Source organism: Acidobacteriota bacterium (assembly GCA_021161905.1).
Lineage (GTDB): Bacteria > Acidobacteriota > B3-B38 > Guanabaribacteriales > JAGGZT01 > JAGGZT01.
Genome location: JAGGZT010000013.1, coordinates 1 through 49,090 on the forward strand (window position 1 = coordinate 1; position 49,090 = coordinate 49,090).

At 52.1% G+C, this 49,090-nt stretch carries 58 protein-coding genes; 50 read left to right on the forward strand and 8 right to left on the reverse strand.

The genetic code is table 11. From position 1 onward, the window contains the following. From J7L64_02480 to J7L64_02520, 9 genes are all read left to right on the forward strand, one after another. On the forward strand, window positions 1–1,447 hold a 1,447-nt coding region (locus J7L64_02480; GenBank protein ID MCD6451221.1), incomplete at its 5' end, for an ATP-binding protein. Further along, window positions 1,444–1,938 carry a hypothetical protein gene (locus tag J7L64_02485; protein ID MCD6451222.1) on the forward strand — a complete coding sequence of 165 codons (495 nt, stop codon included), beginning with the start codon at window positions 1,444–1,446 and terminating at the stop codon, window positions 1,936–1,938. The genes J7L64_02480 and J7L64_02485, both read left to right, overlap by 4 nt. Before the next feature lie 17 nt (window positions 1,939–1,955). Beyond that, window positions 1,956–3,044 (forward strand): DUF58 domain-containing protein, encoded by a 1,089-nt coding sequence (locus J7L64_02490; protein MCD6451223.1) that lies wholly within the window; start codon window positions 1,956–1,958, stop codon window positions 3,042–3,044. Further along, window positions 3,041–5,116: a DUF3488 domain-containing protein gene (locus J7L64_02495; GenBank protein MCD6451224.1), complete on the forward strand. Its 2,076-nt coding sequence runs from the start codon at window positions 3,041–3,043 to the stop codon at window positions 5,114–5,116. Before J7L64_02490 ends, J7L64_02495 begins: the two co-directional genes overlap by 4 nt. Beyond that, window positions 5,113–5,670: a hypothetical protein gene (locus J7L64_02500; GenBank protein MCD6451225.1), complete on the forward strand. Its 558-nt coding sequence runs from the start codon at window positions 5,113–5,115 to the stop codon at window positions 5,668–5,670. The genes J7L64_02495 and J7L64_02500 overlap by 4 nt, the downstream gene beginning before the upstream one ends. 1 nt (window position 5,671) lies before the next feature. Continuing rightward, window positions 5,672–6,103: a GIY-YIG nuclease family protein gene (locus J7L64_02505; protein ID MCD6451226.1), complete on the forward strand. Its 432-nt coding sequence runs from the start codon at window positions 5,672–5,674 to the stop codon at window positions 6,101–6,103. Next, window positions 6,100–6,648, forward strand: coding sequence for an HDIG domain-containing protein (locus J7L64_02510; protein MCD6451227.1), 549 nt, complete (start codon window positions 6,100–6,102; stop codon window positions 6,646–6,648). The genes J7L64_02505 and J7L64_02510 overlap by 4 nt, the downstream gene beginning before the upstream one ends. Beyond that, window positions 6,632–7,507 carry a deoxyribonuclease IV gene (locus tag J7L64_02515; protein MCD6451228.1) on the forward strand — a complete coding sequence of 292 codons (876 nt, stop codon included), beginning with the start codon at window positions 6,632–6,634 and terminating at the stop codon, window positions 7,505–7,507. The genes J7L64_02510 and J7L64_02515 overlap by 17 nt, the downstream gene beginning before the upstream one ends. Window positions 7,508–7,689: 182 nt before the next feature. After that, entirely contained in the window at window positions 7,690–7,908 is a 219-nt protein-coding gene (locus J7L64_02520; GenBank protein ID MCD6451229.1) for a hypothetical protein, read from the forward strand. A 10-nt stretch (window positions 7,909–7,918) separates the two neighbouring features. Here the strand turns inward: J7L64_02520 and map are convergent, their stop codons facing one another. After that, window positions 7,919–8,665, reverse strand: coding sequence for a type I methionyl aminopeptidase (gene map / locus J7L64_02525; protein MCD6451230.1), 747 nt, complete (start codon window positions 8,663–8,665; stop codon window positions 7,919–7,921). 245 nt (window positions 8,666–8,910) lie between these two features. Between map and aspS the strand changes: the two genes are divergently transcribed. The 7 genes from aspS to era all read left to right on the forward strand — a co-directional run bounded on the left by aspS (window position 8,911) and on the right by era (window position 17,562). Further along, complete coding sequence (gene aspS, locus J7L64_02530) at window positions 8,911–10,680, forward strand: aspartate--tRNA ligase (protein ID MCD6451231.1); 1,770 nt, start codon at window positions 8,911–8,913, stop codon at window positions 10,678–10,680. A gap of 638 nt (window positions 10,681–11,318) precedes the next feature. After that, entirely contained in the window at window positions 11,319–11,702 is a 384-nt protein-coding gene (locus J7L64_02535; protein ID MCD6451232.1) for a LysM peptidoglycan-binding domain-containing protein, read from the forward strand. A gap of 67 nt (window positions 11,703–11,769) precedes the next feature. Beyond that, window positions 11,770–12,741, forward strand: coding sequence for a PhoH family protein (locus tag J7L64_02540; GenBank protein MCD6451233.1), 972 nt, complete (start codon window positions 11,770–11,772; stop codon window positions 12,739–12,741). Then, window positions 12,738–15,074 carry an HDIG domain-containing protein gene (locus J7L64_02545; protein MCD6451234.1) on the forward strand — a complete coding sequence of 779 codons (2,337 nt, stop codon included), beginning with the start codon at window positions 12,738–12,740 and terminating at the stop codon, window positions 15,072–15,074. Before J7L64_02540 ends, J7L64_02545 begins: the two co-directional genes overlap by 4 nt. Next, entirely contained in the window at window positions 15,001–15,432 is a 432-nt protein-coding gene (ybeY, locus tag J7L64_02550; GenBank protein ID MCD6451235.1) for an rRNA maturation RNase YbeY, read from the forward strand. The genes J7L64_02545 and ybeY overlap by 74 nt, the downstream gene beginning before the upstream one ends. Window position 15,433: 1 nt before the next feature. After that, the gene (locus tag J7L64_02555) at window positions 15,434–16,708 is read left to right on the forward strand and encodes an HlyC/CorC family transporter (GenBank protein ID MCD6451236.1); all 1,275 of its coding nucleotides are present in this window, start codon (window positions 15,434–15,436) and stop codon (window positions 16,706–16,708) included. Further along, window positions 16,663–17,562, forward strand: coding sequence for a GTPase Era (era, locus tag J7L64_02560; GenBank protein MCD6451237.1), 900 nt, complete (start codon window positions 16,663–16,665; stop codon window positions 17,560–17,562). Before J7L64_02555 ends, era begins: the two co-directional genes overlap by 46 nt. A 6-nt stretch (window positions 17,563–17,568) precedes the next feature. On the opposite strand, the gene J7L64_02565 is transcribed toward era, so the two are convergent. After that, on the reverse strand, window positions 17,569–18,666 hold the full coding sequence (locus J7L64_02565) for a helix-turn-helix domain-containing protein (GenBank protein ID MCD6451238.1): 1,098 nt from the start codon (window positions 18,664–18,666) through the stop codon (window positions 17,569–17,571). A 128-nt stretch (window positions 18,667–18,794) separates the two neighbouring features. Between J7L64_02565 and J7L64_02570 the strand changes: the two genes are divergently transcribed. From J7L64_02570 to J7L64_02735, 34 genes are all read left to right on the forward strand, one after another. After that, complete coding sequence (locus tag J7L64_02570; GenBank protein ID MCD6451239.1) at window positions 18,795–19,034, forward strand: helix-turn-helix transcriptional regulator; 240 nt, start codon at window positions 18,795–18,797, stop codon at window positions 19,032–19,034. Next, window positions 19,031–19,912 (forward strand): PD-(D/E)XK nuclease family protein, encoded by an 882-nt coding sequence (locus J7L64_02575; protein MCD6451240.1) that lies wholly within the window; start codon window positions 19,031–19,033, stop codon window positions 19,910–19,912. Before J7L64_02570 ends, J7L64_02575 begins: the two co-directional genes overlap by 4 nt. Beyond that, window positions 19,913–20,254: a helix-turn-helix transcriptional regulator gene (locus tag J7L64_02580; protein ID MCD6451241.1), complete on the forward strand. Its 342-nt coding sequence runs from the start codon at window positions 19,913–19,915 to the stop codon at window positions 20,252–20,254. It abuts the gene before it with no gap. A 15-nt stretch (window positions 20,255–20,269) separates the two neighbouring features. Then, window positions 20,270–20,710, forward strand: a complete 441-nt coding sequence (locus J7L64_02585; protein MCD6451242.1) for a hypothetical protein — start codon at window positions 20,270–20,272, stop codon at window positions 20,708–20,710. Continuing rightward, complete coding sequence (gene terL / locus J7L64_02590) at window positions 20,625–22,058, forward strand: phage terminase large subunit (GenBank protein ID MCD6451243.1); 1,434 nt, start codon at window positions 20,625–20,627, stop codon at window positions 22,056–22,058. The genes J7L64_02585 and terL overlap by 86 nt, the downstream gene beginning before the upstream one ends. Window positions 22,059–22,070: 12 nt before the next feature. After that, window positions 22,071–23,465, forward strand: a complete 1,395-nt coding sequence (locus J7L64_02595) for a phage portal protein (protein ID MCD6451244.1) — start codon at window positions 22,071–22,073, stop codon at window positions 23,463–23,465. 3 nt (window positions 23,466–23,468) lie between these two features. Next, entirely contained in the window at window positions 23,469–24,311 is an 843-nt protein-coding gene (locus J7L64_02600; GenBank protein MCD6451245.1) for a hypothetical protein, read from the forward strand. Between the two features lie 3 nt (window positions 24,312–24,314). Beyond that, window positions 24,315–24,770: a hypothetical protein gene (locus J7L64_02605; protein ID MCD6451246.1), complete on the forward strand. Its 456-nt coding sequence runs from the start codon at window positions 24,315–24,317 to the stop codon at window positions 24,768–24,770. A gap of 26 nt (window positions 24,771–24,796) precedes the next feature. Continuing rightward, window positions 24,797–25,792 carry a Mu-like prophage major head subunit gpT family protein gene (locus tag J7L64_02610; GenBank protein ID MCD6451247.1) on the forward strand — a complete coding sequence of 332 codons (996 nt, stop codon included), beginning with the start codon at window positions 24,797–24,799 and terminating at the stop codon, window positions 25,790–25,792. Beyond that, window positions 25,770–26,078 carry a hypothetical protein gene (locus tag J7L64_02615; GenBank protein MCD6451248.1) on the forward strand — a complete coding sequence of 103 codons (309 nt, stop codon included), beginning with the start codon at window positions 25,770–25,772 and terminating at the stop codon, window positions 26,076–26,078. The genes J7L64_02610 and J7L64_02615 overlap by 23 nt, the downstream gene beginning before the upstream one ends. Beyond that, window positions 26,062–26,316, forward strand: a complete 255-nt coding sequence (locus tag J7L64_02620; GenBank protein ID MCD6451249.1) for a hypothetical protein — start codon at window positions 26,062–26,064, stop codon at window positions 26,314–26,316. The genes J7L64_02615 and J7L64_02620 overlap by 17 nt, the downstream gene beginning before the upstream one ends. Before the next feature lie 3 nt (window positions 26,317–26,319). After that, complete coding sequence (locus J7L64_02625; protein MCD6451250.1) at window positions 26,320–26,682, forward strand: hypothetical protein; 363 nt, start codon at window positions 26,320–26,322, stop codon at window positions 26,680–26,682. Beyond that, window positions 26,679–27,101 (forward strand): HK97 gp10 family phage protein, encoded by a 423-nt coding sequence (locus J7L64_02630; GenBank protein ID MCD6451251.1) that lies wholly within the window; start codon window positions 26,679–26,681, stop codon window positions 27,099–27,101. The genes J7L64_02625 and J7L64_02630 overlap by 4 nt, the downstream gene beginning before the upstream one ends. Continuing rightward, a complete protein-coding gene (locus J7L64_02635) occupies window positions 27,098–27,511 on the forward strand; it encodes a hypothetical protein (GenBank protein MCD6451252.1) in 414 nt (137 codons plus the stop codon). Before J7L64_02630 ends, J7L64_02635 begins: the two co-directional genes overlap by 4 nt. A gap of 3 nt (window positions 27,512–27,514) precedes the next feature. Further along, window positions 27,515–27,931 carry a hypothetical protein gene (locus J7L64_02640; GenBank protein MCD6451253.1) on the forward strand — a complete coding sequence of 139 codons (417 nt, stop codon included), beginning with the start codon at window positions 27,515–27,517 and terminating at the stop codon, window positions 27,929–27,931. Between the two features lie 13 nt (window positions 27,932–27,944). Further along, window positions 27,945–29,285 carry a hypothetical protein gene (locus J7L64_02645; protein ID MCD6451254.1) on the forward strand — a complete coding sequence of 447 codons (1,341 nt, stop codon included), beginning with the start codon at window positions 27,945–27,947 and terminating at the stop codon, window positions 29,283–29,285. An 11-nt stretch (window positions 29,286–29,296) separates the two neighbouring features. Next, the gene (locus J7L64_02650) at window positions 29,297–29,752 is read left to right on the forward strand and encodes a hypothetical protein (GenBank protein MCD6451255.1); all 456 of its coding nucleotides are present in this window, start codon (window positions 29,297–29,299) and stop codon (window positions 29,750–29,752) included. Window positions 29,753–29,784: 32 nt separating this feature from the next. Continuing rightward, complete coding sequence (locus tag J7L64_02655; GenBank protein ID MCD6451256.1) at window positions 29,785–30,075, forward strand: hypothetical protein; 291 nt, start codon at window positions 29,785–29,787, stop codon at window positions 30,073–30,075. Window positions 30,076–30,114: 39 nt separating this feature from the next. After that, on the forward strand, window positions 30,115–31,347 hold the full coding sequence (locus J7L64_02660; GenBank protein MCD6451257.1) for a hypothetical protein: 1,233 nt from the start codon (window positions 30,115–30,117) through the stop codon (window positions 31,345–31,347). 2 nt (window positions 31,348–31,349) lie between these two features. Next, on the forward strand, window positions 31,350–32,117 hold the full coding sequence (locus tag J7L64_02665; GenBank protein ID MCD6451258.1) for a hypothetical protein: 768 nt from the start codon (window positions 31,350–31,352) through the stop codon (window positions 32,115–32,117). After that, window positions 32,117–34,405 carry a hypothetical protein gene (locus J7L64_02670; protein MCD6451259.1) on the forward strand — a complete coding sequence of 763 codons (2,289 nt, stop codon included), beginning with the start codon at window positions 32,117–32,119 and terminating at the stop codon, window positions 34,403–34,405. Before J7L64_02665 ends, J7L64_02670 begins: the two co-directional genes overlap by 1 nt. After that, window positions 34,402–35,565, forward strand: a complete 1,164-nt coding sequence (locus J7L64_02675; GenBank protein ID MCD6451260.1) for a radical SAM protein — start codon at window positions 34,402–34,404, stop codon at window positions 35,563–35,565. The genes J7L64_02670 and J7L64_02675 overlap by 4 nt, the downstream gene beginning before the upstream one ends. A 4-nt stretch (window positions 35,566–35,569) precedes the next feature. After that, the gene (locus J7L64_02680) at window positions 35,570–36,103 is read left to right on the forward strand and encodes a hypothetical protein (protein MCD6451261.1); all 534 of its coding nucleotides are present in this window, start codon (window positions 35,570–35,572) and stop codon (window positions 36,101–36,103) included. 3 nt (window positions 36,104–36,106) lie between these two features. After that, complete coding sequence (locus J7L64_02685) at window positions 36,107–36,517, forward strand: hypothetical protein (protein ID MCD6451262.1); 411 nt, start codon at window positions 36,107–36,109, stop codon at window positions 36,515–36,517. A gap of 10 nt (window positions 36,518–36,527) precedes the next feature. Then, a complete protein-coding gene (locus J7L64_02690; GenBank protein ID MCD6451263.1) occupies window positions 36,528–36,797 on the forward strand; it encodes a hypothetical protein in 270 nt (89 codons plus the stop codon). Between the two features lie 3 nt (window positions 36,798–36,800). Then, window positions 36,801–37,418 (forward strand): N-acetylmuramoyl-L-alanine amidase, encoded by a 618-nt coding sequence (locus J7L64_02695; GenBank protein MCD6451264.1) that lies wholly within the window; start codon window positions 36,801–36,803, stop codon window positions 37,416–37,418. Beyond that, window positions 37,391–38,293, forward strand: coding sequence for a hypothetical protein (locus J7L64_02700; GenBank protein MCD6451265.1), 903 nt, complete (start codon window positions 37,391–37,393; stop codon window positions 38,291–38,293). Before J7L64_02695 ends, J7L64_02700 begins: the two co-directional genes overlap by 28 nt. After that, window positions 38,286–38,438 (forward strand): hypothetical protein, encoded by a 153-nt coding sequence (locus tag J7L64_02705; GenBank protein ID MCD6451266.1) that lies wholly within the window; start codon window positions 38,286–38,288, stop codon window positions 38,436–38,438. Before J7L64_02700 ends, J7L64_02705 begins: the two co-directional genes overlap by 8 nt. After that, complete coding sequence (locus J7L64_02710; GenBank protein ID MCD6451267.1) at window positions 38,425–39,372, forward strand: hypothetical protein; 948 nt, start codon at window positions 38,425–38,427, stop codon at window positions 39,370–39,372. The genes J7L64_02705 and J7L64_02710 overlap by 14 nt, the downstream gene beginning before the upstream one ends. 132 nt (window positions 39,373–39,504) lie before the next feature. After that, complete coding sequence (locus tag J7L64_02715; protein MCD6451268.1) at window positions 39,505–39,714, forward strand: hypothetical protein; 210 nt, start codon at window positions 39,505–39,507, stop codon at window positions 39,712–39,714. Window positions 39,715–39,760: 46 nt separating this feature from the next. Beyond that, window positions 39,761–40,072 (forward strand): hypothetical protein, encoded by a 312-nt coding sequence (locus J7L64_02720; protein MCD6451269.1) that lies wholly within the window; start codon window positions 39,761–39,763, stop codon window positions 40,070–40,072. Window positions 40,073–40,085: 13 nt separating this feature from the next. Then, window positions 40,086–40,343: a type II toxin-antitoxin system HicA family toxin gene (locus J7L64_02725; protein ID MCD6451270.1), complete on the forward strand. Its 258-nt coding sequence runs from the start codon at window positions 40,086–40,088 to the stop codon at window positions 40,341–40,343. 133 nt (window positions 40,344–40,476) lie between these two features. Further along, window positions 40,477–41,973, forward strand: coding sequence for a hypothetical protein (locus J7L64_02730; GenBank protein MCD6451271.1), 1,497 nt, complete (start codon window positions 40,477–40,479; stop codon window positions 41,971–41,973). A 73-nt stretch (window positions 41,974–42,046) separates the two neighbouring features. Next, a complete protein-coding gene (locus tag J7L64_02735) occupies window positions 42,047–43,318 on the forward strand; it encodes a glycosyltransferase family 39 protein (protein ID MCD6451272.1) in 1,272 nt (423 codons plus the stop codon). Here J7L64_02735 and J7L64_02740 read toward each other — a convergent pair. The 6 genes from J7L64_02740 to J7L64_02765 all read right to left on the reverse strand — a co-directional run. After that, window positions 43,299–44,168: a ferrochelatase gene (locus J7L64_02740; GenBank protein ID MCD6451273.1), complete on the reverse strand. Its 870-nt coding sequence runs from the start codon at window positions 44,166–44,168 to the stop codon at window positions 43,299–43,301. The two genes, J7L64_02735 and J7L64_02740, sit on opposite strands and share 20 nt — an antisense overlap. 161 nt (window positions 44,169–44,329) lie before the next feature. Beyond that, on the reverse strand, window positions 44,330–45,526 hold the full coding sequence (locus tag J7L64_02745; GenBank protein ID MCD6451274.1) for an MFS transporter: 1,197 nt from the start codon (window positions 45,524–45,526) through the stop codon (window positions 44,330–44,332). Window positions 45,527–45,595: 69 nt separating this feature from the next. Then, window positions 45,596–46,351 carry a sulfite exporter TauE/SafE family protein gene (locus J7L64_02750; protein MCD6451275.1) on the reverse strand — a complete coding sequence of 252 codons (756 nt, stop codon included), beginning with the start codon at window positions 46,349–46,351 and terminating at the stop codon, window positions 45,596–45,598. A gap of 7 nt (window positions 46,352–46,358) precedes the next feature. Next, a complete protein-coding gene (locus J7L64_02755) occupies window positions 46,359–47,108 on the reverse strand; it encodes a sulfite exporter TauE/SafE family protein (protein MCD6451276.1) in 750 nt (249 codons plus the stop codon). A 64-nt stretch (window positions 47,109–47,172) separates the two neighbouring features. Continuing rightward, the gene (locus tag J7L64_02760) at window positions 47,173–47,775 is read right to left on the reverse strand and encodes a formylmethanofuran dehydrogenase (GenBank protein MCD6451277.1); all 603 of its coding nucleotides are present in this window, start codon (window positions 47,773–47,775) and stop codon (window positions 47,173–47,175) included. Window positions 47,776–47,938: 163 nt separating this feature from the next. Further along, the coding region (locus J7L64_02765; protein MCD6451278.1) for a PDZ domain-containing protein at window positions 47,939–49,090 on the reverse strand (1,152 nt) is incomplete at its 5' end.

The following is a 49,090-nucleotide window of genomic DNA, read 5'->3' on the forward strand; positions in this document are numbered from 1 at the left end:
AAATATTATGGATCAGTATCCCTTTGGACCCCAAAAAGCCGCGCTTATTGAGATAGTGGCAAATTCTCTTGATGCAAAGGCTTCTTGTATTCAAATAACTCTCAACAAAGATAAGGGAACTTTGGAAGTACTAGATGATGGCTGTGGTATGGATAAGACAGAATTTAAAAAATATCATGATTTTGCTGGTACTTCTAAAGATAGAGGTAGCGGTATTGGGTTCGCAGGCCAGGGTGCTAAACTTGCTTTAAATTTTTGCAAAGAGGTTTTGACTGAGACTTGGTCTGTGTCGCCCCGTTATCAAGGGTACTCACGGTGGTGGCTCAAAAAGGGAAAAGCGCCCTACGAGATTCATGATAACGAGCTTTTGACGCTTAAAGATATTGGGACAAAGGTTACCTTATATTTGAAGGATAAAAATGTTTACTCGGAGGAGTTGATAAAGGATCTCTTACTTGAACATTATTTCCCCTTGCTTAATCCTAATTTAAGAGAAGAAAAAATATATAGAGAATTGTATAAAGATGGTGTGAAAGTTTTATTAAATGGGGAAGAGGTAATTACCCCTCCTGAATATACTTTGGAAGATGGGAAAAACATAAAGATCGTTTATAAAAAAAAGGAGGCTTACGGTATATTTTGGAGGGTTAAGAGTGAATGTGCCTATCCGGGAGTAATGATATGTACCTATGGGAAAGTGATCAAGCGGACTTCCTTTAACAAAGAGCCAAGAGGAAAAGAAAAAATTATTGGTTGGATTGAGGCACCTTGGTTGATTGAAGCTGTTACTACCGATAAATGTAGATTTCAAGAAGGGAATAAAGCTTGGAGTAATTTTTCCAGAAAAGCTCAGAAAGAATTTTCTAAGTGGCTTGAAGAAATAGGGCTTTTAGAGAAACCAGAGAAGAAGGGGTATATTAGTTTAGAAAAAGAGATAAATTCAATATTAAAACATATACCTGAACTCTCTTTTTTCGGTAGCACAACTCAGCGAGAAGTGCCTATACCAGATAAAAACGGGATGGAGAGAGAAGTGAAAGAAGGAGTACAAAGGGTTTCAGGCGATAAAGGAGGCGATACAACTGGAGAAGGAGTCCCCATTCATCCTGGTGATGAGCCCGGGGAGGCTCCCAGTGATCAGTTGGGTGATGGACGTCCCGCCACACTTACCAGAAGAACAGTTAGAGGAGGTGTAGGAATAACGGAAGTAGATAGACCAGACTTAAATGATAAAGAAGCTTGGTTTGATGGAGAAACAGTTAGCATAAATAAGTCTCATTCTGCCTACGCAAAGGCAAAGAATAAAGGGTTATTGAATTATCATATTTTAAAAGTTATTGTACTATCTTTAATCGAATATAGTGTAGGGAAGGGACCGGAGTTTCCATATCAAAAGATTTTCGAACTTCAAGAGAAATTTTTTAGGTTGTGGGGAGAAAAAGGATGAATGAAAATGTAAGGATTCCTGTACAGATAAAGAGAGTCAAAGATCCAAGTGGTAGGGAGATAATGAAAGCTACTGTTCCTATGAATCTTATTTTCGAGAAAGATTTTAATCCAGACTGGTTTGAGAGAGAGTTGGCAAAATTTGAGGAAAGGTATTTCAATCTTGTGACTCATTTAAAATCTCTTCTGAAGAAGATTCGCATTAAAAAACCAAAGGATGGGAGAGTATTGCTGTATTGGGAATTTGGCAATGAAATTATAGAATTTAAAGAACAAAGCAAAAATAATGCTTTATTTTTAGAGAATTTGACAAAATCTTTAGCTAGAGATGTTGAAGTTTCAGATAAAATCATTACACGGTGTACACGCTTCAGGTCTCTTTACCCCGACATTACTCAAATTGATCCTAATAGATCTTTTGACAGTTACGTTGCAGAATTTGAAGGTGGATATATTTCCGCAAGAAGGCAAGGTAGAAGAGAGGGAGGGTAGGTTCATCTAAGTTGGGAATGAGCTGCTCAGCGATCAAGCTTACCAAGAGGGGAAGGAATCATCTCCTCTTCATCATCGCCATTCTCATCGCCGCGGTAAATACCGGCAATAACTTGCTCTATCTTATTCTCTCCTTTATGCTTTCCCTCCTTTTCTTCTCCTTCTTCGCCCCTCGATTTCTCTTTAAAGGGGTTGATATCGCGATCGAGCTCCCTCCCTATCTCTATGCCGGGGAGAGGGCAAGACTAAAGGTGCGGATAGAAAACAGGAAGCGGTATCTACCATCTCCTCCCTTCTACCTCAAAGCCCTCGGTTCCCTTCCTTTATCCACTCCTCCGTTTTTGCCCTCGGTTCTTGGAGGAGAGAGCTTCGAGGACCTTTTGTTCGAAGAGGTGAGGAGGCGTGGTCTCTATCGGATGGAAGGGCTTCTTGCTGCTACCCCCTATCCCTTTGGACTTTTCCTATCTGCGAAGACGGTGCCTACCGAAGAGAGGGAATTCCTCGTCTATCCCCGGATATTCCCTATCTCTTCGTTCATCGTCCACGGTATTCCTGGGGAGAAGGCGATGGTAAGTCTGTTCAAGGGGCGTTCGATGAGCCTCCGCAATATACGGGACTATACCTATGGGGATGAGGTTCGCTTCCTTCACTGGAAGGCATCGGCGAAGCTATCCAAGTTGATGGTCAAAGAGTTCTCGAGGAAGGAGGAGTTGAAGGTAACCATCCTACTTCCCACCTTCGTTTCTCCGAATTTTTCCCGCGAGGAGTTCGAGCTCAGGGTCAGCTTTGCCGCCTCCCTTGCTTTCTACCTGATCGGGAGGGATTATTTTGTCCGTCTCATCACCTCTCATTCTCAGGTTCCTTTCGGCGTCGGAGGGGTTCAATTGCATAAGATCCTCCGGGAACTCGCCCTCGTTGAGCCGGTTACCAGGGCTTCCGAGGATTTGGTAGAGAGGGAGCTCAAGGCGGGTGAGGCTTCTCTTTCCTCCTTTCGGGTGTTGATCGCTGATAGGGAGTATCCCCTTCCCAGAGGAGCGCTGGTGGTTCCCCTCACCGCTATTGAGAGGATAGGAGGAAAGGAGAAGGAAAGGGAGGATCCCGAATGAAGGCTTCCTTTTCTCATCATAAGGGAAGGGTCATTCTTCTATCCTATCTCCTTGTTTCTGCAAGCACCCTCTCCTTGATCCTCACTGGTGCCATTTCTCCCATTATCTCCTTTTTGGTGATCTTAGCCATCCCGGTAAGCTTTTTCTTCTCGGAGGAGCTTATGCGGAACAAGCTTTATGCTGGGGCTTGGAATATCGCCGCCCTTCTTTATATCTTTTTCTTCATCGTGGATACTGGAATGATCAGCCGTTCCCTTATCATCTCGGTGACCCATCTCCTTCTCTTTATCTCGGTGTTCAAGCTCTTCAACCGGGTTGAAGAGCAGGACTATCGCCAGCTCTATCTGGTCAGTTTCCTCTCGATGCTTGCTGCAGCGAGCCTCACCGCGGAGATGAGCTTTTTAATCGGCTTTATCCTCTTTATCTTTTCCTGGGTGGCGGTTCATACCTACCTCAATTCCTGTGGTGAACCCTTCTCCTTTTTGGTTCCTGATGCTGCATTCTTGGCAGAAACGGTAAAGGCAAAGCCTCCCTCCCGGTTCAATTTCCTCGTCATCCCCGGTCTTCTCCTCCTTTTTACCGGGGTTTTCTTTATAATAATCCCTCGGATGGAAGCGGGCTATGGTGGAGGGGGGATGAGAGGGAGGATGGTCTCCGGTTTTTCCGAGGAGGTTTTCTTGGGGGAGCAGGGCAAGATTTCCTCGAGCCCCCGGGTGGTGATGCGGGTTAGACTGGGGAAGAAGGGCTACGATGACAGGAGGTTCATCCACCTGAAGGGGATAGTCCTCGATTATTACGATGGGGCAGGCTGGCGCCGGAGCGATATCAGGGAATATCGATTGAGGGAGGATTCATCAGGTTGGTTCACCATTTCCCCAAGGCTTGCCAGGAAGAGAGGGCTTGTTCGAGAGGAGATATACCTCGAACCGGTATCGAGCCGGGTGCTTTTTTGCGGGGGGAGGGTGGCTCGATTACGAGGTCCCTTCCGCTATCTGTTCATCGATTTGGCGGGTTCTCTCTTGCTTCTTTCTCCCCATTATCATCGGAAGAACTACACCGTTTACGCCGACTTGAGCCTGCCATCTCCGGAGAGATTGAGAAGGGCGGGTGAGGCTTATCCTGCTTCGATCTCCTACAAATACCTCGAACTTCCCCTGCTTTCCCCGGAGATAGGGGCGCTTGCCGAGCGGATCACCAAGGATAAGCCCACCCCGTACGACAAGGCGGTAGCTATAGAGGATTATTTAAGAAAGAATTATACATACACCACCGAGCTCCCGCCGGTAGGGGCGAGTTTTGATCCTCTTTACACCTTTCTCTTCGAGACCAAGAAAGGGCACTGTGAGTACTTCGCCACTGCGATGGCGGTGATGCTCCGTTCCCTCGGGGTGCCGGCGCGGGTGGTAAACGGTTATCTGAGAGGGGAGTACAACCCCATAGGTCGGTATTACCTCGTTCGGGCACGGGATGCCCACAGTTGGGTCGAGGTTTACTTCCCCGGCTATGGTTGGGTGGAGTTCGACCCCACCCCGATAGCGGAATACGATCGTCTTATGAGATTACGGAACCTCTCCTTCCTCGGCAGTCTCATCGATTCTGCCAAGCTCGCTTGGGATAAGAGGGTTATCTTCTATAACTTAAACGATCAGGTGCGGTATTTGGCAGTAGCAAAGGAGAAGCTCGCCTCCTTCTCCTTGAAAGTTAAGTCCCTTTTCTCCCCCTCTTTTATCTTTAAATTTCTCTTTGTTTCCCTTCTCCTCTTTATGCTTTTCTTTTTCCTTCCTTTTCGCTTCTTTCCCTTTTTCAGGAAGAAAGGCGAGGAGAAGGGAAGTCCTCCTTGGTTCTATCAGCGTTTTCTCAAGATCGTGAGAGGAAAGGGGTTGGTTCGTGAGCCCCATCTTACCCCGTCTGAATTTGCCCACCTGCTTCGTGCGGAATTGCCAAAAGATCAACCTGCCATCGATCTTGTTACCGAGTGTTATTATCTCGTCCGCTACGGTGGGGTAAAGCTATCGAGGAGAAGGGAGGAGGAGATAAAGGAGGCGCTTTCCGCTTTAAGGAGGAAGGGATGAGTGGGGAGCGAGGGAGGACGACGAAGAAGGAGATCATACTAAGAAAGGCGGAGGAGCTCCGGCTCCTCAAGGTTTACCGGCGGGATCTCGAGCGAATAAATGAAGAGCTCAGGAGAGAGCTGGGAGAGGAGGGTACCACCTCCCTTTCTTACATCGCCAATCTCCTTATCGAGGCGGGCTACGAGGTCCTTTATTCCGATTTCCTGGTGGATAAGAAGCTCCCCCCGGAGGAGGCAGAGTTATTCGATGAGCTCATCAAGTTCAAGGATTTTTCCGCTGCCGAGGAGAGCTTAAGGCGAATGAGCGCCCTTTACCGGGAGTTCAAGGAGAAGAACGATCGGGGTAAGCTAAGAAGGCTCAAAGAGCTTGCCGATACTGCCCGGCGTCGCGCCCTCCTCATCGCGGAGAACGAGAAGGTGGCAGAGAAGAAAAGGAAGGAGAAGAAGGAGATAGCCTTCTGGTTCGAGCTTTTCCGGGAGAACCCGGAGCTCTTTCCCGACTGGCTCGATTTGAGGAAGCGTTCTTCCGGGTTCAAGCGTCGTTTCGGAGGTTGAGATGGGTGGTTCCTATCAGCTTCTCATCCGTCTTTTTAAAGGAGTATCCCTTCGGGTGGGGAGGCTCGGGGAGTTCTTCTTCCCTGCCGGCTATTACATCTATTCTGGACGGGCGAAGCGAGCTCTTTCCTCCCGCATCATTCGCCACTTAAGGAGGAAGAAGCGAAAGAGGTGGCACATAGATTACCTCACCGCCCATCCTGAAGCGGAGGTCATCTCCATAGTCATCTATCCCGATCTCGATGAGTGTCGTCATCATCGGGAGATAGCGTCCCTACCCGGCGTTCGGGTGCCCGTTCCTCGATTCGGTAGCGGGGACTGTCGCAGTGGGTGTTCCGCCCATCTCCTTTATTCCCCTGTTTTCCTCTCTTTTTACGCTTTACAGGATTCTCCCTTACGGGATAGAATCGAGAAGGAAAGGAGGAAGCTATGATCTCGCGGGAAGAGGCGTTAGCCCTTGTTCGGGAAAAGGTGAACAACAAAAACCTGGTGAAACACTCATTGGCGGTTGAGGCGGGGATGAGGGCGCTTGCCCGTTATTTCGGGGAGGACGAGGAACTCTGGGGGCTAACCGGTCTCCTTCACGATATCGACTATGGCGAGACCGCAAAGGATCCTGATCGGCACGGTTTGGTTGCCCCGGAGATACTCGCCCCCTATGATCTCCCCGAGGAGATGATCTACGCCATAAAGGCGCATCCGGGCCATTTCCCGAGGGAGAGTTTGCTTGACAAGGCGCTTTTTGCCGTCGATCCCCTCACCGGTCTTATTGTGGCAGCTACCCTGATGCATCCTACGAGGAGGATAGTGAATGTAGATGTTCCCTTCGTTATGAGGAGGTTCAAGGAGAAGCACTTCGCCCGGGGGGCAAAGAGGGAGGATATAAAGACCTGTGAGGAGTTCGGGGTTCCCCTTGAGAAGTTCATCGAGATCGTCCTTTCCGGGATGAAGGAGATAGCGGATGAGCTCGGGCTCTGAGGGTAAGGGAAGGAAAAAGCTCCTTTTGGGAGCCCATATGTCCATCGGGGGTGGGGTTCATCTCTCCCTTATCCGGGGGGCGGAGCTCGGTTGTACTGCCATCCAGATATTCACCAAGAGCGCTCGGGGCTGGTATGCGAAGCCGATCCCGGAGGAGGATGTCCTCGCCTTCAAGGAGAATGTGAAAAAGACCGGGATTTGGCCCGTGGTAGCCCACACCTCCTACCTCATCGATCTCGGAACTCCGGACCCGGAGCGGCTTCAAAAATCGAGGGATTCGCTCGTAGTCGAGCTCGAGCGGGCAGAGCTTCTCGGTATCCCCTGTCTTGTTCTTCATCCGGGCTCTCATTTGGGGAAGGGGGAGGATGAGGGGATAAAAAGGATAGCGGAATCGCTCAACCTGGTTCACGAACGGACCAAGGGGTTCAGGGTGAAGATAGCCCTGGAGACGACCGCAGGACAGGGGACCAACCTCGGGTATCGGTTCGAGCAGATAGCGCGGATGATAGAGCTCACCGAGGAGGACGATCGCCTCGTCGTCTGTTATGATACCTGTCATACCTTTGCCGCGGGCTACGATATAAGGACGAGGGAGGGATATGAGCGGACATTCGCCGAGTTCGATGAGATAATCGGACTGAACAGGCTCCGGGTATTCCACTTGAACGATTCGAAGGGAGATTTAGGCTCGAGGCTTGATCGACATATCCACATCGGTGAGGGCAAGCTTGGGGTAGAACCGTTTCGGATGCTCCTGAACGATCCGAGGTTTTATGATCTTCCCTTTATCATCGAGACCCCGAAGGAGGACGATTGGGATCGCAGAAACCTCGAGCTTCTGCGGAGCCTTGCTTCTTAGCCATTTTTGTCGGAAAACAAGCCCTGCTGTTTTTTCGTATCTATATAGTGAAAACATTTAGTGAGGAGGTAATGTTATGCCTGAAAGGCAAAAAGGGGATGTGCTTACCGGCTTTCTTTGGATGTTTTTTCTTTCGCTTCTTCTTTTCTGGCTTCCGGTGATAGGTAGTTTCATCGCCGGTTTTGTCGGGGGGGGGAGAGGAAGGTAGGGAACTCGGTTCCGCCATCCTTGCCGCTCTACTTCCCGCCATCATCATCGGAGCCTTTTTCTTCTTCCTTGGAGGGAGTCTCACCGGTCTTCCCCTTATCGGGGTGCTCGTCGCTTCCGGGGCGTTCGTTATAGCCCTTTTTGCCTCTCTTCCCCTTATTTTGGGGGCGATAATAGGCGGGGCGACCGCGTGAGGGGTTTCCCTTACGGTCTGGTCAATATCTCTGGTCCTTCCTCGGTGATCGCCACCGTATGTTCGAACTGAGCGGATAGGCTTCTGTCCTTGGTCACCACCGTCCAGCCATCGGGTAATATCTCCACCTCGTAGCCACCGGCGTTTATCATCGGTTCGATGGCGATGACCAAGCCCGGTTTTATTCGGGGTCCTCTTCCTGGTGGTCCGTAGTGGGGGACTTGTGGGTCCTCGTGGAGTTTAGTGCCGATCCCGTGCCCGGTGAAATCGCGGACTACGGAGAAACCTTCACCTTCGACAAAGCGCTCGATCGCGTTCGAGATATCCCCGATCCTGTTTCCCACCCTCGCTTTCTCTATCCCGATATAGAGGGCGCGCTCGGTTACCTCAATGAGCCTTCTTGCCAGTTGGCTTACCTTCCCCACCGGCACGGTGATGGCAGCATCGCCGTAGTATCCCCCAAGCACCACCCCGACATCGATACTGATGATGTCCCCCTCCTTAAGTCTTCTTTTTCTGGGGATGGCGTGGACCACCTCCTCGTTTATCGAGGCGGTGATGGTATTGGGAAATCCGCGGTATCCTTTGAAGGCAGGGCGTCCTCCGTTCTTCCTTATTATCTCATAAGCTAAGGTATCGAGTTCGAGAGGGGTTACCCCCGGGGCGACCGCTTCCTTGAGCTTTTCGAGGACGAGGGCGGTGAGCCTACCGCTTTCCCGCATCCTTTCGATCTCTTCTTTTGTCTTGTAGATGATCATCCACTCTCACCGTTAGCTCGAATTAATCTTATTACAGATTTACAGTTTATAGCCAAGCCTTCCCCCTGTCAATCGCTCTTTCGTGGGCTGTAGTGATGCAGGCGAGGGAGAGATCGAGGAGCGGGGACCGGTTTTTGGTGGGATGAGGTGATTGTTTTACTTTCGTTCTATCCGCTTGATTCTTTTTCCCCCTCTGTGGTATGGTAAGGCGTTGCTTAGTGAGGAAGGAGGGATATTTCCTTAAAATGGTCCGCACCGATTATTGTGGCGCTTTAAGAAAGAAGGATGTAGGAAGAAGGGTGGTGCTTGCCGGTTGGGTCCATCGACGGCGCGATCTCGGTTCCCTCGTCTTCATCGATATCAGGGATCGGGAGGGGATAGCCCAATTGGTGATGAACGAAGAGCTATTCCCCGAGGCTCATAAGGTAGCGAAGACGCTCCGTCCAGAGGATGTCATCCTGGTTGAAGGAGAGGTGGTCCTTCGGGAGAAGGCTAAGGTGAACCCGAAGCTCCCCACCGGCGAGATAGAGGTGGTGGTATCCGCCATCACCGTGCTCAACCGTTCGGATACCCTTCCCTTTGAGATCGAGGAGGCGGATAAGGTAGCGGAGGAGCTAAGGCTCCGCTATCGCTACCTCGATCTCAGACGAAACCGGCTCAAGGAGAACCTCCTCCTCAGGCATAAGGTGACGCTCACTGTGCGGAACTACCTCTCGTCGCTCGGCTTCGTCGAGATAGAGACCCCCTTCCTCACCAAATCGACCCCTGAGGGGGCGAGGGACTTCCTCGTTCCGAGCAGGCTCTCTTCTGGCAGGTTTTATGCCCTTCCCCAATCACCCCAATTGTTCAAGCAGATACTGATGATAGCCGGTTTCGACCGCTACTTCCAGATCGTTCGCTGCTTCCGCGACGAGGACTTAAGGGCGAATCGCCAGCCGGAATTCACCCAGATAGACATCGAGATGTCCTTCATCACCCCGGAGGATATCTTCGGGGTGGTTGAGGGGATGTTGAAGGAGGTCTTCGCCCTCAAGGGGATAGAGGTGGAGACCCCCTTTCCCCGGCTTTCCTTTGCCGAGGCGATGGCGAAATACGGAACCGACAAGCCGGACATCCGCTTCGGGCTGACCTTTATCGACATAAGCGATGTCCTTCGTGATTCCGGTTTTCCTCCGTTTGAGAAGGTGCTTGAGGAGAAAGGGGCGATAAAGGGGATAAACTTGAAGGGGAAAGCGGCGTTCTATTCCCGTAAGGTGGTCGATGGGCTTACCGAGCTGGTGAAGGAAATGGGGGCATCCGGGCTGATCACGGTGAAGGTTGAGGCTGATGGAGTGAAATCACCCCTTACCAAGCATCTTACCGAGGGGAGGATGGAGAAGCTTATCTCCGCCCTCTCGATGGAGGAAGGAGATATCGCCTTTATCGTGGCGGGGGATGAGGAGGTGGTTGCCCGTTCCCTCGGTGGGCTGAGGCTTGAGCTCGGAAGAAGGGAGAAGCTCATCCCAAACGATCGCTATAGCTTCCTCTGGGTAGTGGATTTTCCCCTATTCGAGCTGACGGAAGAGGGAGAGCTTTCCTCGCGTCATCACCCGTTTACCTCTCCCAAAGAGGAGCATCTATCGTTGCTCGAAAAGGAACCCCTTTCTGTGCTTGCCGATTCCTACGACATCGTGCTTAATGGTGAGGAGATAGGTGGCGGTAGCATTAGGATCAACCGTCCTGATATCCAGCAGCGGGTGTTTGATGTTCTCGGGATATCGAGGAAGGAGGCGGAGGAGAAGTTCGGCTTTCTCCTGCGAGCTCTCTCCTATGGAGCGCCTCCCCATGGGGGGATCGCCTTAGGGCTCGATCGCATCGTGATGCTTCTTTCCTCCGAGGATTCCATAAGGAATGTGATCGCCTTCCCCAAGACCAGCTCCGGGCTCTGCCCCTTAACCGGAGCTCCCTCGGAAGTGAGGAGGGAACAGCTCGATGAGCTTTCGCTCGAGGTGAAGAAAAAGAAAGGGGATAAATAGATTTTTTGCTTGACGAGCCTTACTTTGTGCCGTATCATTGAATCGCTCCTGCCTGTATCTATTTGGGGTGGAAAGCCCGATTATGGGTTTGGGTGCAGGAGGGAGATGGGTTTTAATAATTTTAAAAGGTGAGGAGAGGAGGTGAGAAGGTGAGAAGGAGATATACCCTTATTTTTACTGTGGTATTGGTAGTGGCTATCTTCGGCTTCGTCGGTTGTTGCCGTAAGCCGCCGGTAGAGGTTTCTCAGGCAGAGAAAGCGTTAGAGAAGGCTAAGGGCGAGCAGGCTGAGGTCTATGTGCCCGAGGATTACGAGGCGGCAGAGAAGAAGGTGGTTCGTGCCGAGGCGATGGGCGAGGTGAAGAAGTGCAAGCAGGCGAAGCAGGAGGCTTTGGCAGCTATTAAGCTCGCCGATGATGTTGCCAAGAAGGCAGTGGAGGCGAGGAACAAGGCGAAGGCTGATGCGGAAGCGGCTGTTGCCAAGGCGAAGGAGGCGATCGCCAAGGCGGAGAAGGCTAAGGCTTGTGATCTCCTTCCCGCGGTGATGAAGCAGGCGAAGGCTCATCTGGCGATGGCGGAGAAGTACCTCGGCGATCCCGCAGCCTACAAGAAGGCGAAACATGTGGCTGATGTAGCGGCGATGATCGCGGAAAAGGCGACGATCGATGCTGAGGCGGTGGTGAAGTTGATCGAGGCGGAGAAGGCAAAGGCGGCGGAGAAGGCGAAGGCGGAAGCCAAGAAGGAGTTTGAGGAAGCGCTGAAGGCACATCCCCTCAACTGGGTGGTGAGGAAGGGTGAGTGCCTCTGGAAGATCTCCGAATATGAGCAGATCTATGGGGATCCCTTCCAGTGGCCCGTGATCTACAAGGCGAACAAATTCCAGATTAAGGATCCCGACCTCATTTATCCGGGGCAGAGCTTGGTCATTCCGCGGAATGTGCCTAAGGACCAGATTGAAGAGGCGATCCGCTTCGCCAAGCGGAGAAAGTGGCCCGTACCCGACTATCTGTTCGATGGTAAATAGCGTCATCTAATCTTTCAACTCTTACCTTTCTTTATGAAAGGTAAGAGTTGTTTTTTTATTGGTGAAAATGAAAACTATCGTTCTTCCAGAAGAGGGATTGAAGGAACTCTATGGAGTTAAAGATGAAAATCTGAAACTCCTTGAGGAGAGACTTGGGGTTAGCATCGCCGCTCGAGGAAACAATCTAATGATCGAGGGTGATGAGGAGAAGGTAGCTTTCGCCGAAAGGATAATAAACGAGTTTGTAAGGCTGGTAAAGGGAGGCTACTCGATAAAGAACGGCGATTTCAAAGTAGCGGTGAAGCTTCTTTCAGAGAACCCTTCCCTTTCTCTTGCCGAGTTTTTCCTGAGCACCCGGATCCATCCTTCAACGAAGAAAGAGGTTTCCCCGAAGAGCGTAAACCAGAAACGATATATTGAGGCGATAAAGCGATATGATATCGTCTTCGGGATAGGTCCGGCGGGGACTGGCAAAACCTATTTGGCGATGGCGATGGCTCTTTCCGCCCTTGAGAGCAAGCTGGTCTCCCGGATAATTCTCACCAGGCCCGCCCTTGAGGCAGGGGAGAAGCTCGGCTTCCTTCCCGGCGATCTTCTGGAGAAGGTGAACCCCTATCTCCGTCCTCTCTACGACGCCCTCTACGACCTCACCCACATCGATAAGGCACATCGTCTCCTCGAGCGGGGTTATATTGAGATAGCCCCGATCGCTTTTATGCGGGGGAGGACCCTGAGCGATTCCTTTGTTATTTTAGACGAGGCGCAGAACACCACCGTGGAGCAGATGAAGATGTTCCTCACCCGAATCGGGCTGAACTCCAAGGTGGTGGTTACCGGCGATATCACCCAGATCGATCTCCCTCAGGGAACCCTTTCTGGCTTGAAGGAGGCGATTAAAATCCTTTCTGGGATCAAGGGTATCTCCTTTATCTTTTTCGAAAAGAGCGATGTCGTCCGTCATCCTCTGGTTCAGGAGATAATTGATGCCTTCGAACGCCACGAGAAAGCGATGGATGAGAAGAAGGATAAGAGGCAATGATGAGATGGTGGATAGGGAAGGTCCCTAAAGGGGAGGGGGGCGAAAAGGAGAAGAAGCCCTTCTATTTCTTCATCTTCCGAAGTAAAACCGCCTACATCATCTTCTTCCTCGTTGCCATCACCCTCCTCCTTATGCCGCGGAGAGAGATGAAGGTTCGGGAGTATCGATTGAATGAGATCGCCCCGAGGGATATAAAAGCCCCACGCGATATCGTGGTTCTCGATGAGCAGGCGACCGAGAAACGAAGGAAAGAGGCGGCGGAAGCGGTACTTCCGGTATTCGACTACGATGCTGGCCTTTCGGGAGAGGTAGAAGGAAAGATCAGGCTTCTGTTTAAGCTGGGAAGGGAGAAGCTTGTTGGGAAAAGGCTCACCAGCTCAGGGTTAGCGGAGTTTAAGAAAGAGATCCCCTTTTCCATAGATGATCCTTACCTTCGTTTCTTTCTTAGGAAGCGGTTTAACCCGAAGCTTGAGGAGGAATTGGTAGTATTACTCCGGGGAGTTTTCTCCCGTGATATTGTGGGGAGTCGTTCCCTTTTGGAGCCGTTTCGGGAACGGGGTATCGTCCGTCGCGACCTTATCTCAGGTAAAGAGGTTGAAGTGCGCGATTTCTCCAGGATCTACGATCTTGTTCAGGCTGAGGAGAGCTTGAGGCTTGGTCTTTCCCGGCTCCCTGGTTTAACCAAATCGGAGGAGGATCTCCTTGTCGGATTTCTTAAACAGTTTCTTACCCCAAATCTTTCTTTTAATCGGAAGGAGACCGAGGACAGGAAGGAGATAGCGAGGAGGAAGGTGGAGCCGGTTTACTATCGGGTGAAGAAGGGGGAGATGATCGTTCGCGAAGGGGATAGAATAGATGAAATCGCCCTCATCAAGCTTAGGGGGGTGATGAGGGCAGTGGGGACCGATTTCTACTTCGCTCGTCTCCTTGGTATAGCTATTGTGGTTATCCTTCTCTTTTTCGCCATCATCCGTTATCTGGAGGAGGGAGAGAGGAGGAAGAGAGGGAGGAGCAACCTCATTCTCCTCTTGGGAACGGTGCTTCTCATCACCATCCTCTTGGTGCGCGCTTCTATGTTTATTTCCGAATCGGTCGCTGGTTCCTTTACCCGTTCTCCCTTAAACAGTGTTGAAGCTTACTATTACGCCGTTCCCTACGCCTCGGGTTCGATGCTGGTGGTGCTCCTCCTCGGGGTGGCTCCGGGCATCGTCTTCGCTATGGTCCTTTCCGCCTTCGTTGGTATTATATCCCAGGGTAATTTCTTCCTCGCCCTTTACGCTTTAGTGGGGGGTCTTTCCACCATCTACGGGATAAGCCGTTATCGGGAACGTTCCGGGGTAATAAAAGCGGGGCTGGTGGTGAGTTTGGTGAATGTGATCGCCCTTTCTGCCATAATCCTCATCAACGCTCGGTATCAAACGATTGGGTTTAATCTCTATCAGTTCGGTATGGCTTTTGCCGGTGGGTTGCTTGCGGCGACCGCCGTCTCAGCGATGTTGCCCATCTTCGAGTGGGCGTTCGGCATTACCACCGACATCAAACTCCTCGAGCTCTCCAATTTGGACAACCCGTTGTTGAGGGAGCTTGCCCTTAAGGCTCCGGGCACCTATCATCACAGCATAATCGTAGCCCATCTCTCTGAGGCGGCGGTGAAGGAGGTGGGGGGGAATCCCCTGCTCGCTATGGTAGCCTCCCTCTATCATGATATTGGTAAGTTGAAGATGCCGGAGTACTTTGTAGAGAATCAGGCTGGCTCCTACAATCGCCATGAGAAGCTTCCTCCCACTATGAGCGCCCTCATCCTTAAGAACCATGTCAAGGAAGGGGTGGAGATGGCGAGGGAGGCGGGCCTTCCTTTAGAGATAATAGACCTCATCGAGGAGCACCATGGGACGAAGCTCATCACCTATTTTTATGAGAAAGCGAAGAAACTGGCTGGTCCGGAGCACAGTGAGATCCGGGAGGAGGATTTTCGCTATCCCGGTCCCAAACCGAGAAGCAAGGAGGCGGGGATAATAATGCTCGCCGATGCTGTAGAGGCCGCTTCTCGTACCCTGGAGGAGCCCACCGGAGCGAGGATAAAGGGTTTGATAAAGAAGATCGTCACTGATACCCTGCTTGATGGCCAGCTCAACGAATGTCCCCTTACTTTTGTGGATCTTGAGAGGGCTTCTCAGGTGTTTGGTAGACTCCTCGTTGGGATATATCACGAACGGGTGGATTACCCGGGCTATGAGTTTGAGGAAAAGGTAAAGAGGAATGGAGATAACGGTAAGAAGCGACCATTCGGATTATCTACCCAGCCGGAAGAAGATAGAGCATCTAATCGGTAGGGTGCTCAAGAAGCTTGGGGTAGAGGCGGATGAGGTAAGCATTTTATTCACTACCGATCCCGAGATCGAGGGCTACAATAGGAGGTTTCTGAAAAGGGAAGGACCGACCGATGTCCTCTCCTTTCCCCTCGAGGGAAAGACGATGGAGGGGAAGAGGAATCTGGGTGATATAATAATCTCGGTGGACACCGCTTTCAGACAGGCAAAGGAGCTTAACCATAGTTTTGAAGAGGAGATAAAGCTTCTTATCATCCATGGGCTTCTTCATCTTTTGGGATACGATCACGAGAAGGACGAGGGGGAGATGAGGAAGCTGGAGGAGGAGCTTCTCTCCGAACTTTCAGGAGGTGAGGGTTAGATTGGGCGAAGAACTACCTGCATTACTTTTCCTCTCATTTCTTTTCCTCTTGTTTCTCCTCTTTTCGATGGTTGAACGGGCATATCTTCTCCTCAACCGGTTTACCCTGAGGCGGGTTGCCGGTAAGGCGAGAAGGAGGCTTTCCGCAATAGAGCATCTATTCTCCTTCCCTTTTCAGCTCTCCGCTACTCTCACCCTGGCTCGCCAATTGCTCATCGCCTCTTTAGCCATCTATGCTACCCTGATTTCGGTACGGTTATTCTCTGGTGGCTTCCCTTTGTTTCTTTCGCTCCTTTTTATCCTTCTCTTTGTTTTTCTCACGGGTCAGCTTCTTCCCCGGATGTTGGTCGGTGCTGAGCCGGAGCGGGTCTTCTTTCTTCTTTTTCCCCTTTTTCTTCCCGCCTTTTATCTCCTTTATCCTCTCTCTTTTCCCTTGGCTAAGGTGGCTAAGGCGGTTGACGAGAGGAGGAGAAAGAGGTTCGAAGAGGAAGGGGAGACCATCTCCGAGGAGCAGTTTCGAGCCTTTCTCGCCGTTGGCGAAAGGGAAGGGCTCATCGAGGAGGACGAAGGGGAGATGATCCAGAGCGTGGTCGATTTCGGGGATAAGATCGCTCGGGAGGTGATGACCCCGCGGATAGATATGGTTTGCATCAAGGCGGATGCCACCTTGGCTGAGTTCAAGGAGCTCATCACCGAGACCAAGTTCTCCCGAATTCCGGTCTACCGGGAGCGGATAGACGAGATCGAAGGGGTGGCTTATAGCAAAGACCTCCTCGATTGGCTGGATAAGGACTTGACTAAGACCCTCGTCTCGGAGATAATGCATCCCGCCTATTTCGTTCCCGAGACGAAGAAGCTCGATGATCTCCTCCGCGAGCTTCAGAAGAGGAGGATCCAGCTCGCCATCGTGGTCGATGAGTACGGGGGCACCTCGGGTTTGATAACCATTGAGGATATCCTGGAGGAGCTGGTGGGCGAGATACGGGATGAGCACGAGGAGGAGGAGGAGGGGATCATCGAGGAGAAGGATGGAAGCATCGTCCTTTCGGGAAAGCAGGATGTGGAGGAGCTGGGGGAGTATCTTGGGGTGAAGCTTGATGAGGGGGATTATGAGACGGTGGGAGGACTTGTGTTCGATGTCTTGGGGAAGGTGCCGAAAAGGGGCGAGAGTTTCACCTATAAAGGGCTTCAGTTTGAGATACTTGAGGTCGATGAAAGGAGGGTGCGAAGATTACGGATAAGAAGACTCCCTTCAAATCAGGATATGTCGCCTTAGTGGGCAAGACCAATGTAGGCAAGTCCACCCTGCTCAACCGATTGGTAGGGCACAAGGTGGCGATAACTGCGAAAAAGCCCCAGACCACCCGGAGCCGAATACTCGGGGTGCGCACCTTCGAGGATAGGGGGCAGATCATCTTCCTCGATACCCCTGGGGTGCACCGTCCAGAGTCCACGATGGGACGGATAATGGTAAACATCGCCTACTCCACCTTGATGGAGGTGGACCTCATCCTGATGATGGTAGAGGCGACGAGGGAATTTTCTCCCGAGGACGAGGCGCTCCTCAATCGGGTGAAGGAAGCGGGCACCACCTCGTTTCTCCTCATCAACAAGGTGGACGCGGTAAAGAGGGAGCAGGTCCTTCCGCTGATCGATTTTTACAGCAAGCTCCACTCCTTTGCCGAGATCATCCCCTTATCCGCCCTCACCGGAGATAATGTAGATCTCCTCATCGAGAAGATATTGGAGTACCTCCCCGAGGGACCGAAGTATTTTCCCGACGATGAGATCACCGACCAGCCGGAACGGCAGATAATGGCGGAGATAATAAGGGAGAAGGTGATAATGCTCACCCGACAGGAGCTCCCCTACCAGACCGCTGTTTCGGTCGATATGTTCAAAGAGGAGGAGGGGCTCATCCACATCGAGGCGACGATCTATGTGGAGCGGGAGTCGCAAAAGGGGATAGTGATCGGGAAGAGAGGGGAGATGCTCAAGAAGATCGGGACCCTCGCCCGGGAGGAGATGGAGTTCCTTCTCGGCACCAAGGTTTATCTTGGGCTCTGGGTGAAGGTTAAGCCCCGCTGGCGGGAGGATCTCCGCTTCCTCAAGAATTTGGGGATAAATTAGCCCTTTCTATGTGGCGGGTTTGATCCAGACAACCGGATGGATGAATTTTATCTCCTTCCTTTTCAAACTTATCGGGGGGTATTTCGGGTTGATGGAATAGAGTATCACCCGGTCTCCGGCGAAGGTCACCTTTTTTAGGTAGACCTCATCGCTTACCGTTCGCACCACTGCTATCGAGTTATTCCCCGCCTCCTTTTCCGGTGAGACGATGACGATATCGTTCTCATCGAGCTTGGGGGACATAGAATCGCCCTTCACCTTGAGGGCGTAGGCTGAGGGGTCGGTGACATCATGGGGCCGGGGGAGATATTCATCGGAGGCACCAGGGGGGTAGTCCTGATCGGTGTAGGGACGCCCGAGGCCAGCATCGGCATAGGAGATTATCGGTATCGGGGGAAGTGGTGAGGGGGGGATCCTCCCCAATTCCTCTTCTTCTTTTTCCTTGGTCAGGGTTTCGACGAGGACCACCCTCTTTTCCAGGGAAGGGTCGTATGGAGGGAGGATCTTCAGCATCTTTCTTAACCCCCGATCGAGTGCTTCCGCCTTGCAGATATCAAGCCCCCTCTCCCTGAGGAAGGAGAGCATCGTCTTTATCTCCTCTTCCCTCAGGTGGGGGTCAGCGCGGAGCCTCTTTTCTTCCTGAGCGAGGTCGATCCTCTCCCGTTCCACGATCTCCACCTCGTTTATGAGATGACAGCTCACCGCGATCGTCTCTCCCCGCGACTCATCGGTGAACCGGAAGCGGATGTCCCTTCTTTTTGCTTCGGCGAGTAGTTTTTTGTCCACCTCGAGGAGGAAGGGGAGGTCGCCGATCCATACCAGTCGATCCCCTGGTTTGAAGCGGAAGAAGGGGCGGGGTTCGTAGTAGGGTTTGAGGTCGGCTGGGGCTTTATCCCTTTTGGCGATGAGGGCGAGCTCTCCTGGGTCGAGCCCGAGCCCGCGGGCGAGCTTGAGGATGATGGCGTCGTCCGGGATCCTGAGTCCCCTTATTATCTTTGAGATGTAGTCGGCGGATACGCCGGTGAGTTTTTCTGCCTCGGCATAGGTTTCGATGCCCAGTTCTTTGAGTTTTCGTTTGAGGTAGTTGGCGAACTCGTTTGGCATAGTGTAGCTCCTTTAGGGGAGGATAATACATACTGTCTGTATTGTCAAGTATTATTTTACGGGGGATGGATTTTTCCCTTGACTTTAAGACAGACAGTCTGTATGATAATACCGGGAGGAAGAGAAAAATGAGGTTCGACCACCATAAACTAAAAATGCTAAGGCTCTCCCGAGGCTACTCCTTGGGTCAGTTCGCCCGCCTGCTGGCGGTGAGAACGGGCCTCCGGGTGAGCAGAAGCGCAGTGAGCCTCTGGGAGCGGGGCAAGGCAACCCCGTCTTTGAGCTCACTCATCGCCATCAGTGCCTTTTACGGTCTTGAACCCGGTTATTTTTTTACCAAATCTGAAGACAGACAGTCTGTATTATGAGGAACGGAATAAACTCGCTCTCGCAGGAGGAAATAACCCTCTACCTCACCTGCCCCCGTGCCTTCTACCTCGCTCATATCAGAGGGGTCACCCGGGAGTTCATCCCTGCCCAGGCGATCGCCGGCTCTGCAGTAAAGGAGGTCATAAGGCTCATAAATATGAACGAGGAGACGAAAAAAGCGCTTCCTTATCTTTTTGCCACCATCTACGAGAGGATGAGATGGGGATACGAGCTCCAGGGAATAAGGGTGATTGCGGATGGTGCCTTCTCCCTCTCTCCCTATGTCACTATGATCGAAGGCTACCTGAGAAAGCGGGAAAAGGATGGGGGGCGGACCATCCTTTTCCGGGTTCCCTTCCGCTTCGAGATCGCTCCCTTTTCCTCTCGCTATTCCTTCTTCGGGGTGCTTGATGAGCTAAGGGAGGAGAAGGACGGAAGAATGATCCTTTTCTCCCTCACCACCGCCAGAGGGAAAGGTGGCTATCAGCTTGAGCTCTTCCGTTCCTCCTCCCTCGGGATGTCCGCCTATGCCCTCCGCTACGGGGAGCTCTTCATCTCCGGGAGGTGGTGCTCCCTTTCCTTGGTTCCTGATGCCTTAGGGGTTTATTTCCTCCGGGATCACCTTCCCTACAGCCGGGGAGGAAGGAAGCAGGTAGAGGGGAGGCTCATCCGATACCGGGCAGGGGAGGAGCGAGGTCCGGGGATCCATCTCCTTCCCTGGGACGAGGGGGATTTCGCCGGGCTATCGAGGGAGCTCGCCCGGATCTTCGCTGCGGTGAAGCGGGGGGAGTTCTTCCGTTCTCCCAACCTTTTCTGTGGAAGGTTCTGTGGCTATTCCCGCTACTGTCGGGAGGATTTCCTTTTCAAGGAGGCTTAGATGAACCCGGAGATCCCTGATTGGTGTTTCAAGGAGGTCCTTTATCCCGAGGAGGTGCTTTCCCGTCTCCCTGAGGAGCGAGGATTATGGTACGAATCGCCCGAAGAGCGGGAGGAGAGATGGCGTCGTGAGGAGTGGAAGGAAAGGGTTCTTCCTGAGGTGTTGCGGATCGCGAAGAGGAGACTCACTCCCTCGCAATATAGGGTGCTTTCCCTGTTTCTTTCCGGAAAGTCCCAACGGGAGATCAGCCTCATCTTAGGGCTCAGTCGGAATACGATCAGGGCTTACTGGTTGATTCTGTTAAGAAAGCTTAAAAAATATACCGCCCATCTTGCCTATTAATGGAGGGGGAAATAAATGGCTTCTTACTCCAGGAAGATAAGGGAGAGAGCAAGAAGGCTTTTTGAAAGCGGGATAACCGATGATGCAGAGATCGCCCGGATGGTTGGGGTGAGAAGGAAGGAGACGATCAGGAGGTGGCGGATCGCTGAGGATTGGGAGGGGAAGAAAGACCCTCATAAGAGGGATATCGAGGAGTACCTCGCCATCATCGACGAGGCGATCGGGGTATTGAAGGAGAGGATCCTCGAAGGAAGCATCAAGGGCAGCTTCTCCGATCTCGAGAAGCTGATCAGACTTCGTTCATTCCTGGTAGCGAGCGTCACCGAGGGAAGGGATGCCTTATCCAGAGATATAGGGGAGGATATCTCCGATGAAGAGCTCGATAAGGAGCTTAAAGCTACGGAAGCTCGAATTGCTGCGCTTGAAGGAGAAAAGGGCGAGGAAGGAACTTTCTGAGAAAAGGATCGATATCTTTGCCCGGCTCTACCTCGCCCATTATTTCACCTCCCCATCAGCATCCTTCCACCGGGAGTTGATGATGATCGTTCAAAACGCCAAAGGGGGAAAGAGAGTGGCTATCGCCGCCCCGAGAGGGCATGGAAAATCGACTATCCTGAGCCTCCTCTTCCCCCTTTGGACCGCCCTTTTTGGCAAGAGGCGGTTCATCGTGCTCGTCTCCGATACCAAGGACCAGGCAAACCTCAATCTGGCAGCCATCTCCTGCGAGCTTACCGAGAACCCAAGGATCAGAGCGGATTTCGGCGAGCTTATAGGGAGGAAATGGACCGGGGAGGAGATACTCCTCTCAAACGGGGTTCGGATAGTGGCTAAAGGCACTGGAAGCAAGCTCCGGGGCATTCGCAGTTTCGAGCATCGCCCCGACCTCATAATCTGCGACGATCTCGAGAACGACGAGCATGTGGAATCAAAGGAACAGCGGGAGAAGATATACCGCTGGTTCACCCGGGCGCTCATCAATACGATGGACCCGGAGGGGGATCTCATCGTCATCGGCACCATCATCCATCACGATTCCCTCCTCTCCCGGCTTCTCGTCAAGGAGGGGTGGGAGCGTCGGATATTCAAGGCGCTCAGTGATGATGGAGCCCCTCTCTGGCCCTCCCGCTGGAATAAGGAAAGGCTCCTCGAAAGGAAGAGGGAGATAGGAAGCTTCGCCTTTTCCTCGGAGTTTATGAACGAGCCCCTCCCTCCCGAGGCACGGGTCTTCCCCGAGGAGAAGATCCGCTATTACCGCCCTGAGGAGATCTCGAAAGCCTCGCTCGATATATATGGGGCAGTCGATCCCGCGATAAGCGGAAGGAAGGAGGCGGATTACTCGGCGATAGTGACCATCGGGGTCGATGGTTCTGGACGCATATTCGTTCTTTCTGCCGATATCGGGAGGTATTCCCCGAGCCAATTGGTGGAGCGGATCTTCCTCTCCTATCTCAGGTTCCATCACTTGGTGATCGGGGTGGAGGCTATCTCCTTCCAGGAGCTCCTCTGCAGGTTCATCGAGGATGAGGGGAGAAGAAGGAGACTATTTCTTCCGGTGAAGCCCATTGGAGTGCGGGGGGAGAAGAGGAGGCGCATCCTGAGACTCTCTCCTCTGATCGAGCGGGGAACCATCCTCTTTCGTCGCGAGGACCGTCTTCTCATCGAACAGCTCATCGAGTTTCCCGCCTCTGCCCACGATGATGGTCCCGATGCCTTGGAGATGGCGGTCTCCTTAGCCAGGGAGGGGAGGGGCTTTTTTGAGGTGATCTCCGAGCCCGAGCGCCCGGGGGAGATCCAGCTTTGGTAGAAGGGGTGAGTGATGTTCGAATTTATCTCGGCTTGGCTTGAGAAGAAAAGATACGAACGGGAAAGATACCGTTTCGCCCGGAAGAGGCTCGTTGAGGCTTCCTCTTTTCTCCGGGATGAGGATGAGGGTGAGTATCAGCTAATAGCCTCTGGAGGGAAGGACTTTTCCGAGCTCGATCAGAAAACGATGCTCGAGCGGGCGCGGGAGTTGTGGAAGAGCAACCCCCATGCCCGGGGGATAGTAAGGACGCTTGAGAAATTCGTCCTGGGAAGAGGGGTAAGGATAATCGCCCACGACGAGAATCCACGGGTTCAGGAGTGGTGGGATGAGTTCGCTCATGAGAACGATTTCGAAAGGAGAACGCGGGAGATAGTCCGCCGTTCCTTCCGCGACGGAGAGTGTTTCCTCCGCTATTTCGTGAACGAGGAGACGGGAAGGGTAAAACTCCGCTTCCTCGAGCCAGAGGAGATAGCTGATCCCGAGGGAAGGGTGAGCTACGGTATCGAGACCGACCCGGATGATATCGAGACCCCACTCCGCTACTTCCGGGCGCGGAACGGGAGGCTCATCGAGATCATCCCCGCCCGGTTTATCCAGCACATAAAGATCCTGGTCGATTCCAATGTGAAACGAGGTCTCTCCTTCCTCTATGTGGTAATGCCCCTGATCAGCAAGTACGAGCAGTGGCTCAACGACCGGATCGTGCTCAACAAGATCAGATCAGCGGTGGCGATAATCAGGAAGGTCTCCGCCCCTCGAGGGGAGCTTACTGCCTTCTCCCGCGAGGGACTTACCGACGCTGGACGGAGGAGGATGTGGAAGCCCGGCTCCATCATCACCGTGAGCGAGGGGGTGGATTATCAGATACTCTCTCCCAACCTCCAGGCGCACGATGTCCAGTACGATGGGAGGAACATCCTCCTCGCCATCGCCTCCGGTTGCGGTCTTGCGGAGTATATGGTCTCTGCTGATGCGAGCAACGCCAACTACGCCTCCACGATGGTCGCCGAATCCCCATCGGTCCGCGAGTTTGAAGACTGGCAGCAGTTCTTCGAGGTGGAGTTCGCCGAGATATTCCGCCGGGTTATAAGCGCTGGCATCGAAATGGGTGCTCTTCCCGCGGAGAAAGAGGTGACCTATTACGAGACCGGAGAAGACGGGGTCAGGGTCTCCCGGAGGAGACTGGTGAAGACGAGCCTAAGCTGTGATGTCCTCTTCCCTCCCCTTGTTCACAGAAACATCAAGGAGGAAACCGAAGCCCTCAGGATGCACAAGGAGATGGGGATCGTCTCCAACCACACCTTGGCGGGGAAACTCGGCTACGACTATCGGGTGGAGCTGGAGAAGATGAGGAAAGAGGAAGGGGAGAAAAAGGGGGACATCCCTTTACGAGACAAGGAGGAGTGAATAATGGCGAAGGATAAAGATCTCTCCTCATCGGTGAGAACGATCGAGCTCAAGGAGGAGGTGCTCTCCTCACCGCTGGTAGAGGCGAGGCTCGATCGGGAGAGGAACATAATCCGCGGTATCTCCCTTCTTTCCACCGTGAGCAGGAACGGAAGGAGATATACCGAGGAGGCGCTTAAGAAGGCGATCCCCCTTTTCGAGGGGGCGAAGACCTTTGCCAATCACCCGAAGCCAGCGGAGCGAGGTGAGGTGCGGGATGTGCGAGACCTCATTGGAAGGTGCTTCAATATCCGCTATGAGGAGGGAAAGCTCAAGGGGGACCTTGAGGTCCTTGAATCCCATAAGGATTGGGTTTTCCCCTTGGCGGAGCAGGCGAGCGATCTCGTTGGTCTCTCCATAAACGCGAGGGGTAAGGTACGGCTGTCCGATGAGGGTGAGGTGGTAGAGGAGATCGTCCTTGTCCGTTCGGTGGACCTCGTCTCCGAGCCAGCAGCGACCATCAATCTCTTCGAAAGCAGAGAGAAGGGGTTAAGGGCGATGGTCGATGAGCTGGTGGAAGCCCTGGCAAGGGAGCAGGAGAAGGTGAGGAGGCTTGAGCGTGAGCTCGCCATCGAGCGGGCGCTTTCTCGCTCTCGACTTCGGGGCGAGGATATAACCGAGGCTTTTCGGGAGGCTCTTTCTTCCGTCCCCGATCTTTCCGCGGTTTCTCGGTTGATCAGGGATCGGGAGGCGCTCCTTTTTTCTCCGAGGAAATGGGTCTCGGGTATGGGCGAGGAGAAGGAGCTTTTCCCTGGGAAGGGATGTTTTCCCGATGAGCTATTCATCAAAGCGGTTAAAGGGAGGTAGCGAATGTCAAATGTAATGAGGCATCGTTACGGCTATGAGAATCCGAGGTTGTTTGCGGTCGATTCCGCCACGGTGATCGAGATCGGGGATCTCCTCTGGCTCGATACCGATGATGTGAAGCCGGCAGCCGATCTACCCTGGAATACCGATCTCGCCACCACCCAGGCTGATTTTTCTGCCAAGTTCGCCGGGGTAGCGATGGAGGCTTCGCCTGCGGGTCATTCCGGTGAGATTCGGGTGGCGACCACCGGTGTGTTCGAGTTCGACTGTGATTCCGCCACCTTCGAGGTTGGGGATATGGTGAGTTGTGCCAAGGGTTCCGGCGATTTCCTGGAGAACCAGAAGGTAGTTGCTGTCTCCGCCCATCCCATCGGCAAGGTGGCGCGGAGAGAGCCGGTGGCGGGGAGCAAGGTACTCGTCGAGATAAGGGCGAGTGTGGTGCCGGCTCCAGCCAGTTAATTTCTCAAGGTTTAGGAGAGGATGAGATGATAAAGGACAAAGGTCAGAACCTGCGCGACCTTTACAACGCTTTAGGGGAGAAGGAGTTTATGGGGAAGATAAGGGAGCTTCTTCATTCCGACCCCCCGAAGCTTACCCCTGAGGACTTCAGCCTCCGCGAGCTCTGGGAGGCGGTAGGGAGTTCTGCCTTTCCCACCATCACCGGTGAGATAGTCTCGAAGAAGGTCATCGATGCCTATGAGGCGACCCCGACCATTGGGGAGAAGCTGGTGCATACGGTTCCCTCCCGGAGGAAGCGGGAGAACATCGTCGGCTTCACCGCGGTCGAGGAGGTGCGGGAGGTTCACGAGGGGATGCCCTATGAGGAGAGCACGGTAGCGGAGAAGGCGGTGGTGGTGGAGAACAGGAAGTTCGGGCGGATCCTCGCCATCACCGAGGAGGCGGTGATGGAGGACCAGACGGGGCAGATCCTCGAGCTCGCCGCCCGGTTGGGGGAGAAGGCGAAGCTCTTCAAGGAGAAGATGATCCTCGATGTAGTCCGTGATGTCGCCGGTACCGCCTACAACGGTTCCCCCCTCTACACTGAGGATCATGGGAACTTCCATTCGGTCGCCTTTGGCACCGATGGTTCTGGGCTCGAGGAGTCGAAGCGTCTCCTATCCAAGATGAAGGACGAGAATGGCGATCCCATCCTCATCTCGGGGAGGGTGCTCCTTGTACCGCCGGAGCTGGAGAAGGAGGCGTACAATTTGGTCAGCCCGGTGCTTACCCAGTCCACCTACCACAAGCAGATAATCTCCGAGATCCTTACCTCCCCCTTTATGACCGATCCCAACGAGTTCTTCTACGGCGATTTCAAGCGTCAGTTCCGCTATCAGGAGGTTTGGCCCATCCAGGTTCTTCGCTCCAGCCCCGAGAGTGAGGATGCTTTCTCCCGGGACATCGTGGTCAAGTTCAAGGTTCGGCTTTTTGGCGGTTGTGGGGCGGTGGATTACCGGTATGTGGTTCGTTCTGAGGGCTGATGCTGTTTTTTCAGCCAGGGGGATGCTCATCCCGGCGCTACCTCAGCTGGTGGCGGAGGTGTTCGCCGGGAGGAAGCACGGGCGGGGGGGACATCCCCCCGCCCCCACCCCCCTTTTTGGAAGGAGGAGCGAGATGAAGGTAAGGCTTCCATCCTATGTGGACAAGAAGGAGCCGGTGATCCTCCGCACCACGGTGGAACGGCTCCTTGCCGAGGTACTATCTCAGCTTCAGGAGATAGCCAAGCTCATAAGGAAGGAGAAGGGGTGCGATGGGGATAAGTTATGAGGAGATAGAGGCGAAGATAGCCTCGATCCGGGCAGAGCTCGACAAGTTAGCCCAATCACCCGAGGTGGACTATCAGATAGGGGACAAGAAGGTCTCCGCCTCTCAGAAGCAGGCACAGCTTCTCGCCCAGCTTGAGTATTGGGAGAGGAGGCTTAGGTCGTTCCCCTTTGAGGACGCCTTAAGCTTCGATTATCGGATCACCAGGTTTGGGGATGATGTCTCCGATTATGAGGAGTAGCAGATGGCGGATATAGAGAAGATGAAGGAGGACACGGAGCGGATCCTCTCGGAGTGGGGGAGGAAGGTGGTGGTGAAACGGCTTACCCTTAGCTACTCCACTATGGGGGAGCCGGAGGAGGGTTTCTCCCCGGTGGATCAGGGGGGCACGGTGGAGGTTACCTGCGATCTTCAGCCGATAGGTGGCGATCTCTCCTTCCGGATGGATGGCGTTCTCTCTTCGGCTACTCATCGTGCCTTCTTCCCTTCCTCCTCCGACATCAAGCCGAACGATCGGGTCTATCTCGACGAGGAGAACTTTCTCATCGTGCTCCGGGTGGATGCTCACCCCGATCACCTCGTCGCCTATCTCAAGGAGAGGAGATGAAGGGGAGGGATTTCCTTATCCGGCTGAGGGGTTTCCCGGAGGAGCTTAAGGGGAGGATGAAGGTTATGCTTTCCGCCATATCGGAGGAGATGGTGGCTTACGCTAAGGCGAACCATCCCTACCATGATCGGAGCTCTGAGCTTACCCGTTCCATCTACGCCAGGGTGAAGGTCGATGGAGGGCGGTTTTCCCTCATCCTCGGCGCTTCTGCCCCTTATGCCTCCTTCCTCGAGTTTGGGACCGCTCCCCACTTCGTCGGTTCAGCAGTGTTCCTCAAGGGTATCGGTTTCCGCTACATCGGGCTCCATCCGGGAACCCCTCCTTCTCCTTTCCTTAGACCCACGGTGGAGGCTTTCAGGGGAAGGGTGAGGGAGGAGACGAAAAAGGTCCTAATCCGGATTATGGAGGGGATTAAATGAAGGAGATCAAGGAGGCGATATACGGCAAGCTGGTGGCGGACGAGACCTTACGGGTGCTTCTCGGCGCTTCAGCGGAGGATCCCCGGATCTACTACTACTTCCCACCAGGGGAGATAGGGCTTTCTTCCTCTGCTCCTGCCTATATCACCTACTACGAGCTTTCCTCCGCCTCCCCCTTCATCGAGCGGGAGGAGGAGGTCTATGCCATAGATATCTGGGCGTGCACCCTTTCCGTATTGGAGGATGTATTTTCACGGGTTGATGGGCTTCTCAATCGGAGGTTCCTCTCCCTTCCAAGCTACTATCATCTTCTCACGGTGAGGGAGTTCAAGCGCGATCTCTTCGAGCCGGAGCGAGGGCTCTACCATAAGGTGGTTCACTATCGGGTCATATTCATCAGGAAGGAGTAGGAGATGGTGGGAAAAAGAGAGGAGATATTGGCTGACATAGCCGCTACCCTTTCCTCTTTGGGGGATGCTTCGGTCATCCGTAGGGCATCGTTTCCCGATCCCTCTGAGTTCGAGGATGTCTCCCTTCCCCTTCTTTATGTGATCGACGGCGAGGAGACCTTTGTTCCCGAGAAGGGGAGGGGATATTGGTCGGAGCTCGGGGTTAGCGTCTTGGGGGTGATAGAGGATAAGGATACCCCGTCGACCAGTTTGAACCAGCTTCTCTCACGGGTGATGGAGGCGCTTTCCGGGGACATCACCCGGGGAGGCTTCTCGGTATCCACTGAATTTGTCAGGGTGCGGATAAGCCCTGAATTCAAATACCCCTATGCCGGTTTTATCCTTGAGCTCAAGGTTCTTTACCTTGAGGAGGCGCTTTAGAAGGAGGTTTTGAATGGCTTATCAGGACGATCAGATGACGATAGCCTTAGGGCGGGATGAGATCCTCTTCGTCGTTCCTGAGAATGAGATGGGGGTGACGGCAGAGCCCGAAGCTGACGATGCCGTCTTCCTCACCTCGGAGGCATCCTTCCGTCAGGGCTATACCTATCACGAAAACGAGGAGAGGAACGGTACTCGCTCCCAAAAGGAGAGGATCCCCGGGAGGATCCCCCACGGAGAGTTCTCCTTCTCCTGCTACATCAAGCCGAGCGGTACCCCTGGTGTTGAGCCGGCGGGTTCCTCCCTCTTCCTCGGCGTATTCGGGAGCAAGGAGGTGAGCTCTGAAGATACGATAAGCGATACCCCTACCCCCACTACCACCAGGTTCGCCGTTTCCGATGGAGGAGGCTTCAAGGTGGGTCAGGCGGTGCTGGTCAATGGGGAGGCGACCTTTATCTCCGCCATCGATGGGGATCTCCTCACCGTGGACCCAGCCCTCTCCACCCCACCTGCTCCTCAAGATAAGGTGGGAGCGGGAGTGCACTATCGGGTTGCCGAGGACCTTCCTTCGTTCACCATTTGGGCGAAGAAGGGGCATACTGTGTTCACCTTCGTAGGCTGTGGCTTTGATGAGCTCTCCCTTACCGTATCCGGAAGGGAGCCCCTTTCCGCGAATTTCCGCGGTGGGTTTCTCCGGATGGTGGTGACGGGAAGCGATGAGCTTTTCTCCTCGATCGACGCGGTTAGCGAGACCGTCCCTGTTCGGGATGCGAGGAAGTTCGAGGTGGGAAGCATAATCAAGGTGGATGATGAGGTGATGAAGGTAAGCGGGGTCGATCATCAGGCGAACGAGCTTACGGTCATTCGGGGGTATAAGGGAACGACCGCCTCATCCCACGATGGAGGAGCGAAGGTCACCCCGTATCTTCCCTCACCTTCCTCAACAGGCTATCCGGTGAACGGTAAGCTCGGCATCGCTCGAATGGATGGGGCAGAGTTTCCCATTCTCGAGGGAAGCATCACCTTCCGCAACTCCCTTCGCTTCCTCGAAGAGGAGAAGACGGGAGAGGAGGAGGCTACCTCCTTTATTCCTGGGGAGAGAAGGATCGAAGGGAGTATCCGGATCTATTTCCGGAAGAAGGATGCCTCGTTCTTCTACGAGGCGAGAGAGAGGATAGCGAAATCGCTCATCCTCCCGGCAGGGGATGAGAAGGGGAAGATCGTTCTCCTCCACCTCCCGCAGTTTCACCTTGCCTTCCCCGAGATCAGGGGTGGTGAAGAGCAGGTAGCGGAGCTCACCCTTATGCCCTACGCCGATTCCGGTGAGGAGGAGCTTTCCCTTCACTTTTTGTGATGAGGTGAACGATGAGTGGGGAGATGGATTTAGGGAAGATAGCGGTTTTCGAGGATGACGAGGGGACCTGGTTCCCCTTCTCCGATGATCCCTTTTTCTCCGGTTTTGAGATAAAGCTCCGGTTTCTCGATCCGAAGACGATAGACAGGATAAGGAGGAAGTGTCTCCGGATAGCTCTGGGCAAGGAGGAGCTGGACGAGGAGAAGTTCTTTCGCTTAACGACCGAATACTCCTTCGTTGGCTTTCGTGGGCTTACGGTGAGGATGCTCAAGAGGCTGATGCCCCTCCGTGAGGTGAGGCTTCCCGGGGGGAAGGTGCTTGAGGATGATGATGAAATACCCTATTCCCCGAAAAACGCCCTTTTCCTTCGGGAGAACTCCTACGCCATTCGCCGGTTTATAAGCGAACATCAGCTCGAATGGGAGCGGTTCTACGAGAGAAAGAGGGAGGCGGAGCTAAAAAACTGAGGGAGCTCGCCCGTTTCCTTCGGGGAGGAGGGTTGAGGGATTATGAGCTTGCGGAGCTTATCGCTCAAGGGATCATCCCCGAGGAGGAGCGGGCGAGCCACCTTCCCCCAAGGGTTCTTCCCGGAAATGAGGAGGCGGTGAGACTTTTCACCCTTCTCCGGGACCAATATCGGATCCTCGGTTATGAGAAGGAGGGAAGACCGGTGATCGCCCCTGATATACCAGCGATAAAGGCGATGCTCGATATCTATGAGGTCGAGAGGAAGGAGGAGGTTTTCGAGAAGATCCTCTTTCTCTTCCATGAAGTCCTATTGGGCGACTGATCTTCCCTCATACTGGCTAAACAGTGAGGACTAAGGTAGATGGCAACGGTGGAATTCGATCTGGTGATCGATACCTCGCCTGCGGAGAGAGGAATAAAGGACCTTGATGACGCTCTTTCCTCCCTCCTCGAGGCGAGCGAAGGATTAACCAAGGGCTTTGATACCCTCTTTAAGGGGATTTCCTCCGCTTCCGTCAAGGCAGGGGAGGCGTTCCGTTTGAACCTCTTCTCCCCTTTTAAGGAGATGAGGGATGTTTTTTCCCGTCTCCCCGAGGAAGCGGAATCGTTTGGCTATGAGTTCATCGATAGCTTCGTAGCCGGTTTCTCCTCAGCCTGGCGTTACCATAAGCGAGCTCTTGCCGATATCGCTGATGATGTCCTTTCTCTCTTCCAGTTTGCGGGAAGCCCTCCCTTTTTCCGGGTGAGGCGTTCCGGGTACCGCTTTATCTCCTCTTTCGCCGCTGGGATTGAGGAGGCTTCTCCCGACCTTTTAGGAAAGGTGGCGGATACCGCCTTAGAGGTGGTCGATACCTTGATCGGCGGGCTGAGGGAGAAAGGAGGCGATATCTCGAAGATTGCTTCCGAGGTGATAGGAGGACCGTTCCTTTCCCACGGCTCGGTGGCGAGTGTCATCTCCTCTTTCTTTAAGGGAGGAGGGCTCGAGGGGATGGTCAAATCGGCTGAGGATATCTTTCTCCGCTTCTTCGGTGATGACGGTTCCATACCTCAGATATTCAAGGGTCTTTTTGGCTCTGGAGGCACGATTGAAACGATATTTAGCGATCTTTTCGGCGAAGGAGGACGGCTCTCAAGCATCCTCTCGGGTTTCCTCTCCCAGCTCGGCGGAGCCTTTGGCTGGGTTTCCGGCATCCTGAGCCTGATGAAGAAGATCAATGTATTCCCAGAGCCCTGGTGGCTATATGAAGAGGAACATTATACCTTGATACCAGGGGAGAGACCGGGGAGGAGAGAGCCGCCAAAAGGCTCTCCTTGGCGGCGGTGGTGGAGGGAAGGTAATTTTCAGCACGGCACCCCTTATGTCCCGGAAACGGGTCTTTACCAGCTCCATAAGGGGGAGGCGGTTATCCCTGCCTGGGCGAACCCCTTCAAGGGAGGGGTGAAGACGGAGGCGAAGGTCGAGAACCATCTTACTCTTCACCTGGATGTGAGCCTTGATGGAGAAAAGATAAAGCAGTTTGTGTTCAAGAACATCGAGACCGCCACCAAGGATGGAGCGATCAAGCTTCATCCGATAGCGGTAAAGGAGTTTTAAAGATGGCGAGCAGAATAAGATATCTCTGGCAGAACCTTATCGACCTTACCGGGACGAACCTTACCGCCTCATCCGAGGTCTCTACCCTGCCCGTTGCCAATCTCAGGCATCCTTTTCGCACCCTCGTCTGGCGGACTACTGGTTGTGCGGAGGAATATGTGGTGGTCGATTTCGGTAGCCCCTACAGCGTGAAGGCGGTTTCGTTCATCAACCATAATCTGACGAGCAATGCGGTTATCAAACTGCAGGCAAATTCATCCGATAGTTGGGATAATCCTCCGTTCGAGACCACACTTACCCCTCATAAAGAGACGATTATCAAGTGCTTCGACGCTCAGAATTACCGCTATTGGCGGTTATGGATACAGGATAGTGGAAACCCTTCTGGCTACATCGAGATCGGGAGGTTGTATCTCGGCTCCTATTTCGAGCCGAGCAGAAATTTCGTCTATGGCTGGGAGTACCGGATTATAGACCCCTCCCGGATAGATGCTTCGGAAGGGGGGCAGGAGTTCGCTGATATCGAGGACAATTATCGGGTTATCTATGTTGCCTTCGGAGCGGGGATGATTACAGAGGAAGATAAAGAAGAGTATGAGCGGATGCTTGCTTATTGTGGTAGAAGCAGGGATTTGTTCATCGCTCTCGATTATGAGAATCACCCAAACGATTGGACTTTTTATGGCAAATTCGTAAATACCGATTTCAGTTTCAAGAACTCCGTTGGTGAGTTCTATGAGGCAGGCTTTGAATTTAAGGAGAGCAGGTAATGGCGATCACCACCTTTTCTGAGTTAATAACTTCGCCAGGGGCGAGAAAGGTTTATCTCGCCGAGATCGTTCCCGGCGTCGAGCTCGATAGCGATAACTGGACCGCCACCGGCGGTGGTGCCTACTATCAGACCTGGTATGAGAGGTTTTTCTCCGTCCCGGTGGAGATAGAGAAGGTAGAGGAAAACGGGGTAGAGCTTACTAAGAGGAGCTCGATCGCCGAGGTGGAGGCGAACGCCGGCTCCTGGTATCAGGAACCACCACAGGAGACGGTTTGGGATAATGGGGCTACCATCTGGGATAACGGGCAGACGAGCTGGGACAGCTGGGGAGCGGTTTACATCCATTGCACCGATAGCGGGAGCCCAAATGAAAAGACAGTGATCGCCTACATCCGGCTCAGGTTTGCCAGCTCGCCTGTAATCTTCGATAACCATTATTACTTCCCTCGGCTCTCCAAGGAGGGGCTTCCCTCGGTCTCCGCCGAAAGTCAGGATATCTTCTTCTCCGGGATCTCGGTTGGCTCAGCAGGGATATCCTTGCTCAATAACGATGGCTTCTTTGATTCCATTCTCAGGCGGTATATCTGGATAAATCGAGAGGTGAAGATACTGCTCGGTGGCGAGGAGCTCCCCTATTCGGAATATAAGACCATCTTCCGGGGAAAGATACAAGGGGTGAGCTATACCGATAGGAAGGTAAGCTTCTCCTTACGGGATATCCGGGTGGATTTCCATAAGAAGCTTCCGCCGAACGAGTTTTACACCGCTACCTATCCCCATATGGATCCGGGTGCCGAAGGAAAGCCGATCCCTATAATCTGGGGCGAGGTGAGGAATATCAGGCCCACCCTTATCGATTCCACCGTCAATTACGGCAAGTATAAGGTCGCCGATCACGCCCTCTATTCTGTAGATGCGGTTTATGCGGATGGCTCGGCATTGACGGAGAATACCGATTACTCGGTTGACCTGGCAAATGGTGAATTTACCCTGCTAACCAGCCAGAGCGGTAAAGAGATAACCTGCGATGTCAAGGGGAGAAGGGACGATGCGAGCGGTTCAATAACCGGCACCCCGAATGGTCTGATAGAGAAGGCGTCGGATGTGGTAAGGGATATCTGCCTCAATTACCTTGATGTTTCCTCTGCTGATATCGATAGCACCAGTTTTGAGGAAGCACGAGAGAGGGACTGGCCATTATCTATTTATCTTTCTAAAACTGAATCATCAGCGGAGATAATCAGGAAAATTTGTCAATCAACCATCGCCCATTTCATCATCGGGGCTGATGGTAAGGTCTATTTCAAGATGTGGAAGGGAGAGGTTCCGGCGGGAGCACCCACCATAAAGGACGAGGAGATAATCAGCTTTCAGGCGTCTTCCAAGGCGGATGAGGTCTTTTATAAGGTGATCGTCTATTACGGTGATGATCCGGAAAATCGACGGGCAACCAGTTATTCCGATAGCGAGGTGAAGATAAAGTATGGGCGAGCGATTACGAAAGAGGTTCAGTCCTATCTCAAGGATACCGTCGATGCCAACGATCTTGCCTTCAAACTATTTCAGCTGGCTCAAAAGCCGTTGACCGAATATGAGATCATCACCAAGCTCAAGCCGATAGAGCTCGCCATCGGGGATAAGATCAAGATCAGGCGAAGAAGAGCACCGACCGCTACCGGGAAGCTCTCCGAAGATGTCTTCCGCATCCTCGCTATCTCCCGGGACATCGCTGGGATGAGGACGAGGCTGAAGGTGGTGGAGGATATCGCCTCACTCGGCTATGAGGTATGTAATTATCAGTGCCAGACCGGCTGTGAGGTATCCTGTGAGACTGCCTGCCAGCTTCAACCCTGCCAGGAGGGGTGCGAGATTACCTGTGAGACCACCTGCGAGAAAAGCTGTCAAGGTGGGTGTCTTACCAGTTGCCAGGAGACTTGCGAGGTATCCTGCCAGACCGGTTGTGAATTGGGGGAATGTGAAACTGCTTGTGAATTGGGAGAGTGTCAGACTGCCTGCGAATCAGGAGAGTGTGAAACTGCCTGCGAAACGGGAGGGTGTGAAACTGCCTGCGAAACGGGAGGGTGTGAAACTGCCTGTGAGCTCCAGCCCTGCCAGAGGGTTTGCCAGATTTCCTGTCAGACCGCCTGTGAGCTTCAACCCTGCCAGGAGGGGTGCGAGGTTTCCTGTGAGACCGGATGCGAGGTCAGCTGTACGGTGGGGTGCGAAGTCTCCTGTCAAGAATTCTGCGAAATCGAGTGTGAATTTGCAGAGGAGATGCCAGAATGAAACTTTTTTGGGTTTATTTGACTAATAATTGCAACCTTGCCTGCCGCTATTGTTTTCAGCGACACCAAAAGCGAGATATGTCCCTTTCCGTAGCAACAGCGACCATCGACTTCATTACCAATGATCCAAGGGATGATCTCCAGGTTCAGTTCTACGGTGGGGAGCCAACCCTCAAGTGGGATTTGATGTGGTGGATGATCGAAACGATCAGGGAGAGACGAAAAAAGACCCGGTTCACCTTTACCACCAATGGCACTCTCCTTACCCGGCAAAGGCTGAAGCAAATAAAGGAGGGGAAGGTAAGGTTTGCCCTCTCCTGCGACGGGCCGCCTGAGGTTCAGAACCGTTCCCGTCCCCTTAAAGGGGGTGGTAAGAGCTTTGAGCGGATACCCCTTGCGGATATCGCCGATCTTTTCCCTGAGACCCAGATAATTATGGTGGTTGACCCTTTAAATGCCCCTTATCTGGTGAAGTCAACCCGGTTTTTCATCGAGCGGGGATTTAGGAATATCGCCCATAACCCGGATTTTGAGGCAAGCTGGCAAGAGGCAGACCTTGCCCTTCTTAGAGAAAAGGTAAAGGAGTTGATGGATTACTATATCGACCTCTACGAGGCGGGGAAGAGGGTTAACTTTATGTGGCTTGGCTGGGCGATGAAGAACATCAATGCTGCTAAGGGAAGGATCGCTCAGACCCTTTGTGGTCTCAATAATAATCTGCTTGCTATCGATACCGATGGGAGGATCTACCCCTGCCAGGGATATATCAACTGCCGGTCGGAGCTTTCAAAGCTTTATTCCATCGGGGATGTGTTTAAGGGGATAACTGCAGAGAAGAAGGAGGCGGGGATATTGGCAAAAAGCAGGCTTAAGCCGCCGGATGGGGCAGATTGTGCACACTGTTTCCTTAGGTGGAAGTGTAGCGGTGGTTGTCTTCCTGAAAATCTCGCCGTCACTGGCGATCGGTATCAGATAAGGGAGAATCACTGCCGGCTACTAAATATCATCATCCCGGAGGCAACGAGGGCGTTGATCTTGACGGGTCAGGTGTCTGTTGGCACTCCGCCTCCTCCGCCGTGGCGAGCTCTTGAAGAAAGGCTTGCCCGAATTGAGAAAAAGCTCTCCGGGATGCCAATCGTTCAGATAGAGAAAGTGAGGTGATAATATGGCTTGGGATAAAAACAAACCATCCTCAGGAAATGCTACTACCCAAAGTGTAAGGGATAATTTTGCTGCCATCGAGGCGGTGTTATCTCAGGATGCCCTTCTAAACGGATACATCAGGGCTGAAGTGGTGAGTAGCAATCCAACCCCGGGGAAAGAGGGGCGGTTGATATTCAACACGACCTTAGGGGCACTTCTGGTAGATAGCGGCTCCTCCTGGCTCAATCTGACGCCATCAGCGAGGATGAAGTGTGGTTCCTATACCGGAAACGGAGTGGATAACCGGGAGATAACCGGGATCGGCTTCCAGCCGGATTATGTCATAGTGAAGAGGGCTGGGGGAACTGATCTTACCGATTCTGGATTGGTCTTTCGCACCAAAACGATGGGGACGAATGAGAGCTTTAGCACTTACGGAGCTGCCCTTACCAATGGTATCAAATCCTTCACCACCGATGGTTTCACACTCGGCACTGATGACCGGGTGAATAAGAACGGTGAGACCTATCACTATATAGCTTTCAAGGAGGGCTGATGGATGAAGCTTGCAGTGAGGAAGAAGGATAACCAGGTGATGAACGATATACAGGATAACCTGAACACCCTAAAGGGGATCGTGGCACAGTTCGGAGGGAGGGAGGAGGACTATCTCCTTCTCGATGTCCCTCCTGAGCTGGCAGAGAAGATAAGAAAGGGTGTTCGGTACATCAAGTTCGATGGGAAGAGGTTCATCTTAGAAAAGGAGGCTCTCCGTCCGCCGGCAATAAAGCTCGACGATGGCAAGATCCTCCTCACCAGGGGATGGGTGAGGGGAAACGAATGGCGGGATAAGGATGAAGAGGTGGACGATCCGAATTTTCCTTACGAGCAGATAAAAGCGAAGAGATGGGCGGAACTCACAGCCAGGGAGAAAGAGCTTTTTTGGGAACGGATGAAAAAGGTCCTTTAGAGGGAGAGAGATGTCCGGGCGTAAGAAGGGGCTTGATCGCGAGGCGCTGATGCTTGGTGAGCTCCGTCAGGGGTTTTCCGAGCTCGGACGGAGGCTCGATCAACTCGAGGAATCCCTTGGCGAGCGGATCGAGCGACTGGAATTCCGGCTTGCTGAGGCGGAAAAAGCGATAGTGGAGATGAGAACCTGGGGAGGCGCCCTCAAGGTGGCAGCGGGGATAATCGCCGGCATCATCTCAACGATGGTCTCGGCGGTGTTCGCCTATTTCCTTAAGAGGTGAGGGATGAGACGGCTGGCGATCTCGGCAGGGCATTATCCGGAAAGACCAGGAGCAAAGGTATCCTTCAAGCAAAATGGTAAGAGGATAACCCTGATTGAGCACGAGCTCGCCTGCCAGGTGATAGAGGAACTCTACCTCATTCTGGTAGCTGATGGCTATTCGGTCTTTGAGACGCCACGGACGCCCCTTTCGGAGAAGGTTCGGTTCATAAATTCTCTTCCCGCGCTTGATCTTGCCCTCGAGGTTCACTTCAACGCCGGTCCTCCCGGAGCAGAAGGCACAGAGACGATCTACTTCTCGGAGGAAGGAGAAAAACTCGCTTGGGCAATGATGAGCGGGCTTATGGCTCGTCTTCCTTTTGCTAATCGGGGGGCGAAAAAGGACGAGACGATTCTCCGAAATGGCGAGCCGTTTATCTCTTATTTCCTACGGCGCACCTATCCACCGGCGGTGCTGGTCGAGGTATGTTTCCTCACCAATCCCGGAGATCGCTCCTTCCTCCTTTCTCGCTCTGCTTTTTATGAGATCGCCTCTGCCCTGAAGCAGGGAATAGACGAGTATTATCTAACTCTGGAAAAAGACGAGGTGAAAGAATGGACGCGGTTATCCTCCTTATCCTGATCGCCCTTTGTACTGCTCTCGGTTATCTGCTCGCAAGTAGAAGAAAGCAGGATGAACCCCCGGGTTCGGTTGAACCCCCGGGTTCGATTGAACCCCCTGGCTCGGATGAGCCTCCGCCACAGCCGATACCTCCGGAACCCGAAGAGCTCTTCAAGCCAGAGGGGGCAAATGTGCCGAAGCCTTACCACTTTCCAGAAAAGCAAGCCGAGGCGTTAAGGGCGATGGGGATAGATTGGGTTCGCATCCCCTTGGGACGGCGAGGCATTGATCCGACGCCTTTCATCAGGGAGGGGTTTCACATCTTGGCGGTAACCGATAACTATGCCAGGGATGTTCCCCGCTATCCTGAGATCCCCGCCTGGGAGTTCAGAAACGAAGCAAACCTGATGGGGAAATCGCCAGCGGATTATCTCATAGAGCTCCGGGCGTTCTACAAGTATATGAGGAAATATCACCCAGAGAAAATCATCCTGACTTCCTGCGCCGGTGGTGGAATGGAGAGAAGGATCAGGTGGAACACCGAGCTGTGGAGACTCCTTAGGGATGAGGATATGCCGGAACTCGTTTTGAACATCCATACCTATAACGACGCCGTCCTTCACGAGCTTCCCATCTATAAGGAGGCTCTTGCTGGTTTTGCCAATCCCCTTTGGATTACCGAGTTCGGCGTTTCTGATTTTGAGAGGCAGGCGGAGATAGCTAATAGATGTTATCCCGCCTTGAAGGGGCTTCCTCGGCTTGAGAAGGTGTTCTGGTGGGCACTCTTCGATGGCGAGGCGGGTAAGGATCCGTTCTCCCTCGTTTGGGTATATCCTGAGCAAATTATCTACAGCCCCTTGGGGGAGCAATTGAAAAGGAGTAAGAGAAATGGCTAAGAGGATACTTAAGGGATTGAGATTGATCGCCCTTTATGCCGTTTACGGCGTTTTGTGGGCGGTGTTATCCTTGCTTTCGGCGCTGGAGAAGGCGCTTGAATCCCTGTTTGCCAGGGTAGGGGAGGCGATCTATGCGGGGCGATGAGCTCGCTAAGGCGGTGAAGCTTATCGGCTGGGCGAAGCTGATTCAGGTGGTTGTGGCAGTGGTAGTGCTCGTCGCTGTAATTTTTGGAGGTTTTTACATAATCTCCTTAAGGCGAGAGGTTGCAAAGAGCAATGCCAAGCTTGAGGAGATGAGTCGAAGCTTCCTTCGCCTTTCCCGGGCGGTGCGTGCTCGTTCGGTTGCGGTGTCGGATCTGCGGAGGACGATAAAGGATTGGCGGGTTAATCCCGAGGTGTTGCGCCTCATCCGAAAAAATAGAGAGGAGATAACCTTAGTGGGCAAGCTGGTGGCGGAGATGAGGGGGGCCCGTCAGGGTATCTCCCTCGCTCCCACGCAAGGAGGGGGAAAGCCAGAAGTTAAGGAGTTCTCTTCGGAGATTAGGCTTCCTGACGGTCCTCCTATCGCCTGGTGGCGGGTGAACACCCTTGGCAAAGCGGAGCAAGGCATCTATCCTTTTGAGCTTCATCTCCTCACCACCCTTTCCCGGCAGAGCTCCGGTGGCTTCAACCTCTATAATGAGCTATACCTCACCCTGCCGGGCGATCCGGTGTGGAAGGATAAGCGGTATCCCCTTCCCATCAAGAGCTCCGAAGTCCGCTTTATCTCTGAGGAGAGGAGGGGACTTTTCTTCAGCCCGGCGCTCGATATCGGGCTCGATATCGGCGTAAAACCGCCTCGTTCAGCGGGTATCGGCTATAGTCTTGGGTTTTCCCTTCTTTCTTATGGAAGGAGGAGCGATTGTGAGTGGCGGTTTTTCCGGTTCTCCCTCGGTGCCCTCGATGATGGGCTTAGTATCGGTTTTTCGCCCGTATCTTACAATATCGGGGATTTGCTACCGCTGGTTCAGGATCTGTGGTTCTCTCTTGGCATAAATCACCGCGGTGCATTTCTCTTTACCCTGAGCACCGTATTTTGATGGGTGGCGATATCCTGATGAGGGAGGAACCTCTTTTCTCCTCAGAGGGTTAGGGTAGGGCGGGATGGTGCAGGTGTTTTCCCCTTGGTTTGGTTGGTTTTGGTGTTATAGCAAGACTTAAGGAGGGGATCGATGAAAGTTTCTTCTCCCGAACGGCCCTTTTTAGCCAAGCTCAATTCGCGGAGCTTTTTGGTAGTGGTTTCCCTCCTTGCTCTTTCCTGGATCGCCTTTTTCCTCGGCAAGCTTTCGGAGAGAGGCTTGATCCAACTTGTGATCTTCCTCACCGGCTTCTTCCTGAGCTATAAAGGCGCTAAGCATCACATATTTAATACCCGCTCTTGACATATATCGTATAATAGTGATAAATATGAATCGAGAGGTGAAGAAGGTGGTAAAGAAGGTGGGTTATTTACTTCTAACCGTAGAGTTTAAGAATATAGGCAGAAGGTGGACGGCAAGATGTATAGAGCTGGGTACATCTACATTCGGGCGTTCTTTGAATGAAGCCAAAAAGAGAATTGAAGAAGCAATTCTACTCCACCTACATACTCTCGAAGAAGTGAATGAATTGGAACGGTTTCTTGAAGAGCATGGCATCAAATTTTATGCCAAGAGACCTGCCTGGAAAGAGGTTTCAATATCCGTCCCCCTTGACAGAGGAACCTTTATTAAGCCGTATCTTCAGCCTGTACATTGTTAGCAATATATGATTAATGACCTCCGATCTCCCCGCTATTACCGGCAAACAGTTAATTCGACTTCTTAAAAAAGATGGTTTTGTCATTAAACGGAGAGCGACTCACGGGGTTGCGATGGCAAAGTCTGTGGGCGAGCGGACTATAGTTACTGTTATCCCGGACACGAGAGCTTCGCTTCCTCGGGGAACTTTGATGGATATCCTTGGACCGAAGCAAACCAAGCTTGGAAGAGAAGGGCTTCTCAAGCTTATTGAGAAATACGGACTTAAATAGACAGTTCGTGCCTGAATAGGATAGAACTCTATGTTTTAAGCTCAAATGGTTAATCTTCATTTGATTCGCTAATTGAACTGTTTGAAGCAAAGTTGCTCTTCATAAAATAGAGGCAAGAAATACCGTTCTTCAAATGATTAAGGAGAAGGAAGAACAACTGCGGAAATCGTTTGTTGAGTATGTAAAATTGTGTGAGAATTTCTTCTCATATAACAAATGTTTCATTACTTCTATACTACCAGTTCCTCTACCATGGAATAACTTATATTTAATCTTATCACAATGCTTTAACCCATTAAATGTGCTCCTCCCCCGTGTTGAGGGAGGTTATGAGTTCAAAAAGCTTGTATCAGACTTTTCCGTTGCTTTTGGGGGTAAGCCTGTAGAAAACCTTGATAAAAAATATCTACCGCAACGGGAGATGATGAAAAATTTCCTTAGGCGTTCAGAGTTTTACATTGAGCTGTTGTGTAATGGGAACTTAGATGCTAACGATTATTTTAAAAAGCTGTGTTCCGCTTGCGGTAAAAAGAAGGTTAAAATAATAAAGCTTCATTTACTGGAATCAATCTATTTCTTTGAACAAAAAGAGCCTGTTGATTTTGGTGATTTCGTAATCCAGCAGTTCTCATTCTATGAACTTGAAGAATTAACCAATAATAGGCTGAATCGTATATTCTATCCAAAGGCGGCGTTAGTTACAGAGGAGTTAGCTAATTATTGGTTTGTTAAGGAAGAAATATATGAAGAGAGAAAGGAATTGGATTTTAGTAAGATAGAGACTCCTGAGATAGAGCCGGGTGGACTTATTAATCCTCCTGATGTGGTTCCAGAAATACCGCAACCGATACGATTGTTAACCCTTTTCAGATGGCAAGGGGAATTTTTACAAACAAAACAGAAGAAGCCCTTTCATTGGTCTCGCTTTTCGAATCCAATATCACTTGTTATTACTGACGATCTCTTGGAGACCCCTCACCCAGCTCCCAGTGTTTCTGCTTTACAAAAATTTCCAAAAATTGATCTTTCGACAGGGAGGGAAGTTGATAGAAATCCTTTCTATTATACTATTAAAAAAGATGATATACCGAAAATAAGAGAAATAGTAGATGGATATAAGAAATTCTCGGAAATTGATTTGGATAAATGTGGGTGGAAATTTGTTGAAAGGGCATTTGATTATTTAGTAAAAGCCTTTTTCGCTTCAGAATTGGACGAGTTATTATGGCATATGGTAGCGTTGGAGGCGTTGTTTGGTGAGGATAAGAGCAAGATAAGAGAGCTTATTCAAAACAGACTTAGTAAAATTTTTGAAGAGAAATATATAAAAATTGATGAATGTTATAAGGTTAGGAACAAACTCGTCCATGGTGGAGGGATTAAAAGTGAAGCGGACCAGACGATTCTTTCTATGGCTCGGCATGTAGCTCGAAGGTCAGTTTTATGGTTTTTCAGCTTTCTGTCATATCTTCATTCCGAATTATCTAAGCATAGCATTCCACCTGAAAAGTACCCCGATAGAAAAAAACTTCTCCGGATAATAGATCATCAATTGAAGGATATTGAGGTGGAAGGAAAAAGGATAGAATTACCGGAGAGCTTTCCTAAGCTTCCTATCTGGGGTGAATGATTAATTAGCGCTGGTTGTTTTTCTTTGTTGTAGATGCTATCCTCAAAGAGCTATGGAGTTTTTCCAAAAACTGTTGACCCCAAAGTATATATTTGCCGTCCTTTTTCTTGGAAGTTTGTTTTTGCTTCTGGGGCGGTTTTATGTCACCAGGAGTGTGGCAGGAGGGGATGCGGTATATTACTACATCACCTTAAGATCGCTTGTAATCGACCGGGACCTGAACTTCGCTAACGAATACCATCATTTCGCAAGTACCGTCTCTCCCTTCACCGGAAACCCGAAGATAAGGGAGATACCGAAACCAACGATAACAGGAAGGCTCCCCAATAAATACCCGATAGGGAGCGCCATTCTCCTTTCCCCCTTCTTCGCCCTTGCCCACCTGTTAGCCCTCGCCCTGAAAGCGGTGGGCGTCCCTCTATCCGCCGATGGTTATGGAGCGATCTATCAACTTTCCGCCGGAATAGGAAGCCTCATCTACGGTTTTGCCGGCTTGCTCCTCATCTTTCTCCTCGGGAAAAGGCTTTATGAGCCGAAGGCTTCCCTTCTTTCAACCTCCTTTATTCTCCTTGCCACCCCGCTCATCTACTACCTGACAATGGAACCGTTGATGTCCCATTCCCTCTCCTTCTTCATGATTAGCCTTTTCATCTTCCTCTGGTATCACCTGCGGAAGAAGGGGAGGGTTTACCACTTCGCCTTACTCGGGGCGATTGGCGGGCTCGCTGGTATCGTCCGCTATCAGGATGGCTTTTTCCTCCTCATCCCGGTGATCGACCTCGTCATCCTCTCCTTCCGCCGGAGGAGGGATGAGGTACTTCTTTTCGCCCGTTATGGTTTACGGCTGGCGATGTTTATCTTTGGAGCGGTTTTAGCCCTCTTGCCCCAGCTCTATGTAAATAGGGTGCTTTATGGTTCTTTTTTCACCACCGGCTATGCGGGGGAGAGCTTTCCTTATTGGAAGATGCCGAAGCTCCTTTATACCTTATTCTCCCCGGCAAGTGGTCTTATCCTCTGGTCCCCGATAATCGCTTTTTCCCTTGTGGGGCTCCTTTTTCTTTCTCGGCGGGATCGGCTTTTTGGTTCGCTCCTCTTTTTCGCCTTTCTCGCTCAGTGGTATTTGGTAAGTAGCTGGTGGAGCCCGGACCAGGGGGATTCCTTTGGTAATCGGATGCTTCTAAACTGCATCCCGATATTCGCCTTCGGTTTGATGGAGCTCTTCCAGCGGATTAAGAAGCGAGAAGGGCTTTATAAAACGGTGTTGATCCTCTCCTTTCTTTTCGTCCTGATAAACGGGGTCCTTGCCGGGCTTTACTGCTTCCGCATCATCGGCAATCCTTATTGATGGGAGGATTTGATCCCCTTCGGGGATGTAGGGTATTTTTAACCATCACTTCCACCCATCTTGCTAATCTTCGATCAGGAGCTAAAGGGGAACCATTATACCTGTAAGATAGGTTTTTCAATATCTGAGGAATGCGCTTCTCGGTGAAGAAACCAGCGCTTACCATAATCGGTATCACGATCACCCTTCCCCTTTTTGCTTCCTCTTTCACCACTTCCCGGAGATAGGGGGACCTCCCTTTGAAGATGTAGCCGTACTTCACATCTTTTAGCCCGAGTTGCTTCTTGAGTTGGGTAGCCAGCGAGGCGAGTTGTTCATTCCATCTTGCCAGGTTTTCTTCGGTTTCCGCTCCATGAGCAGTGAGCACCACGATTTCATTCTTTTGGGAAACGCTTAGCTCCTTTACCCGGTCTCTGAGGATCTCTCCAATAAGGGGATGAGCGTCAAAGGCAGGGGTAAGAATGAAATGCGCATCGCTCCTAAGAGGATGGAGCTCTTCTGCTCCTTGTGGTGGCTCTTTTCTAAGCTTGAGGATATATTTTATCTCCTCGATGTGGTTGCTATAAGAGGAGATGAACAGGGGTATGGCGATTATCTCATCCGCCCCTTTCGCCATTAATTTGGCTACCGCCTGTTCGATAGTCTGATCAGGGACATACTCCAGAAAGCCAAGTTCAACAGGATAAGGAAGGTTGACCATTTTAACGATCTTTTGGACCGGGCCGTTCCACATCCTCTCCGGGCTTCCGTGGGCGATGAGGAGTACGCCTACCTTGCCCTTTATTGGGGTAAGGCTTCCCAAAAGGAAGAAAAATAAGATCAAGATTGGAAGGAGTTTCCTTTTTCTCATAGTCTTTTCTCCATCGGCTCCCTCAATTTGAGATTGAGATTAAATCTCAACAATATGATATCATAACTCCCCTTCCGCTTCAAATTTTATTTCAGAGTTTTTTGATCTTCTGAAGCACTTCGTCAGGAGGGAGACGAGCCCCTATCTAAAGAGAAAGGTTCTCATTCCCCTTCGCCGGCAGGGGCTTCCTTTATTACGAAGATAAAGAGGATGCCAGCTACCGTCGCCATCAGGGCGCCATAAAGGAAGGTAGCGGTAGGAGAAAAAAGCTTCCACAGAAAACCGGCGATAACGTTTGCGGGAAAGAGAGCGATGCCCACCGCGGTGTGGTAGAGACCGTAAGCCGTCCCCCTCACCTCGTGCCGTGATATATCCCCCACGAACGCCCGCTGTACCCCTTCGGCAACCCCGTAGTAGATGCCGTAGCCTGCAAAAAGTAGAACGATGGATAGGGGAGAACGGGCAAAGGCGAAGCCAACGAAGATGAGGGCGAAGAAGAAATAGCCGAATATTATCAGCTTCTTCCTCCCTATCCTATCCGAAAGGATGCCAGCAGGAATAGAGATGAGGGCGTAAACAAGATTAAAGAGGAGATAGACAAGGGGGATGATCTTGGGAGAGATACCGGCGGTCTGTGCCCTCAGGATGAGGAAGGCATTGCTGAAGTGGCCCAAGGAGAAGATGAAGCTCACCACGATAAAGAGCTTAAGCCCCCTTTCGAGGGAGGAGAAAGCCAGTTTTACCTCCCCTTCTTTTTCTTCTCCCTTTGGTTTTTCTTTCTTTTTCTCTTCGATCAGGGGAATAAGGGAGATGGCGATGAAAGCAGGTATCGCCGCGATAAGGAAGATGAGTCGATAGTTGGATGCAAGGAGAGACATAAGGGAAAAGGCGAGAAGCGAGCCGACGATAGCGCCAGCGGTATCCATTGCCCGGTGGAAGCCGAACGATTTTCCCCGGACCCTCCTTTTTGCGAGATCGGAGATCAAGGCGTCCCGCGGTGAGGTCCTTACCCCTTTCCCCACCCGATCGAAAAAGCGGAGGAAGAGGACCTGCTGCCAGAAGGTAACGAAGTAAAAGAGCGGTTTGGTAAGAGCAGAGACGAGGTACCCATAGAAGACGAAGATCTTCTTCCGATGTATCCGGTCGGAGAGCCAGCCGGAGAGGGTTTTAAGCAGGCTGGCGGTCGCCTCCGCTATCCCCTCGATCAACCCGATCACCGGGGACGATGCCTTGAGCACATTGGTGAGGAATAGGGGAAGGAGGGGGTAGATCGTCTCGCTTGAGGCATCGGTGAAAAAGCTCACCCAGCCGAGGAGGAAGACATTTTTCTCTATCCCGAGGATCTTCTTTTCCTTCATCTCTTTCTCCCCTTAAAGCGGTCTCCAATTATAACCGATTTATTTACTTGATCGCAAGGGCAAAGAAGCTTAGTGGATGACATCCTTTACGATTAAGAGAATGGCGATGCCGAGGAGGGTGATCCCGAAAAGCCTTCTCACCCCTTTCGGCTTCATTCGATGCGCCATTATCCTCGACCCGAGCTGGCTCCCGAGGATAACCGCGATGAGTGAGAGGACCCAGATCAAAGGGCGGGGCGTTGCTGCGGTTAAAAGATGGGAGATGAAGCTCGAGCTTCCGGAGAAGGTTACTACCAAAGCGGAGGTGGCGACCGCCGATTTCGGGTTGAGCCCAGAAAGCGAGAGGAGAGGGACGATGAAGGAACCACCACCCCGTCCGATCAAGCCGGCAAAGAAACCAAGGACGCTTCCGGCGATGATGCCGAGGGCAATCCGCTCCCTTCCCGTCATCTCCCCCTTTTTCGGCTGAAAGCCGGAGAGCATCAATATTGCCGCTCCTCCGGTGAAAATGGCAAAGGCCAAGATAACTCTGGGGGTGGAGAGCCTTAGGTTGATCAGGGTGCCCAATGGAGCGAAGATCACCATCGTAATGGCAAATGGTAGCGCTACCCGTAGATCGATGAGTTTCTTTCTCAAGTAGGTGATGGTGGCAGAAAGGGAATTGGCGACATTGAGGAGCATACCGAGCGGTATCGCCTCCCTTTTGAAATCCATCCCCAGCCAGAAGAGGATGGGAATGTAGAGTTGAGAACCGCCCATCCCCAACATCGAAAAGAGGAAGGCGATGGCAAAAAAGATCGGAGGTGCGAGATAAAGATGGTTCATATCTTTTCTATATTAACCCATAAAGCATTTTCCCTGCTATACCGAGGAGAATAATCCCTATTATCATCTTCACCTGCGAGCGGTTCAGCTTCTCGGTCATAAAGTAAGAGCCGAGGATTGCCCCGCCAATGGAACCAATGGCAGTTGCGGAAAGAAGCACCCAGTTTACCTCACCAATGGTAGCATGTCCTAAAAAACCAGAAAATGAGGAGAATATAACGATGAACGAAGTAGTTGCTGATGCCTTCTTCGGGTTGAACCCAAGCCAGATTAGCACTGGAACGATGATGTTTCCCCCACCAACCCCAAGAAGTCCCCCAGTAAAGCCAGCGATTGCCCCTACCGATCCTCCGTAGCTTATCAATCTCCCCTCAGAGATGTTCTCTCGTTCTTCTTTTCCCTTAGGGCGATAGAAGAGCATCATATAGGCGGCGAAGAGGAGAAAGCCGATGAAGAAGATGCGAAGTGTCCTCACTGGAAGGAACTGAGCGGTATAAGCCCCAAGAGGAGAAAGGGCGGTGGCGACTATCAGTATCGGGATGGCTGTTTTGAACACCACCAGTCCCTTTCTTGCATACCGCGCCGAGGCGAAGACCATCGCTATAGAGTTGAGGAGGAGAGCGGTGGACATCGCCTCTCGTAAGGGGATGCCCAGAGCATCGAATGTCGGTATAAGGATGAATGCCGCCCCCACCCCGGCTATGGTGAGGGCGACAGTAAAGATAAAGGTTACTAAGGCTGCTAAGGTAGTGACCATAAGACACTCCTATTTCAATCAATATGATCGAGTCAGGCAGATCGCCGAATCGATCCATCTTCCTTCAACCGATATCACCGGAGCAGGGAAGACAGAACTTCTTCCCCTCAATTACCCGGAGCCCATGGGCGAACACCACCTCACCGCACTTCTCGCACCTGCTCCACTCGAAGGTCCCCTTTCTCGGCTCGAAGTCGATCTCGAACACATCGCCCACCACCAGTATCTCTTCGTCGGGGGCGTTCCAGATTTTCTCAATGAGCGGGTCGATTATCTCCGGCTTTATGTCCTGGGGCTCCACCCCTTCCTTCCTCAACTTGACGAACTCCGAGGAAAGGCCCTTTATCTGGAATTCAGGATTTAATGAGACCCTTACCGCCCGTTTCGTCTTCACATCGATCAAGGTGAGGGCGTTTTTGGAGTAGTCGAGCTTCTCGATGTTGCTCTTGCCAAAGGTGCAACCGGTAGCCACCTGTACGCCATCGACAAAGCACATCGTGGCGTGGGCAAAGCCGGTTTCCACGAGACAGTGGAGCTCCTTATTCTTTGCCCGGGAGACACCGAGCGCCCTCATCGCGGAAAGACCTGCCCTTATGCCGAGGGGCATCGCCGGGCATTTGTGCCCGTGGAATTTTATGCCCAATTCAAGAAGCGATCTATCATACATTTTCTTCCCTCCTTTCTTTCCCCTGTAGAGGGGCAAAGGGTTTCAATTTAGCCCATTATTTTTCCCTTTGTCAAGTATATTTTTATATTCGGATAGAGGAATATTAAGGAGTAAAAAAATCCCGCGCTTAAAAAGCGCGGGAGAAAAGGGATGGCGTTCCGATCTACTTCTTCAGCTCCTTCAATATGATCTCTATCGCCTTCTCAAGCTGGGGATCACGCCCCGCTACCCGATCCGCCAAGGTGTTCACCACGGTGATATCGGGCTCCACCCCGCCGATCGTCTCCAAATCCTTCCCCTCCAAGGTATAGCAGCCCCAGAAGGGGATACGGAAATAGGCGCCGTTTAACAGCCTTCTTCCCGTGGTGAAGATCAGCCAGCCGTAGGTTCTCGTCCCCACTATCTTACCCAAGTGTAGTGCTTTGAACCCATTTGCGGTCATCTCCGCATCGGACAGGGAGTATTCGTTGGTGAGGAGGATGATCGGCTTATCCCCGATGTTGAAGGTGGGCTGGGTGGTGGTGGAGAGGTCCCGCATCCGCCACTTGGCATAGGCACGCCGGCTCAGGGCGGAAAGCACCTGATCGTGAATATTTCCTCCCCGGTTGAACCTGATATCGAGGATGAGCGCCTCCTTATCCGCTGCTTCGGATTCAAGCTCCTTCAGGAACCGGGTTAGATCCCATCTGCCCATAGCCCGCATATGGATGTAAGCCACCCTGCCGTTCGTTTTTTCCTCGACCATCTTCTTCCGGGCATCCTCCCACATCTGGTAGCGGAGGGACTGTACCTCTCGGGAGGAGATCGGCTTCACATATACCACCCGGGCGTTTTCCTTGGTCAGCTTCGAGTTTATGAGGAGCTTCACCTTCTTTCCTATCTTGTCGTTTAAGAGCTTCGCTATGTTCGTCCTTGGCGAGAGGACGACATCATCTATGGCGATGAGGTAATCACCCAGCTTCACCCCTGCTTCTGCCTTTGCTACCGGTCCATCCTTTATTATCTTCTTTATTTTGAAGAATTCTTTACCTTCCTTCTGCTCGAACTCGATGCCAAGCTCACCGGTTCTCACTGCCGATGGGGAATAAGGGGGATAGATCCCCAGGTGCGATGAGTTGAGCTCTCCGAGCATCATACTTATCACATCGTAGAAGTCGGTGTCGGTGCCCACCCTCTCGATTATTGGGGCGTACTTCTCCCTTATCTTCTCCCAGTTCACTCCGTGGAAGTTCTTGTCGTAGTAGTAATCGCGGAGGGTGACCCAGACCTCGTTGAACATCTGCTTAAACTCCGCCTTCTTGTCTATGGTGAGCTC

Bases quoted from the DNA above. Each gene is read 5' to 3' on its own strand.
- J7L64_02485 (MCD6451222.1), top strand. From the start codon at position 1,444: ATGAATGAAAATGTAAGGATTCCTGTACAGATAAAGAGAGTCAAAGAT.
- J7L64_02490 (MCD6451223.1), top strand. From the start codon at position 1,956: ATGAGCTGCTCAGCGATCAAGCTTACCAAGAGGGGAAGGAATCATCTC.
- J7L64_02495 (MCD6451224.1), top strand. From the start codon at position 3,041: ATGAAGGCTTCCTTTTCTCATCATAAGGGAAGGGTCATTCTTCTATCC.
- J7L64_02500 (MCD6451225.1), top strand. From the start codon at position 5,113: ATGAGTGGGGAGCGAGGGAGGACGACGAAGAAGGAGATCATACTAAGA.
- J7L64_02505 (MCD6451226.1), top strand. From the start codon at position 5,672: ATGGGTGGTTCCTATCAGCTTCTCATCCGTCTTTTTAAAGGAGTATCC.
- J7L64_02510 (MCD6451227.1), top strand. From the start codon at position 6,100: ATGATCTCGCGGGAAGAGGCGTTAGCCCTTGTTCGGGAAAAGGTGAAC.
- J7L64_02515 (MCD6451228.1), top strand. From the start codon at position 6,632: ATGAGCTCGGGCTCTGAGGGTAAGGGAAGGAAAAAGCTCCTTTTGGGA.
- map (MCD6451230.1), bottom strand. From the start codon at position 8,665: ATGATCATCTACAAGACAAAAGAAGAGATCGAAAGGATGCGGGAAAGC.
- aspS (MCD6451231.1), top strand. From the start codon at position 8,911: ATGGTCCGCACCGATTATTGTGGCGCTTTAAGAAAGAAGGATGTAGGA.
- J7L64_02535 (MCD6451232.1), top strand. From the start codon at position 11,319: ATGATCGCGGAAAAGGCGACGATCGATGCTGAGGCGGTGGTGAAGTTG.
- J7L64_02540 (MCD6451233.1), top strand. From the start codon at position 11,770: ATGAAAACTATCGTTCTTCCAGAAGAGGGATTGAAGGAACTCTATGGA.
- J7L64_02545 (MCD6451234.1), top strand. From the start codon at position 12,738: ATGATGAGATGGTGGATAGGGAAGGTCCCTAAAGGGGAGGGGGGCGAA.
- ybeY (MCD6451235.1), top strand. From the start codon at position 15,001: ATGGAGATAACGGTAAGAAGCGACCATTCGGATTATCTACCCAGCCGG.
- J7L64_02565 (MCD6451238.1), bottom strand. From the start codon at position 18,666: ATGCCAAACGAGTTCGCCAACTACCTCAAACGAAAACTCAAAGAACTG.
- J7L64_02570 (MCD6451239.1), top strand. From the start codon at position 18,795: ATGAGGTTCGACCACCATAAACTAAAAATGCTAAGGCTCTCCCGAGGC.
- J7L64_02575 (MCD6451240.1), top strand. From the start codon at position 19,031: ATGAGGAACGGAATAAACTCGCTCTCGCAGGAGGAAATAACCCTCTAC.
- J7L64_02580 (MCD6451241.1), top strand. From the start codon at position 19,913: ATGAACCCGGAGATCCCTGATTGGTGTTTCAAGGAGGTCCTTTATCCC.
- J7L64_02585 (MCD6451242.1), top strand. From the start codon at position 20,270: ATGGCTTCTTACTCCAGGAAGATAAGGGAGAGAGCAAGAAGGCTTTTT.
- terL (MCD6451243.1), top strand. From the start codon at position 20,625: ATGAAGAGCTCGATAAGGAGCTTAAAGCTACGGAAGCTCGAATTGCTG.
- J7L64_02595 (MCD6451244.1), top strand. From the start codon at position 22,071: ATGTTCGAATTTATCTCGGCTTGGCTTGAGAAGAAAAGATACGAACGG.
- J7L64_02600 (MCD6451245.1), top strand. From the start codon at position 23,469: ATGGCGAAGGATAAAGATCTCTCCTCATCGGTGAGAACGATCGAGCTC.
- J7L64_02605 (MCD6451246.1), top strand. From the start codon at position 24,315: ATGTCAAATGTAATGAGGCATCGTTACGGCTATGAGAATCCGAGGTTG.
- J7L64_02610 (MCD6451247.1), top strand. From the start codon at position 24,797: ATGATAAAGGACAAAGGTCAGAACCTGCGCGACCTTTACAACGCTTTA.
- J7L64_02615 (MCD6451248.1), top strand. From the start codon at position 25,770: ATGTGGTTCGTTCTGAGGGCTGATGCTGTTTTTTCAGCCAGGGGGATG.
- J7L64_02620 (MCD6451249.1), top strand. From the start codon at position 26,062: ATGGGGATAAGTTATGAGGAGATAGAGGCGAAGATAGCCTCGATCCGG.
- J7L64_02625 (MCD6451250.1), top strand. From the start codon at position 26,320: ATGGCGGATATAGAGAAGATGAAGGAGGACACGGAGCGGATCCTCTCG.
- J7L64_02630 (MCD6451251.1), top strand. From the start codon at position 26,679: ATGAAGGGGAGGGATTTCCTTATCCGGCTGAGGGGTTTCCCGGAGGAG.
- J7L64_02635 (MCD6451252.1), top strand. From the start codon at position 27,098: ATGAAGGAGATCAAGGAGGCGATATACGGCAAGCTGGTGGCGGACGAG.
- J7L64_02640 (MCD6451253.1), top strand. From the start codon at position 27,515: ATGGTGGGAAAAAGAGAGGAGATATTGGCTGACATAGCCGCTACCCTT.
- J7L64_02645 (MCD6451254.1), top strand. From the start codon at position 27,945: ATGGCTTATCAGGACGATCAGATGACGATAGCCTTAGGGCGGGATGAG.
- J7L64_02650 (MCD6451255.1), top strand. From the start codon at position 29,297: ATGAGTGGGGAGATGGATTTAGGGAAGATAGCGGTTTTCGAGGATGAC.
- J7L64_02660 (MCD6451257.1), top strand. From the start codon at position 30,115: ATGGCAACGGTGGAATTCGATCTGGTGATCGATACCTCGCCTGCGGAG.
- J7L64_02665 (MCD6451258.1), top strand. From the start codon at position 31,350: ATGGCGAGCAGAATAAGATATCTCTGGCAGAACCTTATCGACCTTACC.
- J7L64_02670 (MCD6451259.1), top strand. From the start codon at position 32,117: ATGGCGATCACCACCTTTTCTGAGTTAATAACTTCGCCAGGGGCGAGA.
- J7L64_02675 (MCD6451260.1), top strand. From the start codon at position 34,402: ATGAAACTTTTTTGGGTTTATTTGACTAATAATTGCAACCTTGCCTGC.
- J7L64_02680 (MCD6451261.1), top strand. From the start codon at position 35,570: ATGGCTTGGGATAAAAACAAACCATCCTCAGGAAATGCTACTACCCAA.
- J7L64_02685 (MCD6451262.1), top strand. From the start codon at position 36,107: ATGAAGCTTGCAGTGAGGAAGAAGGATAACCAGGTGATGAACGATATA.
- J7L64_02690 (MCD6451263.1), top strand. From the start codon at position 36,528: ATGTCCGGGCGTAAGAAGGGGCTTGATCGCGAGGCGCTGATGCTTGGT.
- J7L64_02695 (MCD6451264.1), top strand. From the start codon at position 36,801: ATGAGACGGCTGGCGATCTCGGCAGGGCATTATCCGGAAAGACCAGGA.
- J7L64_02700 (MCD6451265.1), top strand. From the start codon at position 37,391: ATGGACGCGGTTATCCTCCTTATCCTGATCGCCCTTTGTACTGCTCTC.
- J7L64_02705 (MCD6451266.1), top strand. From the start codon at position 38,286: ATGGCTAAGAGGATACTTAAGGGATTGAGATTGATCGCCCTTTATGCC.
- J7L64_02710 (MCD6451267.1), top strand. From the start codon at position 38,425: ATGCGGGGCGATGAGCTCGCTAAGGCGGTGAAGCTTATCGGCTGGGCG.
- J7L64_02715 (MCD6451268.1), top strand. From the start codon at position 39,505: ATGAAAGTTTCTTCTCCCGAACGGCCCTTTTTAGCCAAGCTCAATTCG.
- J7L64_02725 (MCD6451270.1), top strand. From the start codon at position 40,086: ATGACCTCCGATCTCCCCGCTATTACCGGCAAACAGTTAATTCGACTT.
- J7L64_02730 (MCD6451271.1), top strand. From the start codon at position 40,477: ATGATTAAGGAGAAGGAAGAACAACTGCGGAAATCGTTTGTTGAGTAT.
- J7L64_02740 (MCD6451273.1), bottom strand. From the start codon at position 44,168: ATGAGAAAAAGGAAACTCCTTCCAATCTTGATCTTATTTTTCTTCCTT.
- J7L64_02745 (MCD6451274.1), bottom strand. From the start codon at position 45,526: ATGAAGGAAAAGAAGATCCTCGGGATAGAGAAAAATGTCTTCCTCCTC.
- J7L64_02750 (MCD6451275.1), bottom strand. From the start codon at position 46,351: ATGAACCATCTTTATCTCGCACCTCCGATCTTTTTTGCCATCGCCTTC.
- J7L64_02755 (MCD6451276.1), bottom strand. From the start codon at position 47,108: ATGGTCACTACCTTAGCAGCCTTAGTAACCTTTATCTTTACTGTCGCC.
- J7L64_02760 (MCD6451277.1), bottom strand. From the start codon at position 47,775: ATGTATGATAGATCGCTTCTTGAATTGGGCATAAAATTCCACGGGCAC.